Origin of the sequence: Aggregatilinea sp. (assembly GCF_036822615.1) — a bacterium.
GTDB lineage: Bacteria > Chloroflexota > Anaerolineae > Aggregatilineales > Aggregatilineaceae > Aggregatilinea.
Genome location: NZ_DAISHJ010000023.1, coordinates 1 through 57,671 on the forward strand (window position 1 = coordinate 1; position 57,671 = coordinate 57,671).

The following is a 57,671-nucleotide window of genomic DNA, read 5'->3' on the forward strand; positions in this document are numbered from 1 at the left end:
CGCTGCGCGAGGCGCGCCGTCGTGCCCAGATCCACGTTGAAGGTGTGCAGGTCGCGGTTGTTGATTCCGATCACCCGCGCGCCGATGTGCAGCGCGCGATCCAGCTCCGCCTCGTCGTGCACCTCGACCAGCGCGGTCAGGTCCAGCGACCGCACCAGCGCGTACAGATCCGCCAACTGAGCATCATCCAGCGCCGCCACGATCAGCAGCACCGCGTCCGCGCCAGCCGCCCGCGCCTCGTAGACCTGATAAAAGTCCAGCACGAAGTCCTTGCGCAGCACGGGCACATCCACCGCCGCCCGCACCGCGCGCAGGTCGTCCAGGCTGCCCTGAAAAAAGCGCGCGTCCGTCAGCACGGAGATCGCCGCCGCGCCGTTGGCGGCGTAGGTCGTCGCCAGCGCCACGGGATCGAACGGCTCGACCAGAACCCCGCGCGAGGGCGAGGCGTGCTTGACCTCCGCGATCAGCGCGACCGTCTCGCGGCGCAGCGCCCCGGCAAAATCGCGCGGCGGATCAGTGCGCTCTGCCGCGTCGATCATGGCCGCCAGCGGCGTGATCTGCTGCCGCGCGGCGACTTCCTGTGCGGTGTTGTCGAGGATCTTGTCTAGCACGGTTTGCGTGCGGATAAATCTGGCCTGTCCCATGCTCAATTCCGTTCCATTACTGCACGACCGCAAACTTCTGGCTGCACGCGATCAGCGCATCCAGCTTGGCGAGCGCCGCGCCGCTGTCGATGATCTCCGCCGCCTGCGCGATGCCCGCCGCGATGTCCGGCGCGACGCCGCCCGCGACCAGTGCCGCGCCCGCGTTGAGCAGCACCACGTCACGCTTGGCGCTGTCCACCTCGCCGCTGAGGATGCCGCGCAGGATCGCCGCGTTGGTGGCCGGGTCACCGCCAAGCAGATCGGAGATGTGCGCCGGGTCCAGATTGTACGCGGTCGGGTCGAGATCGTACGTCTCGACCGCGCCGTCGTGGAAGTGGCTGACGCGGTTGGGGCCGGTCGTGGTCAGCTCGTCCAGGCCGCCGTAGCCGGACACGACCATCGCGGACACCGAACCCAACTCGCCCAGCACGTGTGCCAGAAAGTCGGTCAGGTCCGGCGTGAAGACGCCCATGAGCTGCCGCTGCGCGCCTGCCGGATTGGTCAGCGGGCCCAGGATGTTGAAGATCGTGCGCACGCCCATCTGCTTGCGCGGCCCGACGGCGTACTTCATCGCGGGGTGCAGCTTGGGCGCAAACAGGAAGCCGATCCCGACCTCGTCCACGCACTGCCCGACCTGCTCCGGCGTCAGATCCAGGTTGACGCCGAGCGCACCGAGCACGTCCGCGCTGCCGCACTTGCTCGTCGCGGCGCGGTTGCCGTGTTTGGCGACCTTCAGCCCTGCGCCCGCCGCCACGAACGCGACGGTCGTGCTGATGTTGAACGTGCCGGACTTGTCGCCGCCGGTGCCGCAGGTGTCGATCAGGTCGCCGCCCGCGCCGATCGGCACGCGGATCGCGTTGGCGCGCATCGCTCGCGCGCTGCCCACGATTTCTTCCTGCGTTTCGCCCTTCATGCGCAGGCCCATCAAATACGCGCCGATCTGCGCCTCGCTCGCTTCCCCGGCCATGATCTGGTTCATCACGTCTTCGGCGTCTTCCGTTTGCAGGTGGCCGAACCGGCTGATGATCTCAATTGCGCGCTGAATGTCCATCGTCTCTTGCCCTGTCATGATGCCCTTCTTTGTGTGCCGTGATTCTAATCGCCGTGGTTTTCCCGTAGGGGCAATTCATGAATTGCCCCTACCCAAATCAGTCCAGGCCCTGTCCTACAGCCGGTTCTCCAGGAAATTTTGCAGCAGGCGCGGGCCGAATTTCGTCAGAATGCTCTCCGGGTGGAACTGCACGCCCACCACCGGATGCTCCTTGTGCCGCAGCGCCATGACCTCGCCCGCCTCGGTGAAGGCCGTGATCACCAGCGAATCCGGCAGTGGCTCCTGCACGATCAGGCTGTGGTAGCGCGTCGCGTCGAAGGGGTTCGGCACGCCCGTAAACAGCGGCGTGCTGCGGTGGTACACCGGGCTGACCTTGCCGTGCATCAGGCGCGGGGCGCGCGTCACGACGCCGCCGTACGCCTGCCCGATGCACTGGTGGCCCAGGCACACGCCCAACACCGGCGTGTGCGACCCCATCTCGCGGATCACGTCGAGCGAGATGCCGCCGTCGTCCGGCGTGCCCGGCCCCGGCGAGATCACGATGTGCGAGGGCCGCATGGCTTTGATGTCCTCGACGGTGGCCTGGTCGTTGCGCACGACGCACAGGTCCGCGCCCAGTTCGCCCATCACCTGCACGAGGTTGTACGTAAAGCTGTCGTAGTTATCGACGACGACGATCATGGCTGTACCTTCTCCTGCTGCTGCATCTGCTGCTTGGTGTACGTATCTGCCTTACGCCGCATCCGGTTCCACACACCTGTGAAGCCCATCGCCTTGCGCATGACGGCAAGAGTCTGCTGTGTTTCGGCACGGACGCGTTCCGTGCCGTCGAGCAGGATCGCTTCGATCCGCCCGGACTGGTCGTACTGGACCCGCCGCTCGCGCATCGGGTCCAGCAGCGCGTTGATCGCTGCCGCGAGCGCTTCTTTCACTTCCACGTCCCCGACCTTGCCCGCACGGTAGCGCGCCTTGAGCGCCTCCACCGCCGCGCGATCCGGGTTGAACGCGTCGTGATAGATGAACACCGGGTTGCCCTCGACCGTGCCGGGGATGTCGGCCCGCACGCGGTTGGGATCGGTGTACATGCGCATCACCTTATGCTCGACCGTGCGCGCGTCGTCACTGAGGAAGATCGCGTTGTCGAGGCTCTTGCTCATCTTGGCCTGCCCATCCGTGCCGACCAGCGTGGCGACTTCGCCCAATTCACCTTCGGGCACGGGGAAGACATCGCCGTACAGGCTGTTGAAGCGCCGCGCGATCTCGCGCGTGACCTCGACGTGCGCGATGTTGTCCTTGCCGACCGGCACGAGATGCGACCGCACGCACAGGATGTCCGCCGCCTGCAAGACCGGGTAGCCGAGCAGCCCGTGCGGCATCTCGATGTTGGCCGCGCGCGCCATGTCCTTCAGGCTGGGGATGCGTTCCAGCCGCGAGACGGTCACCAGATTTTGCAGCAGCGTCTGCATCTCGTGGATCTCGTGCACGCCGGACTGCAGGTAAAACGTGACCTGTTCCGGCTCGATGCCCGCCGCGATCGCGTCCAGCACGAGCTGCCGCGCGTTGGCGTCCACCTGCGCGATGTCTTCCGGCGCATGTTTGGTGGTCAGCATGTGCAGGTCCGCGACGATGAAATAGCTCTCGTAGGCGTGCTGGTACTTCACGCGGTTCTTGAGCGTGCCGATGTAGTGGCCCAGGTGCAGCCGCCCCGTGGGACGGTCGCCGGTGAGAAGGCGTTTGCGTTCTGCCATCGGTCCGATCTCCCGTGCGCGGCGCTAAGCCAGCCCGTCTTCTGCGTTGGTGACGGCCACCGCCACCGCGCGCGCCTTGTTGACCGTCTCGTCGTATTCGCGCGCCGGGTCGCTGTCCGCGACGATGCCCGCGCCCGACTGGAAATACACCGTGTCGCCCTGCATGACCATCGTGCGGATCGTGATGCAGGTGTCCATCGAGCCGTCGAAGCTGAAGTAGCCCACCGCGCCGCCGTACGGTCCGCGCCGCGTACCTTCCAATTCCTCGATGATCTCCATCGCGCGGACCTTCGGCGCGCCGCTGAGCGTCCCGGCGGGGAAGGTCGCGCGCAGCAGGTCGAACGCGCTCATCCCCTGGCGGATCTGCCCCTGCACCTGGCTGACGATGTGCATCACGTGCGAGTAGCGCTCGACGTACATCATCGCCGGGACGCGCACCGTGCCGTAGTCGCAGACGCGGCCCAGGTCGTTGCGGCCCAGATCGACCAGCATGACGTGCTCCGCGCGCTCTTTTTCGTCCGCGAGCAGTTCGGCTTCCAGCGCGTCGTCCTCCGCCTCGGACTTGCCGCGCGGACGCGTGCCCGCGATGGGCCGTGCCGTGGCGATGCCGTCCTCCAGCCGGACCATCATTTCCGGCGACGCGCCGATCACGCTCAGGTCGTCATCGTAGCGCAGGAAGAACATGTAGGGCGAGGGGTTGAGCGCCCGCAGCGCGCGATAAATGGTGAACGGCTCCGCCGTGGTGCGGCGGCTGAAGCGCTGCGACAGCACGATCTGGAAGGCGTCGCCCGCCGCGATGTATTCCTTCGCGGCGCGCACGTTGGCCTCGTACTGTTCGCGCGTCATGTTGGAATGCAGCGTGCTGTCCGCCTCGGTGCTGGATTCCCGATCGGGCAGGAAGGGCAGCGGCTGTGCCAGCGCCTCGATGATGCCATCGATGCGGGCCAGCGCGTCGTCGTAGGCCGCGTCGGGATCGCCCGTGTTGTGCGCGTTCGCCAGCACGATCAACTGGTGGCGCGCGTGGTCGAAGATCACCAGCGTATCGGCCAGCATGAACGCCGCGTCGGGCAGGTGCAGCTCGTCCGTCGCCGTGGCGGGCAGGCGCTCGAAGTAGCGCACCATGTCGTAGCTCGCGTAGCCGACCGCGCCGCCGATGAAACGCGGCAGCCCGTCGATGCGCACCGGCTGGACGCGCTCGAACTCGCGCTCGACCACGTGCAGCGGATCTTCGCCGGGCAGCAGGTCGCGCGTGGACGTGTCGCCGTGGCGCGTCACCGTCACGCGGTTGTCCTGCACGGTGACCATGCCCTTGGGCCGGACGCCCATAAACGAATAGCGCCCGATCTGCTCGCCGCCCTCGACGCTTTCCAGCAGGAACGACGGTCCGCCCCCCTGCGCCAGCTTGAGGTACACGGACACGGGCGTTTCCAGGTCGGCCAGCAGCGTGCGGTAGACGGGCACGAGGTCGCCCTGGTCGAACAAGCGGCGGGCCGTCTCGCGGTCGGGGGTCGCGCGGACGCGGGTGAGTTCGGGGTTGGGTGAAATGGCCATTTTCGGTCGCCTCCGGTCGGTGACAGGATCAAAAATCCCCCTCTGCGTTCAAGGACGAGAGGGGGAATCCCGTGGTGCCACCTTGGTTAAGCGACTGTGCCCTAGAAACAAAAAATCCACGGTGATCGCGGATTGTTTCGTCAGGAAGCCAGCTTCACTTTGCAGAGTACGGACGCTCGCGCATCGATACCCGTCCCCGTGATAACGGTGGGGCCTCCGGTGCCGTCTACTGGGGAACGCCCGTTTGACGGTACGGCTCCCTGGACCATTCCACGCCCGCGCTAGGACCGCCTTCACAGCACCCGGCGGCTCTCTGACCTTCGCTTCGGCGTGTACTTTTCCAGATCAACGCCTGTGGGATGTTCAGTTGATAGCGCAAACAATAGCACGAAACGGCGGGGGCTGTCAAGAAGTAGCCTTAATAGATATATATGCGGTCACCTTGTGCCATATAGCTCCTTGAAAAGAGAGTCTATCACTTGAACTAGTTCAAGTAGTTTGGTAGTGTCAATGTCTTTGACATCCACTAACTTTACGGCTTCATTCATTACCTCGGCCTTTTGGTAGATGATATCTTTATGAGACTCGGCTAGCCATGCCTCTAACTGCTTTGTGAATGCTCTATCTGGAATACTCTTCTTTTGACGATCTTCAGACTTTGCCTGATCCTGTACCCAAACTTCAAAGGCCGTTAAATCAATGCTATTTTCCTTAGTAATCTTCTTTAGCGATTGAAAATAAATTCCTCTGGGAAGGATTTCCTCAAACTCTGTTTGGGTTAAGTAGATAATCGGTATTTGATCATACTTCTTTTTTACCTTCTCTACTTTGTTAGGGTTGTTTTTATCCCCATCAAGGAAAATTACCGGATTACACTGATTTGAAATGGCAATTCCAGCAATATATGCGTAACTATCTCCACCACCATCACAATACGAAATCAGGGGTGCAGTATGGGCCAAGCCTTCAAACCCTTTTACACCTTCCTCATATAAACGCTACAACAAATAAGGAATACATAGTTTTTCCGTTATACCTTCTACGATTACGGTAATCGGAGCATAGAGAAGTGAATCAGATGGCCAGATCCCTAGGCTATTCCGAATATTCAAATAATTATCGTGTATGGGACGATTATTAATTCGTGTAACTGCATACTGTGCGAAACTATCATTGGAACCCGTTCGCTCCAGTAATCGAAGCGTCCTTGGGCGAATCGGATTGATCATGCTCGGAGAATGCGTAGCATAAATAATTTGGATCGATTCGGAAAGGGCTAATCCCTCTAAAAATCTCCTTAACTCATGTTGAGCATCAGCATGAAGTCCGTTCTCCGGTTCATCAAGAAGTAGTACGCACTCCTGGTCTTTTGGTATCTCTAAGAGTTGTGAAACAACACTCAAAACTTTACGGACGCCAGCTCCTCGAAAGCTAAGTGGTGTACTTGTAAAATATATATCTTCCAAATCGACATACAAGAGACTTTCCTTAAGCCGGAAATGAACTGTCATATCCATTTCCAAGGGCAAAATACGGGACAAATGTTGCGATATCGCCCTACCGGCTTGCCGTAATATAATTCCCTGTACAGACTCACTACTAGAATTGAGTTTTAGAATAGCATCAGCCCCAAAGGCTCGACGTATAAATATCTCTTCTACTGGATTAGGATTAAATAAATCGATCGCATTGCCAATTTCATACACTGACGAATATGTGATGGCGCGAGGCATATGAGAAAACTTCTTAGAAGCAGAAGCTATTACACCTCGATCTCTTCTATGGGACGCAATCCTACTAGAGTAAAGCTCAGGGGCCAATGTAAACTCTATGGATATCTCATCGCCTACCTGTGCGCTTTCAACAAATCGACTGGTTTTCTTAGTTAGAACAGCAGTTACAGTACAGTTTAAATTTGGGTTTTCGTTCCAAATCTTAGTTCCCATATGAACATGAAAAAGATTTGCATCTTGCTCACTAATTGGTTTACTCGTACAAAGTAATTGAATAGCATGTAATATAAATGATTTTCCAACATCATTTCGACCAGTTAAAACTGTAACGTCTGGTTCAATATCTAAAATCGTAGCTTCTGGAAAAGGGCCTAAGCCATTGAACTCGATGCTCTTGAAAAACATGTGAGTTACCTCAAGGGTGAAATCTCATATTATCACAGAGAATTGTGATGTGATTATATTACATAGTTGCAGTATACAAAAGATAAAATTTTCTCTGTATAAAAATAATCGAGGTTTGTCACCCACCCGCTAAGCGCACCTTACAGGTTTTCGATCTTCACAGTATCTTCACACCCATAGAGGCCCCAAATATGCTATGCTCAGCGCCCAACGACTAGTTTGGGAGCATAGTAGGTATCATCATGATCATCCTCGCCGGACTTCTCCTCATGACTGTTGGGTTATCCCGTATTTACATGAAAAATCTGTGGTGGTTTGACGCCATGGTCTTGCAGCGCGCGCTGGGCAACACCATCGAGCGCACCGAGGCATGGGATCGCGTACAGGATCGCCTGGGGCTGTTTTTCATCGCCTGCGGCGTGTTCCTGCTGATTTATAACGCGTTCCTGGGCATGCTCTAGCGACGTCTCGCTAGGCAGTGGGTTCGGCGTTTGCGGCGGGCGGCAGCATGCGCGCGCCAAACGCCGGGATGCGCCCCAATCCCAGATAGCCGGCAGCGGCGATCAGGCACACCACCGCGCCGCCGAACCACGTCGCGGCAGGGGCGATCGATTCGCTCAGCCAGCCGCCCGCCAGCGGCCCAATCCCCGATCCGATGCGGAACGATAGGCTGAACGCGCCCATGTAGCGCGCCCGCATATCGACCGGGGCGAGGTTGGCGGTGACGGTCGTCGCGGTGGGCACGATCACCATTTCCCCGAACGTCAGCACGGACATTCCCAACACGAAGCCCGCCACGTCTCGGCTAAGGGCGAAGATCCCCGTTCCGGCGGCGTACAGCAGCGCGCCCAACATCAGCATGAGCAGCGGCGCGTGGCGGTCGGTCTGGCGCGTCACGGCGTACTGGAACACGACGATCAGCACGGCGTTCACGACGATGATCCAGCCGTAGACTTCCTCGTTGATCGCGTAATTTTCCTTGACGTAGACGCCCAGCAGCATGAACACCATCGAGTTGGCGATCTGCACCAGGATGTAGAAGCCCCACATGCTCAGGAAGACGCGGTCGCGCAGCAGCGGCCCGTAGCCGAGCGAGGGCACGCGCACCCCGGACGCAGACGGCGCGCCGTGCTCCGGCAGCGTCTCGCGCAGCATCATCAGCACGAACACCGCCAGCACGACTTGAATCGTCGCCGCGATAATGTACGTCAGCGTATAGCCGACCGAGATCAGCAGGCCGCCCAGCGCAGGACCCAGCGCAATGCCCAGGTTGTCGCCCATGCGCAGCAGCGCGAAAACCTCCGCGCGGTGGGCGGAATCGACCATATCCGCGACCATCGCAAAGCTGCCGATGCGGAAGACACTGTTCACCACGCCGTACAGCGGGACGAGGATCGCCCACTGCCAGAGCGTGCTTGCGCCGCTCATCGCCAGCAGATTCAGGCCGCTCGCCACCAGCCCGATCACCATCGCGTTCCGACGTCCGAAGCGGTCCATCAGCGGGCTGATGATCATCGTGCCTGCCAGCCCCGCGACCGATTGCAGCGTGAACAGCGAGGTGACGGTCGTCAGCGGGACGTCGAGCTGCTCGCGGATGTAGATGGTGAGGAACGGCCAGATCAGGCTCAGGCTCAAGCTGCCCAGGAACGTGCCCCCGGCCAACAGCCACATCTGCGCCGAGAATCGCCCGGCGCGCAAAGTGCGCTTCACACGCGGCCTCTTTCATAGGTGCAAAGTTGCGCAACTGGTGAACCCGGTCCATTGTAGCGCAGCGGACGGATCGCGTATAGGTCCGCGTGGGACCATGTGAGCGGGAAATCGCTATTTTCGCAAGAGCATGGTTTGGTAGGGGCGTATAGCGATACGCCCCTACAGCGACATACGGAGCTGGGCGGTGGCACAAAAAAGGGCGGGTTGCGCCCCGCCCTTACAAACCGTTCAGAAATCGTGTCGCTATACCAATTGCAGCGATTCGGCGCGGGCCTGCTTCATCTGCATCTCGCGCACGTGGCACGCGCACAGGTGATTCACGCCGAGATCCACCAACTGCGGCTCGGCGGTCGAGCACACGTCGATGGCCTCGCGGCAGCGCGTATGGAAACGGCAGCCGGAGGGCGGATTCAGTGGGCTGGGCGGATCGCCTTGCAGGATGATGCGTTCGCGTTTGGCCTTCGGGTCCGCCACGGGGATCGCAGACATCAGCGCCTGGGTGTAGGGGTGCTGCGGACTGCCGAACAACTGCTCGCGGCTGCTGATCTCCACGATCTTGCCGAGGTACATCACCGCGACACGGTTGCACAGGTGCTCCACCACGCTGAGGTCATGTGCGATGAACAGCAGCGTCAGATCGAGTTCTTCCTGAAGGTCTTTGAGCAGATTCAGCACCTGCGACTGGATCGAGACGTCCAGCGCGGAGACCGGCTCGTCGCACACGATGAACTTGGGGTTGAGCACCAGCGCCCGCGCGATGCCGATGCGCTGCCGCTGCCCGCCGGAAAATTCGTGCGGGAAGCGCCGCATGTGCGCTTCCGTCAGGCCGACCATTTCCAGCGCCTTGAGCACGCGCTCGCGGCGTTCGCCAGCGTCGTGCACGCCGTGCACGCGCAGCCCCTCGCCCACGATGTCGCCCACCTTCGAGCGCGGATCGAGCGACGAGTATGGGTCCTGGAACACGAGCTGCATGTCGGCGCGATAGGGCTTCATCTCGGCATGACTCAACTTGAAGATGTCCGTGCCGTCGAACATGACCGATCCCTCGGTCGCTTCGATCAGGCGCAGGATCGCGCGGCCCGCCGTGGTCTTGCCGCAGCCGGATTCGCCCACCAGCCCCAAAATCTCGCCTCGCTTCACGTCGAGGTCGATGCCGTCCACGGCCTTGACCAGACCGACGGTGCGCTTAAGCAGGCTGCTTTTGACGGGGAAATGGACCTTCAATCCCCGGACTTCCAACAGGTTCTGAGGCTCGCTCATGCGTTGTCCTCGCCTCCGTCTTCATACAGCCAGCACCGGACGAAGTGCCCAGGCCGGGCCTCGATCATGTGCGGCTCCTCGACCTCGCAGCGCGTCAGACCGTGCTCCACGCGGGCGCGACAGCGCGGCGCGAAGCGGCAGCCCGGCGGCATATCGATCAGGTTCGGCACGTTGCCGGGGATCACATCCAGCCGCTCCTTGATCTGGCCCATCACCGGGATGGAGGCGATCAGCCCCTGGGTGTAGGGGTGCAGCGGCTCGTCGAACAGCGGCTCGGTCGCCGCCTCTTCGACGGCGGTCCCAGCGTACATCACCGTCACGATGTCGGCCATTTCCGCCACGACGCCCATGTCGTGCGTGATCAGCATCACGGCCATGCCGTGCTCGTCGCGCAGGCGGCGGATCAGGTCCAGCACCTGCGCCTGGATCGTCACGTCGAGCGCGGTCGTCGGCTCGTCCGCGATGAGCAGATCCGGCGCAAGCGCCATGCCCATCGCAATCATGACGCGCTGCGCCATGCCGCCCGACATTTCGTGCGGGTAGTTGCTCACGCGCCGCTCAGGGTCGGGGATGCCGACCTCGCGCAGCAGCTCGACTGCGCGCAGCTCATTGGCTTTGCGCTTGGCGACGTGGTGCACCTTGAGCACCTCCACAAGCTGCGTGCCTACCCGGAACACCGGGTTCAGCGACGATTTCGGCTCCTGGAAGATCATGCTGATCTGCTCGCCGCGCACTTTGGTCATTTCCTGTGCGGACTTCTCGAGCAGGTCTTCGCCCTTGAAGCACACTTCGCCGGAAACGATCCGGCCCGGCTTATCGACCAGCCGCAGGATCGAGAGGGCGGTCATGCTCTTGCCGCAGCCAGATTCGCCTACGATGCCGCGAATCTCGCCGCGCTGCACGGCGAAGCTCACCCCGTCCACGGCCTTGACCGTGCCCTCGCGGGTGAAGAAGTAGGTGCGGAGATCCCGGACCTCCAACAACGGAGGCTCGGAGGAAGTATCCTTATGGGTGTTACCGTTCTGCTTGTCGCTCATGCTGTTCCCATACACTCAAAACGTACTTAGCGGTCCAGGCGCGGGTCGAGCGCGTCCCGCAGGCCATCGCCCAGCAGGTTGAACGCCAGAACCGTGATCATGATGGCGATACCGGGATAAAACACCAGATGCGGCGCGGTGAAAATCTGGTTGCGTTCCGCGCCGAGCATTGCGCCCCACTCCGGTGTGGGCGGCTGCGCGCCCAGGCCCAGGAACGACAGCGCCGCCGCGTCGAGGATGGCCGTGCCGATGCCCAGCGTCGCCTGCACGATCAACGGCGCGAGCGCGTTGGGCAGAATACGCCGGAACAGGATGCGGATCGGCGCGACGCCCAACACACGGTCGGCCATCACGTAGTCCTCTTCCTTGACGGCCAGCACGCCCGACCGTGCCACACGCGCATAGGCGGGGATGGATACGATCGAGATCGCCAGCAGCGCGTTGATCAGACCGGGGCCAAGCACCGTCACCACCGCGATCGCCAGGATCAACGAGGGGAAGGCCAGAACCACGTCCATGATGCGCATGATGATATTATCGGCCCAGCCGCCCAGGTATCCGGCCACGGAGCCCGTGAATACGCCGATGATCACGGCGAAGGTCACGGTCGTGATGCCGACTAGCAGCGACAGACGCGCACCGTAGACCACACGGCTGAACTGATCGCGCACGTTGCCATCGATGCCCATCAGGTACTGCTTATCGCTCGTTTTTACCGCCGAAAGCTGGTTGCCATCGGTGACCAGCACCGCGCCGCCCGTGCTTTCCCATACGGCTTTCTGCACCGGTTCTTCGCGGTCGAAGTCGAGCACCTGCTCGCCGTTGGACGCATCCCAGACGCGGATCTGGTGCTCGCCCTGGGTCATGATGCGGGTAGCGAGGGGGCTGCTGGCAATCGACACAACCGGCTCCCCGTGCGACAGTTCCAACAGCAGATCGCCCGTGCGGGCGTTCCAGACCAGGGCCGTGTCGCTGTTGGCGGCCATCACGCGGCTGATCCCGCGCGAGAGGTCTTCGCCCCACGCCCCGTGAGTCAGGTCGCCGTCATACTCGATCACGCGATCTTCGGTGTACGAGTTGGCGTTCCAGATGTGCAGCGTGTTTCCGCTCGTGGTCAGGATGCTGGTGCTGGCTTTGTTGAACACGGCGCTGGTGACCGGCGCGTCGTGCTCGAATGTCGCCACTTCCGTGCCGGTGAAGGCGTTCCACAGCTTGACGGTGCTGCCGCTGGCGGTCATGACCATCGTGCCGTTGGCGTTCCACGCCGCCGCGATGCGCTCGCCGTCCAGCTCGATGGCCGCGATCTCGTACCACGACAGCGTGTCCCACAGGCGCACAGTATGCGCGTCCGCGCTGAGGAAGCGCGTGCCATCCGCATTCCAGGCCACGTAGTCCGCGCCGCCCTCGTGGGTTAGCGTGCGGCTCAGGGAGCGGCTGGTCAGATCCCACACGGCAATATCGCCGTTATCCATCGCGGCCAGGATCTTCTGGTCGTTGGGACTCCAGCTTACCGCCGTGACGGGATGATCGAGGTCGAACGATGCCACCGACTTGCCGTTATCGGTGCTCCAGATCTCGACATGCGTGCCGCTGGCCGCCAGCATCATGGCGTTGGTCGCGCTGAGCGCGCTCACGTCGATGGGCGCGTCCATGCTCACCCGCACAAGCTCGTCCCCGGCGGTAGGGCAGCCGAAGAGGTGAATGCACGGGGACATGCGCTTGACGACGCCTTCTTCGGGCGTATCGAGCAGCACCGCCAGCGGATCGTGCGTGGCGATCACGGGCGCAAAAATGGCGACGACGATCAAGAAGGTCAGGATCGTCAGGCCCACGATGGCCGACGGTTTGCGCAGCAGCCGTTCGAGCGTTTCGCGCCACAGGCTTTTGGATGGGCGCGACACCACCACGACATCGGCAGGCACAAGTTCTGCATTGGGTGGTACAGGGTCTGTTCGTTGCATGATGGTCTTACTCGAGTCGAATGCGAGGATCGAGATACGCGTAGAGCGTGTCTACGACCAGGTTGATAAACACAAAGATGACCGCGATGATCAGCGTGAACGCCTGCACCACGGTGTAATCGCGGCCCGTGATAGCGTCGTATAACACGCGCCCCACGCCGGACAGCCCGAAGATCGTTTCGGTGAGCACCGCGCCACTCAGCAGCGAGCCAAGTGACAGGCCGATGATGGTCACCACCGGCAGCATCGCGTTGCGCAGCCCGTGACGCAGCACCACGCCGACCTCGTGCACACCCTTCGCACGCGCTGTGCGCACGTAGTTGAGGCCCAGCACTTCGAGCAGGCTGGAGCGCGTCATGCGCGCGATCAGCGACATCGGGATCGTGCCCAGCGCCACGGCAGGCAGGATCATGTGCTGAAGCGCATCCCCAAAGGCATGCCAGTCACCGACCAGCAGCGCGTTGAGCGTGTTGATGTTGGCGATGAAACCCGGCACGGTGAACGCGGACGTATCCGACACGTGGATGCCCCACGCCTGATAAAACGGCTCGATAGCTAACCCCGCGCTTAGACGACCGCTGGGCGGCAGCCACAGCGGACTGTCTTTGAGCACCACGCCAAACAGGTACGACAGCATCAACCCCAACCAGAACACGGGCATCGAGACGCCGACGTTCGCGCCGATCATCGTGCCGACGTCGATGGCGGAGTTATGATAGTAGGCTGAGATAACACCCGACGGAACGCCTACCAGGATCGCGAACATCATCGCGTAAAACGTCAGCTCGACCGTGACCGGCAGCCGCTCGACGAGCAGCTCGTTCACGGGGCGGCCAAACTTGATCGAATCGCCCAGATCACCGTGCAGCACGTCGCGGATATAGATGCGAAACTGCTCGGGAATAGGGTCGTTCAGGCCATAACGCTCGTTGAACGCGTCACAGATTTGTGGTGTTGCGCGCTCGCCTAACGCCGACCGGCACGGATCGCCGGGCAGCAGCCGCGCCAGGCTGAATGTGACGAAAAGAATGCCCAACAAGACCGGGATTGAAAGGGCCAGGCGTCGGGCCAGATAACCTACCATGCGTGCCTCGATCGTCTACAAACGGCGAACTGAAAAAAGGAATAAGATCGGGGATGCTGCGCGTAGAGGACGTGCCTGTCGCCCAACAGCCCGGCAGTGGATGCGCCTGTTACCGTTTTTAGCTGCCAGTGATAGTGGTTCGTTTCCGGTCCCGCAACGGAGGCTGAAGCGATCGCTAAGGGCCAGCAACCTAACACCTAAAAACGTACTAAAGCGTACAAACCTGCCCGTATAAAAATGGTTCTATCAATCCCAATAAGTACTCTTTTAGGCCGCAAAACGTTCAGTGCAGGCTCAAAAATCGTTCCGGATCGCGGCAAACCACCCCGGCATAACATCGGGGGGCACTGTGACAGCGCCCCCCAGTTGGAACGGTCAAGCCAAACCGGTATTACTCGGCAGCCGGAGCGTTCAGGTACGCACCGAACAGCGCGTTGAAGTACGCGAAGTCGCCCACGCGGCCCACGTGCAGCGGGCTGGAAGCGTCCCACTGAACGATGTAGGACTCAACCACGTCGTTCGCATCGAGCGTCGAACCATCGTGGAAGGTCACGCCTTCGCGCAGGTGGAAGGTCCACTCGGTCGCGTCTTCGTTGCCTTCGTAGCTGACGGCCAGCGCCGGTTCAACAGCCGTGCCGCCAACCTGGTAGGACAGCAGCGCTTCGTTGATCTGCTCGCAAGCACGCAGCGATTCGCCGTCGGTCTCATCTGCGCAGTACAGGCCGATAGGCTCTGCGTTCTGCATCCAGACCAGCTGATCGCCATCCGGGTTTTCCATCACGCCGAAGTATTCGTTGCCCAGCGGGCTGGCGTGCGCGCCAGTGATGGCCGCGCGGAAGGCCGTCGCGGACGCACCATGCGCGACCGGGATCATCGGGACGAGGTCCTTGATCGCCTGATTCGCGGTGACGTACAGGGCCAGACGGGCCTGCGGGTCGCTCAGCTGACCGGCTTCGGCAAGCGGTGCGGTGATTTCGGGGAACAGGTCACCGAACTGCGGGGTCGCGCCGGAACCGAAGTGGTAGTCCAGGAAGTTCGTCGCGTCAGGATAGTCGGCGTTCCATCCCAACAGGTAGAAGGGCAGTTCGCCCGCGTTCGCTGCGTCGATGAACGCACCGGATTCCATCACGTTGATGTTCACGGTGATGCCGAGGTTCTCAGCAAGCTGGGCCTGCAGGTCTTCCGCCACGCGGCCCGGCTCGGGCAGGTACGGGCGAACGACGTCACGGTAGGACAGCTCAAGCTCGAACCCATCCGGGTAACCGGCGTCGGCCAACAGCGCGCGCGCCGCTTCAGGATCGAAGTTGTACCAGGAGACTTCGGGCGTGTAACCGAAGATCGCGGGCGGCATGAACTGGGTCGCCACGATCGAGCCTGCCGGGTAGAAGTTGTCCACAATACGCTGGCGGTCGATGCCCATCGCAAGGGCCTGACGCACGCGCACGTCGGTGAACGGTTCCATCGTGTTGTTGAAGCCGATGTAGAAGACGTTCAGCGGAGGACGGTCATAGAGTGCCAGATCGGAATTTTCACGAATGGTGGCGAAGTCATCGGGGCTGGGGTTGTCGATGCCGTCCACCGTGCCCGCCTGAAGTTCGTTCAAGCGCGCCGCGCCTTCGGAGTTCCAACGGAAGACCAGGGTAGCTTCCTTCGCAGGCTCGCCCCAGTAGCCATCGTACGCCTTCAGGGTCAGACTGTCGCCACGGGTCCAGGTGTCGAGCATGTAGGGGCCGGTCCCGATCGGATGATCGATCAGGTCGCCACTGCCGCCGGTCTGCTCCAGGTAATCGGAGCTGTTGATCGGGAACGCGGAGAACGCGACTTTGGTCGGGAACGCCGGATCGGACGTGCACAGGGTAAATTTAACGGTCAGTTCATCAATCGCTTCAATCGACTTGAAGCCCGCGCCACCACCGGTGTAATCGCAGTTTTCGGCGGCCAGCGACATCGGCTCAAAGTCTTGCGCCTTGGTGGTCGCAGGGGCAACCACCGCGGAAACAACCATCACGATAACCAACAGGGCGAGGCTGGTATATCTAAATGTGCGTGACATCATAGGTCCCTTCTATCTCCTAGCTCTACGTGCAAATAAGCGCAGATTGCCAGATGAGAAACATCCTCCGCGATAGGCTCTCCTTTCGCCGCGTCGTACTTAAAGCGTAGCCGAGGTTTGAATAAGACAGAAGGTACAAAAAACCATATGTCTTAAAATACCGAATAGGTGAAGACTTAGCAAGATAAAGCCATGCCAATGGACTGTGTAGGGGAAATAGTAAAAATCTCGTGCACAGCACTCACCCAGCGACTATAGCGTGTGCCAACGTGTTCTATCTTGTTCATTATACACAAATTCACCGCTTAAACGGTGCACTACAGTCAAGTGAGCATTTTTCGGACTCTTTGTAATCCTGCGCGATTCTCCTGTACAATTAAGCTAGTAGAGATGGTAGTTTACGCAGACGTCAACCTCCGGCGTAACACTCAGTACCCCGGCAAGCTTCTCCGGCTAACTTCTATCCCTACATCACTCGTTATGCTTGGCATCAAAAGGAGTCTTCCAATGCCAGACCGTGTTACAGGTGTCGTCAAGTGGTTCAACGCCGATAAGGGGTACGGGTTTATCGCCCAGGACCATGGCCCAGATGTGTTCGTGCATCACAGCGCGATCCGCGCCGAGGGATTCCGCAGTTTGAACGAGGGTGATCGGGTCGAGTTCACAGTGACCCAGGGGCAGAAGGGGCCGCAAGCCAGCGACGTCATCCGCCTGAAGTAAATACGTACGCGCGCTGCCGGTAGAAAACAACGTCCAACAGGAGAAGCAGCGGCCAACGTTATTTCAGCCACGTATATAATTGAGACAAGCGGCGGTGCTCCCCACCCGCCGCTTTTTATTTGCCGTGTTACCCGTTCCGCCCTACTGCGGGTTCTGCGCGAACCACTCCAGCACGACGCCGATCTGGTCGATGTGGCGGTCGAAATCGTGATCCATGCTGTCGCGGCCAATGATCGCGTTGAAGTAGCTCAGCGCCAGCCCGTACCCGCCCGACTGTCCGCTGAGCGAGTGGTCGCCGCCGGGGATGGTGGTCAGCGTTACATCGCCGCCCGCCGCCAGGATCGCCTTATACAGCTTGCGCGACTGGTCCACCGACACCTGATCGTCCGCTTCGCCGTGCAGAATGAGCAGGGGCGTCTTGATCAACGACGGCCAATACATCGCCGAGCGCATCTCGTACCAGTCCCATGCCTCGCCGGGCGTTTTGCCGATCAGGGGCAGGTAGATCGTGTTTACCACGTCAGGGCGCTCTTTGGCCCAGGCGAACAGGTCCGCCACCCCGCCGATGGTCACCGCCGCCTGGATGTCGTCGCGCCAGTTGGTGCCTTCCCACTTGAGGGCCATATACGTCACCATGCCCCCGCGCGATCCGCCCATCATACCGATGCGGCCCGGATCGACGTTGGGCAGCGCCTGCAGCAGCGGGATCAGGGCCAGCACGTCGTTGACCTCGCCCCAGCCGAACTGCTCCGCGCCTTCGCTGCCGCCCACGCCGCGATACTGCGACGCGACCGCGACGTAGCCGCATTCGACCAGCGGCACGATCTCGCGGCCCACCAGCCTGCCGCCGCCCCAGACGCCGCCGTGATTGTAGATAATGGCGGGATAGCGCGTGTTGCCCTTCGGCCAGCCGATGAAGGCTTTGATGCGCAGGCCGTCGCTCCAATAGGTCAGGCGGTAATATTCGGCATTGTCCGACGCGTAAAACATTTCCATGCTCTCGATCGCGCCGTTGGGCGGCGTAGAGGGCGCGTCGTCCTGGGCGTGGGAGCGCGTCGCCGCGCCCAACAGCAGCGGCCCCACCAGCGCCGCGAGAAGTAGTGCACGTAACACCAATCGCATCCGTGTCGTCATAAAAGTCTCCCTACCGGGCCAGATAATCACACGTTCATGATAGTCACGAAGGGGATAATCGGGAAATGGGCCGTTGGTAGGGCGCGGACGGAAATGGGGAGAGGACAAAAAAACGGGCGGGTTGTAAACCCGCCCCTACCATATCATAAAACCGGCGGACGTTACCGCACGTACGCGGCGGGCTGGCCACCGTCCACGGTGATCATGCCGCCCGTGGTTTTGGCGCTGCGCGGCCCGGCGAAGAACAGGATCGCCTCCGCGATGTCGTCCGGCAGCACGGCGACCTTTAGCGTGTTGCGCTTGGCATAGAAGTCCTGAAGCTCATCCACACCGATGCCGTAGTTCTTCGCGCGGGCTTCCTTCCATTCGCTGTCCCAGATGCTGCTGCCCTGGATCACCGCGTCGGGCAGCACGCTGTTGACGCGGATACCGTGCTCGCCGCCCTCTTCCGCGAGGCAGCGCGCCAGATGGATCTCGGCGGCTTTCGCGGCGCTGTAGGCGCTGGCGCCCTTGCCTGCGACGATGCTGTTTTTGCTGGCGACGAAGACCAGCGATCCGCCGCGCCCCTGGGCCTTGAGCACGCGGAACGCTTCGCGCGCGACGAGGAAGTAGCCGGTGGCGAGAATGCTCTGGTTGCGGTTCCAGTCGGCCAGCGACGTCTCGGTGATCGGCGCGCCGCCCGCGATGCCCGCGTTGTTGATCACCACGTCCACGCCGCCGTACGCCAGCACCGCCTGCCGGAATGCTTCCACCACGGCGGCTTCGTCGGTGACGTTCATCGGCAGGAACAGGCCGCGCTTGTGGCCGTGCCTCTTGCTGATCTCGTCCGCGACCTGCCGCCCGGCCTCGGCGTTGATATCGGTAATGATGACGTGCGCGTCTTCCTTCGCCAGCCGCAGGGCCGTTGCGCGCCCGATCCCGCTCGCCGCGCCGGTGATCAGCACGACCTTGCCCGCCAGCTCGCGGGGCGGCGGCTTCAGGCGCAGCTTGTACAGCTCCAGCGGCCAGTACTCGATCGCAAACGCTTCGGAGGGCGTCAGACTGTTGAAGCCACCCACGGCCTCGCTGCCCGCAATCACGTCCACCGCGCGGTGATAGAGCTGGCGGCTGACATCGGCGTTCTGCGCGTCGCTGCCGGTGTTGATCATGCCCACGCCGGGCACGAGGATCACGCGCGGCGACGGGTCGTTGACGACGTCGCCGTCACTTTTGTTCGCCTCGAAGTATTCCGCGTAACCCTGCTTGTACTGCTCGATCTGATCCGGCAGTGAGGCGATCAGCGCGTCTACGCCCTCGGACGGATCCCACTGCACGAACAGCGGGCGCGGCTTGACGTGCACGAGGTGGTCGGGGCACGCCGCGCCGACCTGCGACACTTCGGGCGTGCGCTCGTAGCTGACGTAATCGAGCACTTTCGGATCGTCGTCAAAGGCCAGGATCGCGCTGCGGCGGTCGCTGACCGCGCCGCGAATGACCGGCATGATCTGAATCGCAATCTCGCGGCGCTGTTCGGCGTCCAGCGGGGCGACCTTCACCGCGCCGAAGACGCGCTTGCCGTTGGCCTTGTCCTTGATGTAGTCCTCAGCTTCCTGAATGACCGCGATGGTGTGATCGTAGGTGCTCTTGGACTCTTCGCCCCAGGTGACGAGGCCGTGTTTGCCCATCACCACGCACTCGATGTTCGGATTGTCGCGGACCTTGCCGCCGATCCACTTGCTCAGCGTGAAGCCGGGCCGGATGTACGGCACCCACGCCATGCGGTCGCCCCACAGATCGCGGGCAACGGCTTCGCCGTCCGGCGCGCAGGCGAGGCTGATCACCGCGTCGGGATGGGTGTGATCGACATGCTTGTGCGGCACGAACGCATGCAGCAGCGTCTCGATGCTCTGGCGCGGGCGGCCCGGCTCGAAGGCCGTAAAGCTGAGGTAGTCGATCATTTCCTCGTCGGTCATCGCTTCGCGGTCGAACAGGGGATAGATATCGGCCATGCGCAGCAGCGCGAACTGCCTTGCAACGATGGTCAGCACGTCCGATCCGCTGGCCTTGACGGCGAGCACTTCCGTTTCGCGGCTCATGTGATCGGGCAGCATCAGCTTGGAGGAGGTGTTGCCGCCGTAGATGTTGACCACCGCCCGGTCGCGGCCCAGTAAATTGGAGCGGTACACAAGGCCGTCGAGGTCGGGGAGTGCGGCGGCTTCCTGCGCGTTCCACAAATTTTGAGGCATCACATTCTCCTGTAGCAAAGGTTTAGTTTTAGGGAGTTGTTGGTTCCATGTGTTCACAAGATGAGTGACAGCAGGTGGGCCATCCCCCATTCCCTGGCCGCTTCCCTCACGCGCGCGGAGGGAAGCGCGACAAGCGGGGCGGACGCGGATCAACGAGTTCATCCGGCCACCGCAGAGACCTCACCCCCGGCCCCTCTCCAATCAAGTTGGAGAGGGGAGACAAACAAATATCCGGAGGGTTTGTAGGGGCGGGTTTGCAACCCGCCCTTTACGGTCCCAAACTTAAGCGTGAAAACGCATCGCTGGCGGTGCAGTCCCGCTTTTGCTTTGCTAACGGCTCACCGCGAATCACTAATCGCGCGGTTTAGGCCCAGCCGCTGCCCGACGAGCCGCGCGCGTCCGCGATCTTCTTTTCGTAGCCGCTGGCCTTCAGCGCCGCGAGCGGGTCGGGGTCGATGCCCTTCTCCTCGCGGATCTTCGCCAGCAGCGGGCGCACGTCCGTCTCGTAGGCTTCCATCATCAGGCGGTGCGCGCCGAGCACGTCACCCGCCGCCTGCGCTTCGGCCAGCTTGGCGCGGTTGACCAGCAGCGCCTTGGCATAGGCGGTCTGGCAGTTGATCACGCTAATGATCGCGCCTTCGATCTTGGCCTCGATGTTGTAGTTCTGGTCGAGCATGTAGGCCACGTTGGCGGCCTTGTCTTCGCCGCGCACCAACTCGTAGAAGATCTCGAACAGTTCGAGCGGGTTGACCGTGCCCACGATCAGGTCGTCGTCGGCGTACTTGCGCGAATTGAAGTGGAACCCGCCCAGGCGGCCTTCGTCCAACAGGAACATCACGATCTGCGCGATGTTGGTGCCCTGCGCGTGATGGCCAGTATCGACCAGCACTTCCGCCTTCGGACCCAGCTTGAGGCACATGGCGTACGACGTGCCCCAGTCGGGCAGGTCGGTGCTGTAGAAGGCCGGTTCGAAGAACTTGTACTCGACCAGCATCCGCTTGCCGTCGGGGATCTCCTTGTACAGCTCGGCCAGCCCATGCTCCAGGCGGTGCTTGCGCGAGCGCATGTCGTCCTGCCCGGCGTAGTTCGTGCCGTCGGCCAGCCACACGCTGAGCAGTGAGCCGTCCACGGCCTTCATGACTTCGATGCACTCCACGCCGTGCGCGATGGCTTCTTCCCGCGCGCCCGCGTCGGGGCTGCACAGCGAGCCGAGCTTGTACTGCGGCTCCTGGAACCAGTTGGGGTTCACCGCACCGATGCTGATGCCCTGGGTTTCGGCTTCCTGCTTGAGCGCGCTGTAGTCTTCGGTCTTGTCCCACGGAATGTGGATCGCAATCGACGGCGCGACGCCGGTCAGGTTGTTGACGAACGCGGCGTCCGCCACGCGCTCATGAATGTCGCGCGCCGCCCCCGGCCACGAAAAGACCTGGAAGCGCGTGCCCGCGTTGCCAAAGCTCCAGGACGGCAGTTCGATCTTCTGATCGTGCAGCTTCTGTTTCACCGCGCCCAGATCGATGCCCCGCGCGGCGATCTGATCGGCGAGCGCCTCGTAGTACTTGAGCATGTCAACCATCTTGTTTCCTCAATTTCTGATACGGCCTGTAGAAGCCATAAACGCACGTATAACGCAGCGATCCCGTAAGTTTATTTGAGTGGCGACTTTGAATGACCACGCAGGCAAAAATAAAAACAAACCATCATACGCGCTCAAAGAAGGAATAAGTAACGACCCCCCCACAGGGCGGCGGCCCCTCCCGCCGAACTCGACAGAAGGGGCCGCACCATACCTGGACGACTAGAAATCGAAGTCGTCGATGTTATCGGTCGTGAAGACGGTGGGCGGGCCAAGCAGGATTTCGCTGCCGTTGACTACGGGCAGCGTGCCCAGACGCCCGGCTTCAACTTCGGTCGCGCCCGGCAGCAGCGTGCCATCGACCACGGCGCGCATCACGTAGACCGTCGCGTAGCCGAGGTCAACGGGATTCCACAGTACGACCTTCGGCGCGCAGCCGTTCTTCACGAACGGGCGCATCTGGTTCGGCGTGGAGATGCCGATCACAACGGTGTCTTCGCAGACGCCCATCTGGCTCAGCGCGTCAGCGCCACCAGGAGCGGCCACACTGGACATAGCGAAGATGCCGTCCAGGTCGCTGCCGTACTTGTTGACGAGTTCCTGCGCGCGCTGGAAGGCCAACTGCTGGTCTTCTTCAGACGGCACGGTCTCGAGGTAGTTGAGGTCCGGATAGCACTTCTCGCTGTAGGCGAGCATCTCGGAGATCCAACGGTTCTGGTTGGGGGCCGTCAGCGAGCTGGTGATGATCGCCACGCTGCCATCCGCACCGACTTCTTCCACCATCGAATCGACGAGGGCCTTCGCCATCCCGTTGAAGGTCGCCTGATTCACGAACCACTCACGCGCATCCGGCTCGGAGTTCGCGTCGAAGCCGACCACGTGCACACCGGCTTCCAGCGCACGGCGCAGCGCGGGCGAGATCGCCACGGGGTCGTTCGAGGCAAACATGATGCCGTCGATGCCCTGGGTGACGTAGTTCTCGATGAACGTGATCTGGTCGTCCACGTTCGCTTCGGTCGGGGCGTCGGTGATGACTTCCACGTTGCCCAGCTCATCAGCCGCTTCGTTCATGCCTTTGGTCGTCGCCGCAAAGTAGGCGATACCGATCAGCTTCGGCAGGTCCAGCACGCGGATGGCTTGCCCGGCCTTGTCGGGCGCGTCAACCGGCTGGCCGCCGTCGTAGGTCATCGCTTCTTCTGCTATCGCGGTCGCTTCCGCGTCCATGGTGGCATCGGCAGCCATCTCGTCTTCGCCGGGGCATGCCAACGGATTGGTGGGGAGATCATCTTGAGCTTTAGCGGGAGCCGCGAACGCCAGAGGGCCTGCCACCAGGGTAAGCACAATCAGGGCGATAAGCGTTCTCTTCAACATGCGCATTCTCTCCTTGATGTAATCTCGTTAGTTTCGACTTGCTGATAAGATTCTTAGGTCACGCAAGTGCAGCGATTTTGCGGTTCGACATCACCTCCTTTGATAAATGCTGCACCCTACGCCCGCTGCAAACGCTTCTGAATGAAATTGTTCGCCAAAATAGCGAAGATCAGCACGACGCCGATCACAACGATCGTCGCGTCGCCCTTGACCCCGCTGAGGGAAAGTCCGTTTTTCAAAAGCTGGATCAGCACCAGACCGAGCATCGTGCCCGTGATGGTGCCCGTGCCACCCATGATGCTCGTGCCGCCCAGCACCACCGCCGCGATCACGTCCAGTTCCAGGCCCGTGCCAGAGTCGGCGCGGGTGGTGCTGACGCGCGAGGTGAAGATGAACGCCGCCAGCCCGGACATAAACCCGGCAAAGGTGTAAATGAACAACAGGTAGCGATCGACCGGGATGCCCGCGAAACGCGCGCCGGTGACGTTGTTGCCAATGGCGTACAGGCCGCGCCCGAACGGGGTGCGCGCCAGCAAGATGCCGGAAAAGATCGCGCCGACGATCAAAAACCAGATCTGCGTCGGCAGGCCCAAAAAGTCGCCCGCGCCAAAGCGGAAGAACCAGTCCGGGTAGCCGCGCGCCGACCTCGCTTGGCTGATGCCGTAGGCCAGCCCGCGATAGAGCGCGAGCGTCGCCAGCGTCATGATGATCGGTGGCACTTTGACGTAGACGATGAACAGGCCGTTGAGCAGGCCCGACAGCGTGCCGATGGCGATGCACGCCACGACCGCCACTTCCAGCGGCCAGCCCTGTTCCTGCCACAGCCAGCCAAGCATCACCGCGCTGAAGCCCAAAATGGACCCCACCGACAGGTCGATACCCCCGGTGATGATGATGTACGTCATGGGCAGCGCGATCAGTCCAACTTCGGTCAGCAGGCGGGCCTGATTGAGCAGGTTATCCGTCGTGAGGAAGTTATTGGACGTGATCGAAAGCACGATGACCGACACAATCATAATGGCGACCAGCACGCCTTCCTGCCGGAGGGCGAAATCGCGCAGTTGAAGCGCCAGCGTTGGGCGTTCCTGCTCTGCTTCACGCATACCCATAACTATTGTCTCCCGATGGCGGCCATCTGGCGGCGGCGGCGCACGATATCGACCAGGACGGTCAGCAAAATCATGATGCCCTGCACAGCCTGAAGCCAGTAGGCCGACACATTTACAAAGATCATGCCGGAGTTGATGGTACGGATGAGGATCGCGCCCATCAGCGCGCCGATGACGGTTCCGCTGCCGCCCAGGATGCTGACCCCGCCGACGACTGCCGCCGTGATGACGGTCAGCTCCAGGCCGGACGGCACGCTCGACTGGATGGTCGTGAACTGCGTGGTATACAGCACGGACGCGACACCGACCATCAGGCCATTGATCAGGAAGACCATCATCAGCACGCGCTGTTCGGACAGGCCGGACAGCCGCGCCGCTTCCTTGTTGCCGCCGATGGCGTAAATCGCGCGGCCCGCCGGGCTGTAGCGCATCCACAGCGCGGCCAGGATCACCAGCGCCACCATGAAGTAGATCGGCATGGGGATGCCAAGCGGCTGCTTTTGCGACAGGAAGAAGTCCTGCGGCAGGTCGTAAATCCACGCGCCGCCGGTCGCCAGGATCAGGCCGCCGCGCAGAATGCTCGCCATGCCCAACGTCACGACGATGGCCGGAATACGCAGGAACGCGACGAAGTAGCCGATCACGCCTTCGATCAGGATGCCGACGACGACCGGGGCCAGCCACGCGATCCAGACCGGGTAGCCGTGCACGGCAAGCTGGCCGGAGATGGTGCCCAGCACGCCGATCAGCGCGGCGATGGAGATGTCGATGTTGCCGGTAATGATCACCAGCGTCATGCCGATGGCCGCTACGGCGATATAAGCGCTGTTCGAGAGGATATTGAGCAGATTGCGCTCGGCCCCAAAGCGCGGGTTATAGCTGTAAATAAGCAGGCTGAGCACGACGATCAGCGCCGCCAGAATGAACTCCTGGCTGCCGATCACGCTCAAGGAGCTGCGCACCCGCTCGGTCAGGCCTGCCGCCGGGGATTCGATGCGTTTGGTCGTCGCGGTCATTTCGTTATGCCTTCTTGCTGCTCGATCGCCGGGATCGGAGGTACGATGGTCGCGCCGCCGTTCGTCGCGCTCATCATCGCGGTCGCTACCCTCTCCTGCGTCGCTTCCTCGCGGCTGAACTCCGCGACGACGTGACCTTCGCGCATGACGATAATGCGGTCGCTCATGCCCAAAATCTCCGGCATTTCGCTGGAAATCATCAGCACGGCCATGCCCTGCTGGGCCAGCTCGCTCATCAGGCGGTGGATTTCGGCCTTCGCGCCCACGTCGATGCCGCGCGTCGGCTCGTCCATGATCAGCACGCGCGGCTTGCTCGCCAGCCACTTGCTGACCACGACCTTCTGCTGGTTGCCGCCGGACAGTTTTTCGACCACCTGGGACGGGCTGTACGCGCGGATGTTGAGCTGGTCGATCATGCGCCGCGCCAGGCTGCGCTCCTCGGTGCGGTTGATGAACGGTCCCTGCGTCAGCGAGCGCAGGATCGCCAACGAAATGTTGTCGCGCACGGTCATCTGCTTGATCAGCCCCTGCGTGCCGCGATCTTCGGGCACGTAGGCGATGCCCAGCCGCATTGCGTCGCCGGGGTGGCGGACCGTCACCTTTTTACCGTCCACCAGGATCTCGCCGCCTTTGGCGGGCGTGATGCCGAAGATCACCTGCGCCAGCTCGCTGCGTCCGGAGCCGATCAGCCCGGCCAGCCCGACGATCTCGCCCGCCCGCAGCGTCAGGTCCACGCCCAGCGTGAACGGCTTGCGCCACAGGTCGCGCACTTCGAGCACCGGCTCGCCGATCTCGGTTTCCAGCTTGGGGAACAGGTTATCGACCGTACGCCCGACCATCATGTTGATCAGGTCGGATTCGTTCGTGTCGCTCACCTGCTTCGTGCCGATGTAATGCCCGTCGCGCAGGACCGTCACCCGGTCGGCCAGAGTGAAAATTTCCTGCATGCGGTGGCTGATGTAGATGATCGACACGCCGCGCTCTTGCAGCAACCGCACAATCTTGAACAACTGCTCGACATCCGCCTCGGTCAGCGCGGCGGTCGGCTCGTCCATGATCAGGATGCGCGCGTTCTGCGACAGCGCCTTAGCGATCTCGACGCGCTGGCGGTTGCCCACCGTCAGCGTGCCGACCTTGCGCGACACGTCCAGGTTGAAGATTTCGAGCGAGGCGAGGATCTCGCGGGACTGCTCGCGCATTCTGGGCCAATCAACCATGCCCAGGCTGTTGCGCGGGGTGTGCCCCATAAAGATGTTTTCGGCCACGGAGAGATCGGGATAGAGGCCCAATTCCTGGTAGATGGTGGCGATCCCGGCGTGCTGCGCCTGCCGGGGGTTGTCGAACTCGACCGGCTCGCCGTTGAGCCGCATCTCGCCCGTATCGGGCTTGTGCACCCCGGAGATCACCTTAATCAGCGTGGATTTACCCGCGCCGTTTTCGCCTACCAGCGCGTGCACCTCGCCCTGCAGCACGTCGAACCCGACGTCGCTGAGCGCCTGCACGCCCGGAAAGCGCTTGCTGATGTGTTCAAGCTCAAGAATGGGTGGCATAGAGTACTCTTTATCGACTGAAAACTAGTTGGTTGAGAAACGCATTATTGAAAAACGGTCAATAACCGGCAGGCGACGGTGTCACCCTTCACTGGTTATACAGCAGCGCCTGCCGGTCAGCACATCGGAACAGTCAGCCTAACACGTTTCACAACCCTACCGCAAATCAGCTAATCCGTCGTGACGTAAGCACGGAAGCGTTCGAACGCCTCGTTCCACGCGTCCGTATGTTTGGGCGTGTAGTGCACCGGCTCGACGGACCGGCTCAGAATGGCGCGCGCCTCGGCCACACTGCCGATCTCGCCCAGCGCGATGAGCTGCATGATGCCGTTGCCCAGCGCGGTTGCCTCGTACGGCCCGGCGATCACGTCGCGCCCGATGGAATCGGCGGTCATCTGGCACAGCAGTGCGTTGCGCGCGCCGCCGCCGATGATGTGCAGCCGGTCCACCGTCTTGCCCGACAGCCGCAGCAAGTTATCCAGCGCATACCGGTATTTCAGCGCGAGGCTTTCGTACACGGTGCGCACGATCTGGCCGTGTGTCTCCGGTATGGGCTGGCCCGTCGTGCGGCAGAACTCGCGGATGCGCCCCGGCATGTCGCCGGGCAGGTTGAACAGCATGTCGTCGGGATCGATGAAGCTGCGGAACGGTTCCGCGTCCACGGCGATACGCGTCAGATCGTCGTAACTGTACTCGGTGCCTTCGCTGCGCCACATCGCGCGGGACTGCTGCACCAGCCACAGCCCGACCACGTTCTTCAGGAAGCGGTACGTGCCGTTCACGCCGCCCTCGTTGGTGACGTTGGCGGCATAACTGGCGTCGTCAATCACCGGGTGATCGAGTTCAAGGCCCAGCAGGCTCCACGTCCCGCTGCTGAGGTAGGCGTAATTGGCGGTCGTGGTGGGCACAGCGACCACGGCGCTGGCCGTGTCGTGCGAGGCGGGCGAGATAACCGGGATGCCCTGATACTCGCCGCGCCGCGTGCCGGGCGGCACGATCTCGGGGAACATACCAGTCGGCACGCCGATCTCGCGCAGCGTCTCGAAGTCCCAGTTGCCCGCGCGCGGGTTGTAGATCTGCGACGTGGTGACGTGCGTGAACTCGCAGGCTTTGCTGCCGCTCAGCCAGTAATGCAGCAGGTCGGGGAAGGTGAGATACGTGTCGGCCATCTCCAACAGCGGGCTGTTCGACGCGGCCAGGCTGGCAAGCTGGTAGAGCGTGTTGAGCGCCATGAACTGAATGCCGGTGCGCTCGAACACGGTCCGGCGCGGCACACGCTCGAACACCCAGTCCAGCATGCCGTCGGTGCGGCTGTCGCGGTAGTGCACGGGGTTCGCCAGCAGCTTGCCCTGGCGATCCAGGAAGGCGAAGTCCACCCCCCACGTATCGACGCCGACCGACGCCGCGCCGTCTTTGGCGGCCTCGATGCCCTGCGTGATCTCGTTCCACAGGCGCAGAACGTCCCAGTAGATCGTGCCCTGGATGGTAGCGGAGGTATTGGGGAACCGGTGTATCTCCGTCTGGTCGAGGCATTGGCCGTCGAACCGCACGACCATCACGCGCCCCGACTCCGCGCCGAGATCCACCGCAATAACACGTTTGTCAGCCATAAACAACTCGTTTTCTCGCGGTCAAAATATTAAGTGACCGGCCAAAACCAACCCCCTGGAACTCTTACGAGATCCTGTCGGGTGAACTGTGAAACGTTACATACCCTTGAAAAAAATAAAGACAGTCGGGTTGCCTGTATCGCTACAAAGCGCCTGTCTGTCTTTGGTAATCTAGCGCAAGCTTGCCCTCACTGTGGAATTCACCGGCCAACGCCGCCACACAACCGGAACTCTCGGGCAACTCACTCAGGACTATAAGAGATATGCTTTCGTTTGCTTTCTATAGCTTTCAGGATATACCAGCTCGAAAGCCCTGTCAATATTGCGAACGGATGCACAAGCGCTAGGTTTCGTCGGGCACGACGGTGACCTTCGCGCCCAGCATTTCCAGCGCCGAGACCATATCCCCCGGCGCGCCGCTCGACGTGATCACGGTCGAAATCTCCTGCGGGGGCAGCATGGTATAGGGCGCGACCTGCCCCCACTTGCTGGCATCCACCAGCAGGATCGTTTTCAAGCAGCGGGCCATCGTCGCCTGCTTCAATATCGCCTCGTCGCCGTCCACTTCCGTGGCTCCCACCGCAAGGTCCAGCCCGCGCGCGCCAAAAAACCCGATGTTCAGGTTGATCTTGGGCAGCGTATCCGGCTCCCCGACCAGGGAGATCGAGTCACGCCGCACCCGCCCGCCGGGCAGCAGCACTTGAATGTGCGGGCTGTCCAGAAACGCCTGCGCCACGATCAGACTGTTGGTGACCACGGTGAGTTTTTCGAGCCGCTTCAAGTACGGGACCATCGCGTAGGAGGTCGTGCTGCTGTCGAGCGCGATGCTGTAGCCTTCCTGCACCAGCGCGACCGCCGCCAGCGCGATGGCTTCCTTCTGGTGGCGGCTTTTGATCAGCCGGACGTTGAACGACAGCTCCTGCACGGGCGCGCCAACGGTGCGGATCACCGCGCCGCCGTAGGTGCGCTCCAGACGGCCCGCCTGTTCCAGCGCCCGCAGATCCTGGCGGATGGTCACGGCGCTAACCTGCATCTCGTCGCTGAGTTCTTTGACTGCCACCCGCCCGCGCTGGTTGAGCCGCTCAAGAATGGCGCGGCGTCGTTCTTCCACGAATAGAGGCTCAGACATCGCTTTGTGCCTTCGGCCACAAGTGAAAACAACCGAAATAAAAAGAAATATTTTCTGCTGTCATTGTATAGTCGATCCGGGGGGCGTTGTCAACAGGATCGGTTTTCCCGGCCCGCACGCAGGAGCCGCTTTCATCCGGCGGACGCCGCTTCCGGCACGCGATAGGGCACGGTTTGCGGGCCTTCCGGCATGACGGCGATGCGCGCATCGCGGCCATATTCGGCGCGCAGGGCCTCGACCGTAGCGGCGATGTCGCGGCATGGCTCCAGCAGCGCACCGCGAAGCTGTTCGTCGCTCAGGTAATCGGAATAGACGAACACGCGCGCCTTCTGCTGCACCTTCGCTTGAATCTGCGCCTGCCACTGATCCTGGCGCGGCGTCTCCCACGAGAGGATGTTCGCCAGCAGGTGATCGGGGCTGGTCGCGTCGTGCAAAAGCTGGCCGTACAGCCCGTGATCGGGGATGCCATCCCAACACTCGGAGGCGATGACGATCGCGCCGCCCTGCCGCACGGCCTGCGCCGCCGCGCTCATGCCTTTCACGGCTTGATAGAGGTTCAGGTCCAGCGGGTAGCCGGAATTGGTCGTGATCACCACGTCGAACGGCTCGCGGATGGGGACCATCGCCGTGCGCCGCACGAAGTCGATGCCCGCCTGATGCGCCGTGTCGAGATCCCCGGCGAAGATCCCGGTGATGTGCTTGTCGCGGTTGAGCGTCACGTTGAGCACAAAATCCGGCTCCGTGCGCAGGGCGCATTCGCGCGCTTCTTCCCAGATCGGGTTGCCCCAGGTGACGCCCCACGTCGCGTTGGGGCTGCCGATCATGCCCGCGTCGTGATTGCCGAGCACGGTCGCCTGTCCCGCGATGCCGGGCATCACCGATTTGCCGCCGCCCGAAAAACCCGCGAAGAAATGCGGTTCGATGAACCCGGTCAGGATCTTGACGTCCGCGTCCATATAGGCGCGGTTGACCCATAACTCGTGCCCGAACGACGTGGTGCCCAGGTGCACCTGCGTCGAGGCGTCGAACGCGTCGCTCTGCTCGATCCGGCAGCGATCCACAACCGCGTCGCCCAACATGCGGCGCAGCTCGTCGTCGGTGTTGGGGCGATGCGTGCCCAGCGCATTGACCAGCACTATCTGCTCTGGCGGGACGTGATCCAGCTCGGCCAGAAGCGCGGGAATCAGCAGGTGGTTGGGCGTCGGGCGCGTGATGTCGCTGAACACGATCGCCACCGTGTCCCCGGCCCCGACACGCTCATGGAGCGGCGCGCCATTCAGCGGCGCGCGCAGCGCCTCCCGCAGCGCGGCGGCCTCGTCGGGCAGGCCCGGCACGAATGCCGGTTCGAGCACGGTCACGTTGGCGTCGTCGGGCAGCGACAGCGGCAGGCCCTGTTTGCCATAAGCGAGCTTGATCTGCATTGTATTTCTCCTGGCCCCAGCCAGCGACCTGATGATTCACCGTTCTTAAGGGTGATTGTACTGCACAGAACTTCCCGAAAGCGACTTCGTATTGACTTTCGTTTTGTTTCATTATATTCTGATATAGAACCAAAACAAAAGAAAATGATCGACTTTACCTCGCCTGTGCGCTGCAAGCCCGGCGAGGTCGCTGTGTGAATTCAATGAGTGGTCAGCCCGGCGCGGTATAATGTGCCGGATAGAATATAGGGTAAAGCAGAGGGCAAACGATGAGCAATTTCCCCGTCTTGGACGAGCAGGCTGCACGTGAAGAAATCTGCCAGGTGGGCCGCCGCCTGTACGACCTCTTCCTCGTCGCCGCAAACGACGGCAATATTTCGGTGCGCGTCAACGAAAACGAAATCGTGATGACGCCGACGAACATCAGCAAGGGCTTCATGACGCCTGACGATCTCGTCAAGCTCGATCTGGACGGCAACCTGATCTCGAACAACGGCGTGCACAAGGCATCGTCCGAGCGGCGCATGCATCTGGCCGTTTACCGCGAGCGCGAAGACGTGCGCGCCGTGGTACACGCTCACCCGCCGACCGCGACGGGCTTCGCCGTGGCGAACGTCAGCCTCGACCAGCCGTTCCTGCCGGAAGTCGTGGTGCGCGCGGGCGTGGCCCCGGTCGTGCCCTACGCGATCCCCGGCGGCGAAGAACTGCCCAATTCCATCGTGCCCTACGTCAAGGACCACAACAGCCTGCTGCTGGGCAACCATGGCGCGGTGGCGTATGGCCCCACGCTGCGCGATGCCCTGTTCAACATGGAAACGCTGGAACTCAATGCGCGCATCTTCCTCGTCGCGCACCAGTTGGGCCACATCGAATATCTCAATGAGGCCCAGGTCGAGGCGCTGCGCGAGCGCTACGGCTGCTAACGCCTCCATCTTCCAGGTATAAACCAGGAGCGCCGCACGGTAAGCTGTGCGACGCTCCTGCTGTTTTACGTGCTGCCCCGGCGCTAGGCCGATGCCGCGTTTAGCTCGGCCATCTGCGCGTCGCTCAATGTGATATTGAGCGCGCCCATGTTGTGCTCGTACTGCGCCATGCCGCTCATGCCGAAGATCGGGATCACCTGGGGCTGGTGGTGCAGCAGCCACGCCAGCACAAGCTGGCTGTTGCTCACGCCCAACTCGCCCGCCATCTTGCTCAGGACATCCAGCCGCACGCGCGAATCGTCGGAGTCGTACAGCGACCAGTTGTAGTAGCGCGCGCGTTTCTCCGCGTCGTCGTAGATACCCTTCAGCAGCGGCGAATAGGCTACCAGCGCGATCTCGTCGTTGGCGCGGAAGTAGTCGAGCATTTCGCCATCGACATGCGCGCCGACGCCGAAATCCACGCCCGGCTTGGGCCGCAGGTACGAGTACTCCTGCTGCGCGGCGACGTAGTGCACCCAGCCATGCGCCGCGCTGATCGCCCGCGCCCGCTCCATCCGCCACGTGCGGTAGTTGCTGCACCCGATGTAGCGGACCTTACCCTCCTGCACCAGATCATTCAACGCGTCCAGCGTCTCTTCGAGCGCGGTGTTCCGGTCGTCGATGTGCGCGTAGTAGAGGTCGATGTGATCGGTGCGCAGCCGCCGCAAGCTGTCCTCGACGCTGCGCTTGATCGTATCCTTCGCCAATCCCTGATACTCGCCGGGCACTTTCTCCCAGGGGATATCGCCCTGCGCGTTGCGAATGTGGGCCGGGTCTTTCAGACGCGCGCCCGTTTTCGTCGCAAGGAACAGGCGATCGCGGCTGCCGCGCGCCTGCATCCACTCGCCCAGCAGCGTCTCGCTCTCGTCCCCGATAAATTCGCCGTTCCCGACCCACCACGCGTAACAGTTGGCCGTGTCGAGGAACGTGCCGCCGTCTTCCACGAAGCAGTCCAGCATCGCGTACGAGGTCGCCGCGTCGATCGTGCTGCCCATCAACATGCAGCCGAGGCTGACCTGGCTGACCTGTTCGCCCGTTTTACCCAGTTCGACCATTTTCATCGTGCATACTCCCGCTTGCTTGCGGCGGCTCACCGCGTTGGATGCGCCGCCCGGAACCCTTAACAGACAGCATATCGCTTTGAGCGCGCTCGAAGTCAAGAGGGTCGCGCGATGCCTTGAGCAACTTCACGAGCCAGCCCACGCTCCGGCTGTTACAATGGACTCATTCCGGTTGTTCCGCAGGCAAGGAGGCAGATGTGAAGACAGGTTTTATCGGACTTGGCACGCTGGGCAAGGCGATGGCGCAGCGGTTGATCGAGCAGGATGTCGAGTTGGTGGTGTGGAACCGCACGCTCGAAAAGGCGGACGGCCTGAGCGCGGATGTCGCGTCCAGCCCCGCCGGGGTGCTCGCGCGGGCGGATCTGGTGTTCCTCAACCTGCGCGACAGCGCCGCCGTGGAAGACGTGCTCACCGGCGACAACGGCCTGCTCAGCGCGGACTGCACGGGCAAGATCATCGTGGACACGACAACAAATCACTTCGAGCCGGTGGTGGGCTTCGCAGAGATGGTCGCGGCGCGCGGCGGGCAGTACCTCGAAGCGCCGGTGGCGGGCAGCGTCGTACCCGCGTCGAAGGGCGCACTGACGATCTTCGTCAGCGGCGACGAAAGCGCCTTCGAGCAGGCGCGGCCCACCCTGGAACACCTGGGGCAAAAGCTGTTTTTCCTCGGCGCACCGGGCCTCGCCACGCGTATGAAACTGGTCAACAACATGGTGCTGGGCACGTTCATGGCAACCCTGGCCGAAGCGGTCGTGCTGGGCGAAGCGGCGGGCCTGGGCAAAGCGCAGGTGATCGAGATGCTGGCGGCGGGCGGCGGTAATTCCGGCGTGCTCAACGCCAAGCGCCAGAAGCTGCTCGACGAGGACTTCTCGCCGCACTTTTCCGTCTCGAACATCTACAAGGATCTGCACTACCTGCTCGATCTGGCGCGCACGGTCGGGCATCCGGCCTTCACCGGCAGCGCCTCACGCGATCTGTTCGCGCTGGCTGCGCTGCAAGGCCACGCCGAAGACGATTTTTCCGCGATTTACGCGGCGCTCAAGGGGTCGGAGAAGTAGAGGCTATTGCGAAGATCGACTCGTAGGGGCGTATTGCGATACGCCCCTGTTTTTCGCGGATTAACGGAGGGCGGCGGGCGTTGGTCGGACCTCACCTCCAGCCCCTCTCCAATCCAGGTTGGAGAGGGGAGCAAAACCCAGATCCGTAGGGTCGGGTTTGCCCTACCCGGTCTTTCGCTCAACGGGCGATGCAAGCATCGCCCCTACGCAAGCTGGGGTCCGCCGCAGTCCGTGGGCATCCGTTGATCGGCGCTCGCGTCAAAATACGCTTCTTGTTCTTGACTCACAACTGAAAACGAACGACTAAAAACCGCCTTTACGCCCGCCGCCGCGAATTGACCAGCGACACGCCGGACAGAATCGCCGCGCCGCCGATCAGCATCAGCGGGCGCATCGGCTCGCCCAGGATCACGGCGGCGGTGACGACCGTCACCAGCGGCTCGACGTAGAGGAAAACCCCCACCTTCGACGCATCGAGCTCCGCCAACCCGTCATACCAGAACAGATACGCCAACCCGGAGACGAACACCAGGGTAAAGCCGAGCGCCAGCCAGCCTTCCGCGTCAAGCTGGCTGAGCTCCTGCCACGCCTGCCGCGCGACGAAGATCGGCACGGTCATCAGGCCGCCCAACGCCATGACGTACAGCGTCAGCATGGCGGGCGCGCAGTGGCGCAGGGTGCGCTTGCTGTACACCGAAAAGATCGCCCATGTGACCGTAGTGGACAGCGCCAGTAGATCGCCGTTGGTGCTCGGCAGCCCCAGCATATCCAGCCCGCCCGCCTGGCTGATCACGATCAGCAGCGCGCCGCCCAGCGCGATCACGAAGCCGAGCGCTTGCAGCCGCCCAAACGTCTCGCCCAGCACCCGCCACGCCAGCAGCGAGATCCCCAGCGGCGTGAGCGACACCATCCAGCTGGTGTTGGTGGCGCTGGTCAGGCGCAGGCTGATGGCCTGGAGCGACAAATGCACCGCCACGCCGATAAACGCCAGCACCACCAGTTCGCGCAGCAGCGATCCGTGAACCGGCCCGGTCCACTGCTTGCGCACCAGCATCAGCAGGAACAGCAGCAGCGCGCCGCCCAACGTGCGCAGCGTGATCAGCGTCAGCGGGTGAATCTGCCCCACGATGATCTTGGTGGCGACGAATGACGTGCCCCAGATGACGACCGACGCCAGCACTTTGAGGCGCGCCATCAGCAGGCGGTTCGAAGAGGCCGGAAGCGGCTGCGCGACCGGGGTGGAAACGGAAGTGCTCATGGCAGGGTGCACGCTTTCTTAAACCGGGCGGGGAGCGTAATCGCCCAAGTGTACTGCGCGGCAGGTGAAACGCGAATTTACGCCTGCCGGGGCGGATGTGTGGGAACCAGAGCCGGGGGTATACTTGCGTGCAAGCGAAGTTATTGAAGCCCCCAGGAGACTTTATGCATACCCAAACAGTGTTATCTCATGCGGATGCCATGACCGTCGTGAATGCCATCCGCGCCGAACTGGAGCGGCTGGGCAAGGGCGCGGCGATCGCCGTCGCGGACGAGCACGGCGAGCTGCTAGCCTTTTTGCGCACGGACGGCTGCAAGCTGTCCTCGGTGAGCGTGGCGATCAACAAGGCGTTCACCGCCGCGCGCGACCTGCGCGACTCAAAAGCCGTGGGCGACGCCATGCGCGACGAGCACTTCCCCATGACCAACTTTGGCGATCCGCGTTACACCGCCTGGGGCGGCGGCGTGGTGATCGACTACCAGGGGGAGATCGTCGGCGCGGTCGGCGTCAGCGGGCTGAGTGAGCAGGAAGACATCGACCTGTCGCGCCTGGGCATCGCGGCGTTGAATCTGGGCTAGCACATTCGCACTCGCCCGGCACGATCGCAGTAACACCATCGAAGTAAAACCATCGCGTTACCGCGATCGCGATAAAATGTGATGCGTCTGGTCCGGCCCCTGCCGGGAAGTGAAAGAAGAAGCTCGAATGTCCCAATCTCTGACGCGTTATGCCTGGCTTTCGATCGGCGCGGCAGTGGTGACCATTGGCCTTAAAGGCGGGGCTTACCTGCTGACGGGATCGATGGGTTTGCTGTCCGATGCCCTGGAATCGACCGTGAACTTGCTGGCCGCCATCGTGGCGCTGATCGTGCTCAATGTCGCGGTCAGGCCGCCGGATGAGGAGCACCAGTTTGGGCACAACAAGGCCGAATTCTTCTCCAGCGGGTTCGAGGGCGCGTTGATCCTGGTCGCGGCGGCCAGCATCATCGTCACCAGTGTCAACCGCCTGTTAAACCTGCAAGATATCGAGCAGGCCGGAATCGGCGTGGTGATCTCGCTCGGAGCCTCGCTGATCAACCTGTTCGTGGCGCGCGTTTTGCTGCGCGCGAGCCGCCAGCACAACTCCATCACCCTCGAAGCGGACTCGCATCACCTGATGACGGACGTCTGGACCTCGGTAGGCGTCATCATCGGCGTCGCCGCCGTAGCGATCACGAAACTGGCGTGGCTGGACCCCGTGATCGCGTTCCTCGTCGCATTGAACATCATCTGGACCGGCGTCAATCTGGTGCGGCGCTCGCTGTTGGGGTTAATGGACACGAGCATTTCGGGAGACGAAAACCAGAAAGTGCTGGCCGTGCTGGAACAGTACAAACAGCAGGAAGGCATCGACTGGCACGCGGTGCGGACGCGTTCCGCCGGATCGCGCAGCTTCATTTCGCTTCATCTGCTGGTTCCAGACCAGTGGACGGTCCGCCAGGGGCACGCGCTGGCGGAGCGTATCGAGCAGGATATTCACGCCGCCGTCCCGACCTCGACGGTTTTTACGCACGTCGAACCGGCTGGGGATCCCGTCTCGTGGCAGGACGAACAGCTGGATCGGGCTGCGGCGCAAAACGCGTAAACTCGCCGGGCGCAGGGCGGCCCTCAAACGAAACCGGCACAGCCCGACCCGGCGCGCTCCATAGGGCAGCACAAGGCCAGTCACTGGCTTGACTTTGAGCGCGCTCTAAGGCGTATGCTGAAAACGGATCGTTCACACGTAGAACCATCACTAGACCGGAAGGACGAAACATGGAGTACGTACGATTCGGCAAAACCGGTATGAAAGTCTCGCGCCTATGCCTGGGCATGATGACGTACGGCACGCCCAAGTGGCGCGACTGGGTGCTGGACGAGGAGCAGAGCCGCCCCTTCATCCAGCGCGCGCTGGAACTGGGCATCAACTTCTTCGACACCGCCGACATTTACTCGGTTGGCGTCAGCGAAGAAGTCACCGGGCGTGCCCTGCGCGATTTCGCGCGCCGCGATGAGGTGATCATCGCCACCAAAGTCTTCAACCCCATGAGCGACGACGTGAACGCGCGCGGCCTGTCGCGCAAGCACATCATGGACGCCATTGACGCGTCGCTGCGCCGCCTGGGGACCGACTACGTGGACCTGTACCAGATCCACCGCTGGGACTACAACACGCCGATCGAGGAAACGCTCGACGCCCTGAACGACGTCGTGAAGGCGGGCAAGGCGCGCTATATCGGCGCGTCGAGTATGTACGCGTGGCAGTTCGCGCAGGCGCTGTATACTGCCGACCTGCACGGCTGGACGCGCTTCGCCTCGATGCAGAATCACTACAACCTGATCTACCGCGAAGAAGAAGTCGAGATGATCCCGCTGTGCATCGACCAGGGCATCGCGGTCATCCCGTGGAGTCCGCTGGCGCGCGGCTTCCTGGCGGGCAACCGCACGCCTGACAAGAGCGGCGAGACGGCGCGCAGCAAGAGTGACGACTTCGCGCACAATATGTACTATGCCGACGACGACTTCGCCGTGGCGGATCGCGTGGGGGTGCTGGCGGAACGGCTCGGCTATGCGCGGGCGCAGATCGCGCTGGCGTGGATGCTGCACAAGCCCGGCATCACCAGCCCGATCGTCGGCGCGAGCAAGATGCCGCACCTGGAACAGGCCGTGCAGGCGCTGGACATCACGCTCTCGCCGGAGGACATCGCGTTCCTTGAGGAGCCGTACAAGCCGCACACGGTTTTGGGCCACAAATAAGCGGGCTGGCACACGATCTCGTGTTTTCGTAGGGGCGTATTGCGATACGCCCCTCGTTCGTTTCCCCGTAGGGGCGGGGCTTGCTCGCCCGTGAAGACAAAAACCGGGTAGGGCAAGCCCTACCCCTACGGATGATGGATCTGCTCTCGTCTCCAAATTGATTGAAAAGGGGCCGAAGGTGAGATCGCGCCGATGCCTGTTCCCCGCAACAAAAAACCGGGACGCTCACACGTCCCGGTTCCGGTTTCCCTATCTCCCGCCGCGTCAGTAGCACCACGCTTGCAGCGCCGCGATCATGTTGGCGCGCGGCGGCGTGCCCGTGTAGAGCATCGGCGTCAGATTCGCCCCGCCGATCGTCCAGCCCGTCGTGCCATACGCGCCGTAGTTCAGCACGAGGCAGCCCTGGTAGGCGACCATGCTGCCATCGAGGTGGTAGCCGAACAGCACCACCGGGATGCGCCCCGTATCGACCGCGCGGTAGCCGCCGAACTGGTACAGGCCGTAAAACAGCACCGTCTCTGCCGTGTCCGACCAGCCCTGCACGAACTGGTCATAGGTCTGGGGTGGATTGCTCCACTGCGTATATGCGCCCCAATAATTGCCCATGTTGATCGCGTTGAAGTAGTTCACTGCGAACTCATAGACCGTGTTGGTGTAGCCGACTGTGCCCAGGCTGGTGTAGCAGTCGATGCCTGCTAACTGCGTGGGGATGCTTTCCGGCACAGGAACCGCCGCCATCGGCTGGATGTTCGCGCCGGTCAGCAGCCACTGGCCCATGCCGACCGCCGCCTCGTTATAGGTCACGAAATAACATCCACTGTACGCCGCGACCGAGCCGTTGGTCCGGTAGCCGATCAGGATCGAGGGCACGGCTCCGGCGGTCGTCACCTGCTGGCGCGGGCGGAAACTGCCGAAAAACGCATCGACCCGCGTCGTGTCGGCGTACCCCGCCACAAAGGACGCGTAGGTCTGCGGCGGATTCAGCCATTGGGCATACGCGGCCTGATACTGCCGCGTGTTGATAGTGTTGTAGTAATTGCTCAGCATCCCGCGTGGGGAAACGTACGGGCCAGTTTGCGCCCCGGCGGGCACCACTGCCGCGAACATCGCCGCAACGAGCATCAGCACCACTAAAGATCGGACAGCGCGATTCATGGTATTGACTCCCTTTATCCCTTCATACTTAGAGTATAAGACGGATCGCTTACAGGTGTCTGATGCCAGCCACACCGTAAGCTGACGCTCACTCTACGCTCAAGCGCCGAAGTCTGACGCTTTGCAAGCGTTTGGACCCGCATCGCGCAGATGGATACAATCGGCGTGTTTCTCTTCCAACCGATAGGACACCCGATGACACCCGCCAAAGAGTCCCGCCAGCGCGCCATTCAGCGCCAGATCGACCGCGTGCAGCAGCGCGAAACCGCACTTCAAGAGGTCAGCAGCCGCTTCACCTGGGCGCGCCTGATCGCGTTCATCGGCGGAGGCGGGCTGACGGTGCTCGTGCTCGTGCTGGCCGGGATCTGGGCGTGGCTGGCCGCGACAGTCGTGTGGCTGGTGGGCTTCGCCGCGCTGACCCGCGCGCATGGCCGCGTCAACCGCACCATCGCTCGTTACGCGGCGTGGCGCGCGATCAAAGCGGCGCACATCGCGCGGATGAACCTGGACTGGGAGCATATCCCCTCTGCCCGGGCGATCCTGCCCCGCGACGACCGCCCCGTCGAGCGCGACCTGGACCTCGTAGGCGAGCACTCGCTGTACCGCCTGCTGGACACCGCCGCCTCGCGCGACGGCAGCCAGCGCCTGCGCGACTGGCTCAGCACCGATACGCCCGATCCGGCACGCATCGCGCGGCGGCAAACCATGGTGCGCGAGCTGGCCCCGCTGGCCCTGTTCCGCGACAAGCTGCGGTTGGACGCGGGCTTCGCCTCCGGCGGGATGCCGTGGCGCTGGGAAGGCAAAGCGCTGCTCGGTTGGCTGGGCGCGCTCGAACCGCCGCGCCCGCTGGCCCGGCTGGCAGTCGTGCTGACCGTCCTGGCGCTGATCGACGCGGCGCTGTTCGCGCTTAACATGGTGGGCGTGCTGCCGCCGGTCTGGGGTCTGACATTCGTCGTCTACGCGGCGATTTACTTCTGGAGCGTACGCGGTCTGGGCGATCCGTTCGGCAAGGCGTACGCGCTCAGCGATCCGCTGACGGACTTGCGCGGCGCGTTCGCGGTCGTCGAGGGTTACCACCCGGTCAAAGGCTCGGCGTTGGCAGATCTTTGCGCGCCGTTCCACGAAGCCGAGACGCGCCCGTCGGCGCAGCTTCGCCGCCTGACGCGCGTGCTGTCGGCGGCCAGCGTGCGCCACAATCCGCTGCTGTGGATGATCGTCAGCACGATCATGCCGTGGGATGTGTATGTCGTAGAACTGCTCAACCGGCGGCAGGCGGCGCTGAACGCCCTGCTGCCGCGCTGGCTGGATGTCTGGTTCGAGCTGGAAGCGCTCGGCGGGCTGGCGAATTTCGCCTACCTGAACCCGGACGCGACCTTCCCAGCGCTGAACGACGATCCCGGCGCGATTCCGGCCTTCGAGGCGCGCGCGCTCGGCCACCCGCTGATCCCCGATGCGACGCGCGTCTGCAACGATTTCACGCTGGCCGCACCCGGCGATCTGGCGCTGATCACCGGCTCGAACATGGCGGGCAAGAGTACATTTTTGCGTACGCTCGGCCTCAACCTGTGCCTGACCTACGCGGGCGGGTCGGTCGTCGCGGCATCACTGCATACCGTCCCGTTCCGGCTGTACACCTGCATCCGCATCACGGACTCGGTGACGGACGGCATCTCGTACTTCTACGCGGAGGTGAAATGCCTGCGCGGGCTGCTCGACGCGCTGGACGCCGATCACCCCTATCCGGTCTTTTACCTGATCGATGAGATTTTCCGGGGCACGAACAACCGCGAACGCCTGACCGGCAGCCGCTCGTTGATTGGGGCGCTGGGCGGCAAACGCGGCGTGGGCGTCATCTCCACGCACGACCTGGAACTGGTCACGCTGTCGGAAACGCTGCCCACGCTGAAGAACTATCACTTTACGGAGCACATCGAAGACGGGCGCATGACGTTCGATTACACGCTGCGGCCCGGTCCGTCGCCCAGCACCAACGCGCTGACGATCATGCGCATGGAGGGCCTGCCCGTCCCGGCGGAGTAAATGCCCCTTACGGCGCGCGGGCCAAGCGCTGATCCAGCGCGTCGAGATCGAACCAGCCCTTGTCCCACGGGCGCGTGTACCAGTCCGTGACGTGCAGCCCGTCCACCTGGGCGGCGCTGCAGTCATCGTCGGGCAGCACGATCGCGGTCGGGTGACGGCCCTGAACCACGAGCGAGTACGTCGCCACGGACCAGTGCTCAAGCGGCGTGTGGTCGATCCAGTCGATCGAGGACAGCGGGATGCACGCCTCGCGGCTGGCGGCCAGCGTATTTTCGAGCTTGTGCGTCAGGCGGAACCAGCCCAGGCTGTTGGCGCTGAGCGCGGCGGCGAAGATCACCGCGATCAACAGCACGATCCGGGTGCGCACGGCGTTCTCTAACCGCAGCGATTCGGTCCAGGCACGCGGCGCGGCGGCTTCGAAAACCGCCAATGACAGGAGCGGCAGCGTAATCGGCACGATCCAGAAGCGGTAGTCCAGGGCCGTCCACCACAGGCGCGGAACGAGCACACGCACCAGCAGCACCACGCCCGCCCCGGCTACAGCCAGGAACGCCACGCGGTACAGCGTCCGCGTCCGGTACGCCCACGCGGGAAAAATCCATTTCTGGCGGATGGCAGGCGCAGCGAAGAGGATCGCCACAGCCAGATAGGCGAACAGCAGCGCCAGCAGCATCGGGCCGAACACGGCAGATTTGAACGACGATACCAGCACCTCTACACTCATGTGATCGGACTCGTAAGAGGATTTTCTCGCCTCAAAGATCACCAGAGCGATCACGTCGATCGACGCAAGCAGCCCCGCCTGACGAAGATAGAACGTCCGGCGATCACGAAAGCGGAAAGCCAGCAGAAACGCGACGCCCGCCGCAAACGCGATCAACGGAATCGCGCTGGGATGCGCGACCAGTAACACCAGCGCCAATCCGGGGATCAACACCTGCCAGCGTTTGCCCGGACCCGCCAGCAGCGCCAGCAGCAGCGGCCAAAAGAGCTGCATGGCGATGGTGGCTTCCGAGTAGAGCGTGATCTGGCGGGGCAGCGTGGCGATGCCGATGCCGAGCGTCGGCCACAGGAACAGCCACGGCGCCCGATCTTTGACGATGAGCCAGCACAGCAGCAGCACGCCGAACGTGATCAGCGCGTATGACAGGCCAAAGATGATCCGCAGCAGCGTGATGTCATCGATCCACTGGCTGCTTAAAAGCATTGGACCCTGCCCGACCAGCAAAATGAAGCGCTGCGCGTGGGGAATGAACGGCTCCTGCTTGTCCAGCGTGAGAAAAAACATATAGCTGCCATCCCACGCCAGCGCCCCACTGGTCAACACCGCCATCGAAAGTCCAATGGCAATCAGGCCAAAATAAACAGTCGCTGCGATCCTGCTCATTGGCTATGCTCCCCTCTTAACACGCCACCGGTCGGCGTGTTGGGCTGAGATGACGGATGCGTCGGTGATGCCCCTGGCTCGGCGCTATTCCATTATCAATAAATCAGACAATAGTTTGCAAATCAGCCAAAGATCAAAGATGCACGCGGGCAGCAGGCACAAAAAGAGCCGGACCATGTTGTGATCCGGCTCCGCCCACAGCGTAACGCGGCGAACTCACTCGTAGTGCGGGTGCCACGAGCGCCCCCCGTCCGTCGATATCCAGGTACGCCAGCCGACCTCGATGCGAATCGAGCCGTCGCCCTGCCGCCGGATCTGGCCGCAGGCGTCCAGCGCCGGATCGTGATCGTCGTAATACTCGAACTGGTGCCACGAGTCGCCGCCGTCCGTGGTCGATTCCAGGAACAGGGTCCGATCGCGCCAGTAGGGTGAAGAAGAGGCCGTTTTTTCGAAGACCGTGACTCGCATGCCTGCTGTCTCAGAAACGAAGCGCTCGCACTGCCCGGCGCGCGTCACGCCCCACATATCGGACCAATCGATAGTCTCATCGGAATTGAAGAAGATGACGCAGCAACCGCTCATCATAAAAAATGCCATGACCGCCGCCAGCGGCCTGACGCGGCGAGCAACCATTTCCAGCACCAGCCCGACCAGCAGAAACGCAAGGCCGATAGGGATCCAAAACACCACCGACGACCCATAATCAACAATAAGGATCGTTGCTACGAAAAGCGGGGGAAGAAGCACCACAGTCAACAGCACCTGCAGGCGCAGCGACCAGAGATACCAGTCCACCGTCGTCGGCAGAGCAATCGCAATTTCTAACAGCAGCCAATAGATGGCCATGATGATCAGTGCTGCCGTGTGACGTTTGATCCAGGTTCCTATTACGCGCATTCGCCACCGCCTGCCCTTTGCCCCACGCCGCGTCCATCCGTCGCTGCGCGTCATACACAGCAAACGCCCGATTCAATCATAAGCGAACTTTGGCATAGGTAGAAGAAAAAAAGAGAGCCGGATGGATACCGGCCCTCGCTGACGGATTCTCGATAGGAGCGGATGCCGCTACGTGCGGTAGTGCCCATTGATGGTCACGTACTCGTGGCTGATGTCGCACGTCCATACCCACGTGGACGCATCACCCTGGCCCAGATCCAGCCGCACGCCCCATTCATCGTCCTGCATGTGCTGGATCGCTGCCGGTTCGTCGTAGTTGAGCGGCTGACCGCCTGCAACAAGCTGGATCGCATCGGTCCCGTCGGCGTGCAGCAGCCACAGCGACGCCGTCGCCGGGTTGATCTCCGCGCCGGAATAACCCGCCGCGCACAGGATGCGGCCCCAGTTGGGATCGCCGCCGTAAAACGCGGTCTTGACCAGCGCCGACGTCGCAATCGAGCGCGCCACGGTGCGGGCTTCGTCCTCGCTGGCCGCCCCGGTGATCTGGACCGTCACGAACTTGGTCGCGCCTTCGCCGTCGCGCACGATGGCCTGCGCCAGCGCGATCGCCACGTCGCTCAGCGCGGCGACGAACGCGGCCTCGTCCTGTACGGCCACGCCGGACGCGCCATTCGCCAGCGCCAGCACGGTATCGTTGGTGCTCATGTCGCCATCGACCACGATGCGGTTGAAGCTGGCATCCGCCGCCTGCCGCAGCGCGCGATCGAGCAGGTCTCGCGCGACCTGCGCATCGGTGGCGATCACCGACAGCATGGTCGCCATGTTCGGCGCGATCATGCCCGCACCCTTGGCGATGCCGGTGATGGTGTAGCCTTCCGCCGTCCGCACGCTGGCGACCTTCGGGCGCGTGTCGGTGGTCATGATCGCGCGGGCCGCATCCTGCCAGGAGCCAGCCTTGAGCTTGCCGTTCAGCGACTCGATCCCGCGCGCGATGCAGTCCATCGGCAGCGGCAGACCGATCACGCCCGTCGAGAGCACCAGCACCTCGTCCGCCGCGCAGCCAATCGCGTCCGCCGCCCAGATCGCGCTCTGGCGCGCATTTTCCAGGCCCGCGTCACCGGTGCAGGCGTTGGCGCTGCCCGTGTTGACCAGCACCGCGCGGATCGCCGCGTCCGGCACGGCCAGCACGCCCTGATCGTAGAGCACGGGCGCGGCCTTGACGCGGTTGGTGGTAAAGATACCCGCCGCCGTGCAGGGGCGATCGCTGACGACCAGCGCCATGTCGGGCCGGTCTTCGGGCTTCAAGCCGCTGTGTGTCCCGGCAAGCGTGAACCCTGTTACGGTATGGATTTCGTCAGACACAAAACACCCCCTCACGGTATGGCGTGAGCACCTCCGCATGTTCCGGTATCATCAAATCGTAAATCAGCGCGATCTCATCGCAGGCCATGCGGAACGGGCACGGCGTGCAGTCGCGCCAGACCTTGTCGGGGAAGTTGGCGACGAAGTCGCGGTGGAACCCCACCTTTTCGAACACACGCGGCGCACGCGTCAGAGTCAGCACGCGCTGGCTGCCGCGATCGTAGGCCATCGTGATCGCGGCGCGCACCAGCTCGACTGCGATCCCGTTGCCGCGAAAAGAAGGGTGCACCGCCAGTGAGCGAATCTCGCACAGCGTCGGATTGAAGAACACCAGCGACACACAGCCGACGACCTGCCCGTCAATCTCGGCAACGAGCCAATCGTCCAGGCTGTCACGGATGCTCTCCGGCGTGCGCGGCAGCATACGCCCGGCGCGCACTTCATCCTCGAACAGCGCGAGGATGGGCGCTACTTCGTCGTCAATCGGGCGGCGAACAATCATGCAGCAGTGCCCTCCGGCAGTTCGGCCAGAATCGCGGTCAGTCCGTCGATGAGTGCGTCGATGTGTTCCGGCTCCACGACCAGCGGCGGCAGCAAGCGCAGGACGTTCGGCCCGGCATTGATCAGGATCAGCCCGTGCTGGTAGCCCGCCTGGATCAGCGGCGTGACGTCCATGTCGAACTCCACGCCGACCATCAGCCCGCGCCCGCGCACCTCGACCACGTGCGGCGAGTTCAACTCTTTCAGACGCTCGACCAGCAGCTCGCCCATTTCCTGAACGTGCGCCAGCATCGCCGGATCGCTGATGCGCTTGACGGTCGCTTCCGCTACGCGGCAGATCACCGGACCGCCCGCGAAGGTGCTGCCGTGGTCGCCCACGCCCATCACGCCCGCAACGGCGTCCGTCATCAACACCGCGCCGATGGGCAGCCCGCTGCCGAGCGCTTTGGCCGCAGTGAGCATATCCGGCACGACCCCGATTTGCTCGTAGGCCCACAGCGTCCCGGTGCGGCCCATGCCGCACTGGATCTCGTCGAAGACCAGCAGCGCGCCCACGCGGTCGCAGGTTTCGCGCAGCGTCTGCAAAAATTCGGTCGAGGCGGGGTTGATGCCGCCCTCACCCTGCACCGGCTCCACGAACACGGCGCACGTCGCGTCCGTGACGAACTCTGCGATCGCGTCCACGTCATTGAACGGCGCGATCGCCACGTCCGGCAGCAGCGGGCGGAACGCCTTCTGGTACTTTTCGCGCGGGGTCATCGCCAGCGAGCCCATCGTACGCCCGTGGAACGCGCCCGTAAACGCTACGATCCCGGTTTTTTGACCGGGACCGTAGCGGGTATAAGCGACTTTGCGGGCGAACTTGATCGCGGCCTCGACGGCCTCAGTACCCGAATTCGCCAGGTACACTTTGTCCGCGAAGCTGGTTTGGCACAACACTTCGGCCAGGTCCGCCTGGGGCGCGGAATAATACAGGTTGCTGGTGTGACCGAGCTTGGACATCTGCGCCTGCGCCACGGCGGTGATGTCCGCGTCGCACTGGCCGAGCGCGTTCACGCTGATCCCGGACGCGAAGTCCAGGTAGCGATTGCCCGCCTCGTCATAGATCACCATGCCCTCGCCGTGATCCAGCACGAACGGCGCGCGCGCGTAGGTTCCCAACACGTACTGCTTTGTCTTTTCGGCAACGCTCAACGACATGAGTTCTGGTCTGTCTCCCTATGCCACAAATACCGTGCCGGTCCCAGCCGACAGCCCTGGCAAATTGGTAATCACTGCTTTTTGCACGCCGCTGGCGATGGCCGCCAGCGCCGCATGAACCTTCGGAATCATCCCGCCCGTGATCACGCCGCGATCGATCAGCGCGTGCGTCTCCGCGACGGTCAGCGCGGGCGCGACCGCACCATCCACCTGCACGCCGGGCACATTGGTCACAAACGTCGCGCGGGCGGCGCGCAGCGCGGCGGCAATCGCCCCGGCAGCGTGATCGGCGTTGACGTTATAGTGCCCGTCCGCACCCAGCGAGATTGGAGAGACGACCGGCGTGATACCCTGCTCGCACAGGCTCCCCAACACGTCCGCGCGCACGGCGATAATCCGTCCTACACGCCCCATCTCCGGCGACCACGGCTCGACGTGCAGCAGCCCGCGATCCACGCCGCTGAGGCCGAGCGCATCCACGCCCGCCGCCAGCAGCGCCGATACGATCTGCTTGTTCACGCCGCCCGAAAGCACCATCTCGGCTACTTCGAGCGCGGCCTCGTCGGTAACGCGCTGCCCGTTGGAGTACACGGGCTGCAAACCGAGCCGCTCCTGAAGCTGGTTGATCGCCCGCCCGCCGCCGTGCACGACGATGCAGGGCGTCTGCTGCTGGAGCATGGCGACCGCTTCCGCCAGCCCTTCAATAAACCCCGGCTGGTCGAGATCATTGCCGCCAACCTTAATCACGATAGGGGAAAGGCTCATGAGTACCGGTTCGTCCTTTTGCGCTTACAGGGGCAGTAGCCCGGCGGTTTCGGGAAAATCCCACATCAGGTTGAAGTTCTGCACGGCCTGCGACGCCGCGCCTTTGAGCAGGTTATCCAGCGCGGAGACGACGATCACCATCGAGTCGCTGACGGGCGTGATCGACAGGGCAGCGTAGGGCGTGTTGACTACGTGGCGCAACGTCGCCAGCTCCCCGGCAGGCAGCACGCTCACCAGCGGCTCCCCGGCGAAAATCGACTCGAACGCACTGCGCACCGCACCCGCGTCCGTCACCTGGGCGTAAATCGTGGCAATGATGCCCCGGTCGGTAGGCAGCAGGTGCGGCGAAAAGACCAACTGACCGTAGCCACTCTGCCCCTGCGCGGCCAACACCTGCTCGATTTCGGGGATGTGGCGGTGCGCCCGCCCGATGTTGTAGGGCGAGAAGTTGTTGTGCACTTCCGCGAACAGGTTGCCCAGCTTGGGCGTGCGCCCCGCGCCGGACACGCCCGACTTGGCGTCCACGATGACCGGTGCGCCCGCCGCCAGCAGCCCGCAGCGCGCCAGCGGCGCCGTACCCAGCAGCGTCGCCGTCGCGTAGCAGCCGGGGTTGGCGATCGCCATCGCGCCGTGCAGCGCATCCCGGCCCAGTTCCGGCAGCCCGTAGGGAATCGGCAGCAGCTCCGGCGCGGGATGTGTGACCTTATACCATTTCTCGAACACCGCCGGATCGTCCAGGCGCAGGTCCGCCGAGAGATCGACGACGCGCACGCCCTGGGCGAGTGCTTTTGCAGCGATGGGAGCGGATTTGGTATGGGGAAGGCAGAGGAAGACGGTCTGTACGGCGTCAAGCGGGGCATCGGCGGCGGCGACAAGAGTCAGGTCCGGGGCGAGAGGCCAACTTTGTCGAAGGCTTTGCCCCGCGCTGGATTCGGAGGTCGCAAAGGTGATCTCCACCTCGGGATGCCGCTCCAGCAGCCGGATCAGCTCCAGGCCCGTGTAGCCGGTGGCTCCGTAGATGCCGACGTGAATGGTCATGCGCGCTGTATGCCTTTCCGGGGCGCCTCAAGTGCCCCTGACAACAAAAAACCGCTCCCGGGTCCGGGAGCGGTTGTGCAGGTCGTGATCAATCTCTCGCTGCAAACGCCACTAAGCCGGACCCGTTAGAGTTTCGGGACGGCGAGCACGCGGACGGCGAGGAAGACGCTTTGAAAGTAACATGAGAACAGGTCACCCTACAGGGTTTCGAACACTGATGTTTTACAGTAACACACCTTGCGTGTGATGACAATACTTGATCACAAATTTTGTACAAATGACCGAATGCCCCGCCCGGCGCAGCCTATCCGGGCCTGCCAGCGCCCGTTTGACCACCCCGCGCGCGGCGCTCGCTGATGTGTCTGTTGGGCGGATTGCCTCATGGTAGATCATCTGAAAGCTCACATAGAGGTCGGCATGGAGCGTGTTATGCACTTCCAGCCTCTCATTCCCTGAATCCTTACTCCGGTTCCACAGGGGAAGGGAAAAACGGGCGGAAAGAGCCCCGCCCCTACGGTTCGCGGAATCAGGAACGCGTGAGAAACCAGTTCTCTCGCTCAAAGCGTGCATAACAGCCCCAGGGAGCAAAGAGAGCATGGTCTATGTAAGGCGGTAAAAAGAACTTTTTCCCTCACCTTCGCCGCAGGAGTGCCGCCCGCATAAGAACTGTGTTAATGTTGTACCAGACGCCTTGACAGGGCATTGGCTCACGAGTAAACTATCAGATAGTTCACATCTAAACCTTTTGATGGGACGGGCATGATCGAGAAAGTGCAGCGCCGGGTTGCTCGCCAGTACCGGACCAGTATTCTAGGCTGGCTTCACATGGTCCGTGTACACTCGCGCATCTCACGCGGGGAGCAGGCACTGCTCGCAGCATATGGCCTGACCGGGGCACAGTTCGACGTGCTTTCGCATCTGGCGTCGGAGCCGGGGCTGAACCAGCAAATGCTCGCAGGGCGGCTGCTGGTCACCAAGGGCAACGTCGCCGGGCTGATCGACCGGCTGGAAACCGCCGGATTTGTCGAGCGGCGGGACGACCCGGAAGATCGTCGGACGCACCGCCTCTATCTGACGCCCGCCGGTGAATGTGCATTCGATGCCGCCGCGCCCGCGCTCGAAACGCACATCGACAGCCGTTTTGAAACGCTGAACCCGGACGAGCAGGCAACGCTGCTCTCCCTGCTGGCAAAACTCGACCGGGCGCTGCGCAACGAGAAAGAAGAGTGTTAGGGCTCTTTTTTTGAAGGAACTGTTTATATCTAAACAGTCAATATCGCGACAATCTATATGTATACGGCATAAGGGTATCCGTAGGAGGAACTCATGGCTTGGCAAATCGATAACGCACATTCGGCTGTTCAGTTCACCGTCCGCCACATGATGATCTCGAACGTGCGCGGCATGTTCGACAAGTTCGAAGGCACCGTTGATCTGGATGAGAACAATCCTGAGAACACGACGGTTCACGTCGTGATCGACACGGCCAGCATCAACACCCGCCAGGAACAGCGCGACAATCACCTGCGCTCCGGCGACTTCTTCGATGCGGAAAACTATCCGCAGATGGTCTTCGAGAGCACGCGCGTCGAGCGGACCGGCGAAGATACGGCGAAGCTGCACGGCAACCTGACCATTCGCAACATCACCAAGCCCGTCGTGCTCGACGTGGAATACGTCGGCCAGGCGAAAAGCCCGTGGGGCACCACGAGCGCCGGGTTCAACGCCAGTGCTAAGATCAACCGTAAGGATTGGGATCTGACCTGGAACCAGGGCCTGGAAACCGGCGGCGTGCTGGTCGGTGACGACATCAAGATCAACATCGAGCTGGAACTGGTCAAGCAGGAAAGCGCTCAGGCGGCTTCGGCAGGCGCATAACCCTCGCCGGAACGACGAACATGCCGCTGCGCCAGGGTAACCTGCCAGCGGCTTTTATTTACCCGGAGGAAGTCATGACGGACACGTTGCCACCCCTGTTTGGCATCAACATTCATCCCGGCGCAGACAGCGTACAGGATGCGTTCGAGCGGGCCGCCGTCGCAGATCGCACCGGCCTGGATCTGATCGGCGTGCAGGACCATCCGTACAATCGCAGCATGCTCGACACCTGGACGCTGCTGTCGGCGCTGGCCGCGCGCACGGAGCGCGTCCACGTGCTGACGAACGTCGCCAATCTGCCGCTGCGTCCACCCGCGATGCTCGCCAAGCAGGCCGCCTCGCTGGACGTGATCAGCGGGGGCCGGGTGGAACTGGGCATCGGTGCGGGCGCGTACTGGCAGGGCATCGAGGCCTACGGCGTTCCGACGCGCTCCCCCGGCGAAGCGGCTTCGGCCTTTGAAGAAGCCCTGCACGTCCTGCGCGGGATGTGGGACAACACCACCGGCTCGTTCACCTACCAGGGCAAGTTCTATCAGGTCAACGGCGCGCGGCCCGGCCCCGGCCCGGTGCATCCGATCCGCCTGTGGACGGGCGCACTCGGCCCGCGTATGCTGCGCATCACCGGGCGGCTGGCCGACGGGCTGCTCATCTCCCGCCCCTACGTGCCGCCGGAGCGCCTGCCGGACTTCAACGCACGCATCGACGACAGCGCGATCGAGGCCGGACGCGCACCCACGGATATCCGCCGGGGCTACAACCTGATGGGCATGATCGAACTGCGGCCCGACACCAGACGGCCTGCGGGGCTGTCCGAAGGCAACCTGTACGGGACGGTCAACGATTGGATTGAGGAACTGGTCCACTACTACCGCGACTATCGCCAGGATACGTTCCTGTTCTGGCCCGTGGCGGGCGACGAGCTGCGCCAGATCGAGGTCTTCGCGCAGGAAGTCGCGCCCGCCGTGCGTGAAGCGGTGGCCCTCGCGCCGCGCTGATGGGCGTGGAGTCCGCATAGGGTTGCACTACAATCTGAAGGACCACTCAGGAGAATCGAGGTAACCGCATGGCAGCAATCAACGGTATCCACCACGTGTCGGCCATCACCGGGGACGCGCAGCGCAACGTCGATTTTTACACGACGGTGCTGGGGCTGCGTATGGTGAAAAAGACCGTCAACTTTGACGATCCCGGAACCTACCACTTCTACTATGGCGACGAAACCGGTACGCCGGGCACACTCCTGACGTTCTTCGCATGGACCAACGCACGTCGCGGGCGGCAGGGCGCAGGGCAAACCGGGGCCATCGCGTTCGCCGTGCCGCAGGAATCGCTCGACTACTGGGCGGAACGCCTGCGCACGCACGGCGTCACAGTCGGGGAGCGAACCGCACGCTTTGGCGATGACGTGCTGCCGTTCGTCGATCCCGACGGCCAGCCGCTCGAACTGATCCCGCAGGCGGGGGTCGAAGATCTGCCCGCCTGGGGGAATGGACCCGTCCCCGCGGAATATGCCGTGCGCGGCTTCCACAGCGTTACGTTATGGGAAAGCGATCCCACACAAACCGAACGGCTGCTAACGGAAGTATTCGGGTTCGAGCGCGTTGCACAGGAAAGCAAGCGCACGCGCTACCAGACCGGCGACGGCGGCATTGGCACGCGGGTCGATATCCTCAATGTGCCCGACGCGGAATGGGCCATCAGCGGCGCGGGCACGGTCCATCATGTCGCATGGCGCACGCCGGACGATGACCAGCAGCTTGAATGGATGGCGACGCTGCGCACACTGGGGCTGAACGTCACGCCCGTGCAGCCGCGCTTCTACTTCAACTCGATCTACTTCCGCGAGCCGGGCGGCGTGCTGTTCGAGATTGCCACCGATCCGCCGGGCATGCTGGTCGATGAGCCGCTGGAGACGCTGGGGCAAACGCTCAAGCTGCCGCCGTGGTACGAAAACCAGCGCGCCGTCATCGAGCGGCAGCTTCCGGCGCTGCGCGTCCCGGCGAGCGAAGGCGGTCCCCGTGACTGATCCGGCGGCGGCGCGCGGGCCTCACCAGGGCCAACCTGCGCTGACGGCGGGCGAGCCGCTCGACCGCGCTCGTGCCGTGATGTTCATGCTGCACGGGCGCGGCGCAACGGCGGAGAGCATCCTGGGTCTGACCGGGGTGCTCGACGTGCCGGGTTATGCGTATGTCGCGCCCCAGGCCGCGGGCCACACGTGGTATCCGTACAGCTTTCTGGAGCCGCTGGACCGTAACGAGCCATACCTCTCGTCGGCGCTGGCTGCCGTGGGCGACACGCTGGATACGCTTGAGGCGGAAGGCATCGCGCCGGAGCGCATGATCCTGCTCGGCTTTTCGCAGGGCGCGTGCCTCGCGCTGGAATATGCAGCGCGCCACGCCCGGCGATATGGCGGCGTGATCGCGCTCAGCGGGGGGCTGATCGGCCCCGACGGTACGCCGCGCAACTATCCCGGCACACTGGACGGCACGCCCGTGTTCATCGGCTGCGACGATGCCGATCCGCACATCCCCGCCGCCCGCGTTCTGGAGTCCGAGCGCGTGCTGTCAGATCTCGGCGCGGCGGTGACAGCGCGGCTGTACGCGCGCATGGGACACACGGTCAACCAGGACGAAATCGACACGGCCAGCTCGATGATGCGCGCGCTGCTCGCTTTGCATCAAACCTAGGGGTGGGCGCAGAATGCCCGCCAGCACTTCCAACTAACCGGAAGGATCAGACCATGAACACACCGCTTGTGACGCAGGAAGCCGATCAGTTCGCGCCGCAGGAACTTCACGTGCTGGGGTTCGCGGGCAGCCTGCGCCAAAACTCTTACAATCGGGCGCTGCTGCGGGCCGCGCAGGAACTCATGCCGGACGGCATGAGCCTGTCTATCTTCGACCTGTCGCACATTCCGCTCTACAACGCCGATCTCGATCAGGACGGCATTCGCCCGCCCGCCATCGAGCTGTTCAAGCAGGCCATCGCCAAGGCGGATGCGCTGCTGATCGCCACGCCGGAATACAACCACAGCATGCCCGGCGTGCTGAAAAATGCACTCGACTGGGCGTCGCGCCCGGCAGGCCGGTCGCCGATGTCCGGCAAGCCCGCAGCCATGATGGGCGCGACGGGCGGCCTGTGGGGCACGATCCGCGCTCAGGACGATCTGCGCAACGTGCTGACCTCAACCGGCAGCCACGTGATGCTGCGCCGCCCGGAAATTCTGATCGCGCAGGCGCCGCAGAAGTTCGACGAGCAGGGGCGGCTGACCGACGACACGACGCGCACGCTGGTCACGCAGCTTTTGGTTGGGCTGCGCGATTGGACGCTCCGGCTGCGCGCCGGGGAACCGGTGCCAGCTGCCGCACCAACCCGCTGAACCCCAAAGCCGGGCGGATTCGGAAATCCGCCCGGCTTTACTTTATCCTGCCTTCCGTTGATAATTAGAGTCAAACTTTATGCCAAGAACAGCACTTATCATAATGAGTGTGCTAAACTGCTTGATTCCTCGAAATTTTTGCCCTATACTGTGTGTGAAACGATTTGTGAAACGTTAAAGTAAAACCTTAACCACTTACGAGTTTCATTATATGCTTTCAAAAATTACATTACGCGACGTAGCCGATCGTGCCGGTGTGTCCGTGACCACCGTTTCAAATGTCGTGCGCGGCTGGCCCTATATCTCCGAAGAAACACGCCTCCGGGTCGAACAAGCAATTAACGACCTGGGATACGTCCCCCATCCGATGGCACAGGGCCTCCGCACCGGGCGCACACAGGTGATCGGTTTCGTCGTCCCCAACCTTGGCAATCCGCACTTTGCCGCGATGGTCAGCGCCGTCGAGGATGTCGCCTGGGAACATGGCTACAGCGTTTTAGTGTTCAACACGCACGAAAACGAATCGCGCGAGACAGACTGCGTGCGGCGCATGATCAATGGCTGGGGCGACGGCCTGCTGATCGTGCAGAGCGCCCAGTTCCTCGAAACGTCGCAGCTCCTGCGCGACTTCCCGCTGCCCGTCGTGGCTATCGACCGCGTGCCGCCCACCTATGAAGGCGCGTACTGCAAGGTGGACAACATCGCCATTGCGCGTATGGCGATGACGCACCTGTACGAACTGGGTCATCGCCGCATCGCGCACCTCAGCGGGGCGAAAAACGCGCTCACCGCCATGACGCGCCTGGAAGGGTATCGCCTCTTCCTTAAGGAGATGGGCCTCAGCTACAGCTACGTGTCGAACAGCACGAACCTGTGGACGCCCAACGAAGGCTACCACGCCATGCAGGATCTCCTGGCGACCGCTCCACACCCTACCGCCGTATTTGCCAGCAACGACAGCCTGGCGATTGGCGCCGCACACGCCATCCGCGAGGCAGGGCTGCGCATTCCCGAAGACATCTCACTGATTGGCGTTGATGACCTCGACGTCAGCCGCTACCTCTACCCGCCCCTGACATCTGTCCAGCAGCCCGTAGCGGAAATGGCGCAGGTCGGAATCGATCTGCTGCTCCGGCTGATCATGGGCGAACCGCCCGAAGATATACATGTGTCTCTCTCGCCGACACTGGTCATTCGTCGCTCAACCGGGCCATGTCTGGCAGGATGAGGAGGAAAAATGCAGCAACCTTTATTAAGAATGGAACACATCAGTAAAGCGTTTCTTGGCGTCCAGGCCCTCAATGACGTGTCATTGGAGGTCGGGCGCGGCGAGATTCACGGCCTGCTGGGGGAAAATGGCGCGGGCAAATCGACCCTCATCAAGATTCTCTCCGGCGCGTACAAGCCCGACGGCGGCACGATCGAGTTCGACGGGCAGATGGTGAACGTAGGCAGCCCGCAGCACGCGCAGCATCTGGGCATCGTCACCATCTACCAGGAGTTCACCCTGGTCCCCAGCCTGTCGATCGCTGAAAACGTGCTGATCGGGCGCGAGCCGGGCCCCGCCGGAACCCTCATCGACTGGCGGCGGATGCGCCGGGAAACGCGCGAGATCACCGACCGCCTGGGCATCGACCTCGACCCGATGCGGCTGGTACGCACGCTCAGCGTGGCCGAGCAGCAGATGGTCGAAATCGCGCGGGCGCTGTCGATGAAGTCCAAGCTCATCATCATGGACGAGCCGACCGCCGCCCTCAGCGAGAACGAAGTCGAGCAGCTGCTTCAGATCTCGCGGGACCTCAAGAAGCAGGGCATCAGCATCATCTTTATCACGCATCACCTCGAAGAAGCGCTGCGCGTCTGCGACCGCGTGACGATCTTGCGCGATGGCCGGTTGGTCGGCACGGAAGACATCGGAAACATCACGTTGAACGACATCATCCGCATGATGGTCGGGCGCTCGGTAGACGACCTGTTCCGCCGTCAGGACGGCCACGAAGCGGGTGAAATCGCCCTCAAAGTGACCGGGCTGAGCCGCAAAGGCAACGCGCGCAACCCCACCGCGATCTTCCTCGACAACATCTCGTTCGGGGTGCGGCGCGGAGAAATTCTGGGCCTCGCCGGGTTGGTCGGCGCGGGCCGTACCGAGCTGGCGCGGGCGATCTTCGGCGCGGACCCGATCACCAGCGGCACGGTCGAGGTGGACGGCAAACCGGTCAAGATCCATTCCCCGCGTGACGCGATCCGGCTCGGCATCGGGTTGGTCCCCGAAGACCGCAAACAGCAGGCGCTGTTCCTGGCGCTGGCCGTGCGCGAAAATATGAGCATCGCGTCGCTGCCCAAGCTGCTGCGCTGGGGCGTGTTCGTACGCGAGCGCGCCGAGCAAGAAATGGTCGCGCAGTACCGGGGCAACCTGAACATCAGTATGTCCGGCCCGGATCAGCGCGTGCGCAATTTGAGCGGCGGCAACCAGCAGAAAGTCGTGCTGGCGCGCTGGCTGGCGCTCAGCCCGCGCGTGCTGATCGTGGACGAACCGACGCGCGGCATCGACGTCGCCGCAAAAGCCGAAGTGCACCAGCTCATGGACGAGATGGCCCGCAACGGCATCGCCATCATCATGATTTCATCGGAGCTGCCCGAAATTCTCGGCATGAGTGACCGCATTATCACCCTGCGCAACGGTCGCCTGACCGGCGAGTTTACGCGCGAAGAAGCCACCGAAGAACGCTTGATGCAAGTCATGGCGCTTGAGCAGCAGTCAATAGTTTCTTAAGGACGAGATAATGAGTGAAGCATCCCTTACACGGACGAAAGCCCCCGCCCGGCAGTTCAGCGTCATCGACTTCGTGGGCCGGTTTGCACCGCTAATTTTCCTGATCGCGCTGGTCATCGTGTTTGGCGTTCAGCAGCCGCGCTTCCTGTCGTCGCTGAATCTGTTCAACGTGATGCGCCAGATCTCGATCACCGGTCTGATCTCCATCGGCATGACGTTCGTGATCCTGACCTCCGGCATCGACCTGTCGGTCGGCTCGCTGCTGGCGCTGTCGGGCCTGATCTGCGCGGCGGTCGCCAAGGGCGGCACCGAGAATACGCTCTCGCTGAGCACGGCTGAAGAAGTCGGCTACGGCGTGACGCTGGCGGCGCTGACCGCGATGGCCGTCGGCACGGCGGGCGGAATGGTGCAGGGGCTGGCTATCACCCAGTTGGGCGTACCGCCCTTCGTGGTGACGCTTGGCGGCCTGTCGATCTTCCGCGGCATGGCGCTGCTGTTCTCCAACGGCGGCCCGATCAGCGGCTTCAACGAGCAGTTCCGCTTCTGGGGACAGGAAAAGGTGATGGATCAGGTCCCCGTCCCCGTCATCGTCTTCATCGTCTTCGCGGTGCTGGCCCACATCGTGCTGCGCTATACGCGCTATGGCCGCCACGTCTACGCGGTGGGCGGCAATCCTGAAGCCGCGCGGCTATCGGGCCTGAACGTCAACCTGATCCTGGTCAGTGTGTATACCATCGTCGGCTTTTTCTCCGGTCTGGCGGGCTTTGTACTGGCGGCCCGGTTGAACTCGGCGGAAGCCGTCGCCGGGCAGGGTTACGAGCTGGACGTGATCGCCTCAGTGGTCATCGGCGGCACGAGCCTGTTCGGCGGCGAAGGCGGCATCCCGGGCACGGTGATCGGCGCGATGCTGATCGGCGTGCTGAAAAACGGGTTGGTGCTAATGAACGTCTCGTCCTACACTCAGCAAATTGTGATCGGCGTCATCATCGTGTTGGCCGTTGCTTTCGACCGCTTCATCAAATCCAAGCGGCGCGCCTAACCGGGAAGGAGGAAACGCTTCGAGGGACACGATCGACGAAGACCGTTCA

The 57,671-nt window shown here is 62.6% G+C and carries 50 protein-coding genes and 1 other annotated feature; of the genes, 17 read left to right on the plus strand and 33 right to left on the minus strand.

From position 1 onward, the window contains the following. The 7 genes from trpC to V7116_RS09575 all read right to left on the minus strand — a co-directional run. Nucleotides 1–644: indole-3-glycerol phosphate synthase TrpC (gene trpC, locus V7116_RS09545; protein WP_324391684.1), on the minus strand; the 644-nt coding region annotated here is incomplete at its 3' end. Between the two features lie 16 nt (nucleotides 645–660). Continuing rightward, nucleotides 661–1,713, minus strand: a complete 1,053-nt coding sequence (gene trpD, locus V7116_RS09550; RefSeq protein WP_324391685.1) for an anthranilate phosphoribosyltransferase — start codon at nucleotides 1,711–1,713, stop codon at nucleotides 661–663. Between the two features lie 96 nt (nucleotides 1,714–1,809). After that, on the minus strand, nucleotides 1,810–2,376 hold the full coding sequence (locus V7116_RS09555; RefSeq protein ID WP_324391686.1) for an anthranilate synthase component II: 567 nt from the start codon (nucleotides 2,374–2,376) through the stop codon (nucleotides 1,810–1,812). Beyond that, the gene (gene trpS / locus V7116_RS09560) at nucleotides 2,373–3,443 is read right to left on the minus strand and encodes a tryptophan--tRNA ligase (RefSeq protein ID WP_324391687.1); all 1,071 of its coding nucleotides are present in this window, start codon (nucleotides 3,441–3,443) and stop codon (nucleotides 2,373–2,375) included. The genes V7116_RS09555 and trpS overlap by 4 nt, the downstream gene beginning before the upstream one ends. A 24-nt stretch (nucleotides 3,444–3,467) precedes the next feature. Next, the gene (trpE, locus tag V7116_RS09565) at nucleotides 3,468–4,994 is read right to left on the minus strand and encodes an anthranilate synthase component I (RefSeq protein ID WP_324391688.1); all 1,527 of its coding nucleotides are present in this window, start codon (nucleotides 4,992–4,994) and stop codon (nucleotides 3,468–3,470) included. 47 nt (nucleotides 4,995–5,041) lie between these two features. After that, nucleotides 5,042–5,352 (minus strand) — a binding site (T-box leader). Nucleotides 5,353–5,431: 79 nt separating this feature from the next. After that, nucleotides 5,432–5,956: a hypothetical protein gene (locus tag V7116_RS09570; protein ID WP_324391689.1), complete on the minus strand. Its 525-nt coding sequence runs from the start codon at nucleotides 5,954–5,956 to the stop codon at nucleotides 5,432–5,434. Between the two features lie 36 nt (nucleotides 5,957–5,992). Continuing rightward, nucleotides 5,993–7,132: an ATP-dependent nuclease gene (locus V7116_RS09575; protein ID WP_324391690.1), complete on the minus strand. Its 1,140-nt coding sequence runs from the start codon at nucleotides 7,130–7,132 to the stop codon at nucleotides 5,993–5,995. Nucleotides 7,133–7,401: 269 nt separating this feature from the next. On the opposite strand from V7116_RS09575, the gene V7116_RS09580 reads away from it, so the two are divergent. Beyond that, on the plus strand, nucleotides 7,402–7,593 hold the full coding sequence (locus V7116_RS09580; protein ID WP_324391691.1) for a hypothetical protein: 192 nt from the start codon (nucleotides 7,402–7,404) through the stop codon (nucleotides 7,591–7,593). Between the two features lie 10 nt (nucleotides 7,594–7,603). Here the strand turns inward: V7116_RS09580 and V7116_RS09585 are convergent, their stop codons facing one another. From V7116_RS09585 to V7116_RS09610, 6 genes are all read right to left on the minus strand, one after another. Further along, nucleotides 7,604–8,842, minus strand: a complete 1,239-nt coding sequence (locus tag V7116_RS09585; protein ID WP_324391692.1) for an MDR family MFS transporter — start codon at nucleotides 8,840–8,842, stop codon at nucleotides 7,604–7,606. A 243-nt stretch (nucleotides 8,843–9,085) separates the two neighbouring features. Next, nucleotides 9,086–10,102 (minus strand): ABC transporter ATP-binding protein, encoded by a 1,017-nt coding sequence (locus V7116_RS09590; protein ID WP_324391693.1) that lies wholly within the window; start codon nucleotides 10,100–10,102, stop codon nucleotides 9,086–9,088. Next, nucleotides 10,099–11,139, minus strand: coding sequence for an ABC transporter ATP-binding protein (locus V7116_RS09595; RefSeq protein ID WP_324391694.1), 1,041 nt, complete (start codon nucleotides 11,137–11,139; stop codon nucleotides 10,099–10,101). The genes V7116_RS09590 and V7116_RS09595 overlap by 4 nt, the downstream gene beginning before the upstream one ends. Before the next feature lie 26 nt (nucleotides 11,140–11,165). Beyond that, nucleotides 11,166–13,100, minus strand: coding sequence for an ABC transporter permease subunit (locus V7116_RS09600; RefSeq protein WP_324391695.1), 1,935 nt, complete (start codon nucleotides 13,098–13,100; stop codon nucleotides 11,166–11,168). A 7-nt stretch (nucleotides 13,101–13,107) separates the two neighbouring features. Further along, complete coding sequence (locus V7116_RS09605; RefSeq protein WP_324391696.1) at nucleotides 13,108–14,184, minus strand: ABC transporter permease; 1,077 nt, start codon at nucleotides 14,182–14,184, stop codon at nucleotides 13,108–13,110. 391 nt (nucleotides 14,185–14,575) lie between these two features. Further along, entirely contained in the window at nucleotides 14,576–16,237 is a 1,662-nt protein-coding gene (locus V7116_RS09610; RefSeq protein WP_324391697.1) for an ABC transporter substrate-binding protein, read from the minus strand. Nucleotides 16,238–16,744: 507 nt separating this feature from the next. On the opposite strand from V7116_RS09610, the gene V7116_RS09615 reads away from it, so the two are divergent. Next, complete coding sequence (locus V7116_RS09615) at nucleotides 16,745–16,957, plus strand: cold-shock protein (RefSeq protein ID WP_324391698.1); 213 nt, start codon at nucleotides 16,745–16,747, stop codon at nucleotides 16,955–16,957. 141 nt (nucleotides 16,958–17,098) lie between these two features. Here V7116_RS09615 and V7116_RS09620 read toward each other — a convergent pair whose 3' ends face one another. The 10 genes from V7116_RS09620 to larA form a co-directional block, all read right to left on the minus strand. Further along, nucleotides 17,099–18,091: an alpha/beta hydrolase family protein gene (locus V7116_RS09620; RefSeq protein WP_324391699.1), complete on the minus strand. Its 993-nt coding sequence runs from the start codon at nucleotides 18,089–18,091 to the stop codon at nucleotides 17,099–17,101. Between the two features lie 161 nt (nucleotides 18,092–18,252). Next, a complete protein-coding gene (locus tag V7116_RS09625) occupies nucleotides 18,253–20,316 on the minus strand; it encodes a bifunctional aldolase/short-chain dehydrogenase (RefSeq protein ID WP_324391700.1) in 2,064 nt (687 codons plus the stop codon). A 364-nt stretch (nucleotides 20,317–20,680) separates the two neighbouring features. Then, nucleotides 20,681–21,880 (minus strand): L-rhamnose isomerase, encoded by a 1,200-nt coding sequence (gene rhaI, locus V7116_RS09630; protein WP_349258493.1) that lies wholly within the window; start codon nucleotides 21,878–21,880, stop codon nucleotides 20,681–20,683. A gap of 231 nt (nucleotides 21,881–22,111) precedes the next feature. Further along, on the minus strand, nucleotides 22,112–23,260 hold the full coding sequence (locus V7116_RS09635) for an autoinducer 2 ABC transporter substrate-binding protein (protein ID WP_324391702.1): 1,149 nt from the start codon (nucleotides 23,258–23,260) through the stop codon (nucleotides 22,112–22,114). A gap of 116 nt (nucleotides 23,261–23,376) precedes the next feature. Then, nucleotides 23,377–24,369, minus strand: a complete 993-nt coding sequence (locus tag V7116_RS09640; protein WP_324391703.1) for an ABC transporter permease — start codon at nucleotides 24,367–24,369, stop codon at nucleotides 23,377–23,379. 2 nt (nucleotides 24,370–24,371) lie between these two features. After that, nucleotides 24,372–25,385, minus strand: coding sequence for an ABC transporter permease (locus tag V7116_RS09645; protein WP_324391704.1), 1,014 nt, complete (start codon nucleotides 25,383–25,385; stop codon nucleotides 24,372–24,374). Beyond that, on the minus strand, nucleotides 25,382–26,935 hold the full coding sequence (locus tag V7116_RS09650) for a sugar ABC transporter ATP-binding protein (protein ID WP_324391705.1): 1,554 nt from the start codon (nucleotides 26,933–26,935) through the stop codon (nucleotides 25,382–25,384). Before V7116_RS09650 ends, V7116_RS09645 begins: the two co-directional genes overlap by 4 nt. Nucleotides 26,936–27,105: 170 nt before the next feature. Further along, nucleotides 27,106–28,545, minus strand: coding sequence for a rhamnulokinase (locus tag V7116_RS09655; RefSeq protein WP_324391706.1), 1,440 nt, complete (start codon nucleotides 28,543–28,545; stop codon nucleotides 27,106–27,108). A 343-nt stretch (nucleotides 28,546–28,888) separates the two neighbouring features. Further along, nucleotides 28,889–29,674 (minus strand): DeoR/GlpR family DNA-binding transcription regulator, encoded by a 786-nt coding sequence (locus V7116_RS09660; protein WP_324391707.1) that lies wholly within the window; start codon nucleotides 29,672–29,674, stop codon nucleotides 28,889–28,891. A 131-nt stretch (nucleotides 29,675–29,805) separates the two neighbouring features. After that, entirely contained in the window at nucleotides 29,806–31,095 is a 1,290-nt protein-coding gene (gene larA / locus V7116_RS09665) for a nickel-dependent lactate racemase (RefSeq protein WP_324391708.1), read from the minus strand. A 269-nt stretch (nucleotides 31,096–31,364) separates the two neighbouring features. On the opposite strand from larA, the gene V7116_RS09670 reads away from it, so the two are divergent. Continuing rightward, a complete protein-coding gene (locus V7116_RS09670) occupies nucleotides 31,365–32,018 on the plus strand; it encodes a class II aldolase/adducin family protein (protein WP_324391709.1) in 654 nt (217 codons plus the stop codon). Between the two features lie 83 nt (nucleotides 32,019–32,101). Here the strand turns inward: V7116_RS09670 and V7116_RS09675 are convergent, their stop codons facing one another. Continuing rightward, nucleotides 32,102–33,118, minus strand: a complete 1,017-nt coding sequence (locus tag V7116_RS09675) for an aldo/keto reductase (protein WP_324391710.1) — start codon at nucleotides 33,116–33,118, stop codon at nucleotides 32,102–32,104. A gap of 116 nt (nucleotides 33,119–33,234) precedes the next feature. Here V7116_RS09675 and V7116_RS09680 point away from each other — a divergent pair, with 116 nt between their 5' ends. Further along, on the plus strand, nucleotides 33,235–34,176 hold the full coding sequence (locus tag V7116_RS09680) for an NAD(P)-dependent oxidoreductase (RefSeq protein ID WP_324391711.1): 942 nt from the start codon (nucleotides 33,235–33,237) through the stop codon (nucleotides 34,174–34,176). A 316-nt stretch (nucleotides 34,177–34,492) separates the two neighbouring features. Here V7116_RS09680 and V7116_RS09685 read toward each other — a convergent pair whose 3' ends face one another. Next, a complete protein-coding gene (locus V7116_RS09685; protein WP_324391712.1) occupies nucleotides 34,493–35,434 on the minus strand; it encodes a DMT family transporter in 942 nt (313 codons plus the stop codon). A gap of 164 nt (nucleotides 35,435–35,598) precedes the next feature. On the opposite strand from V7116_RS09685, the gene V7116_RS09690 reads away from it, so the two are divergent. The 3 genes from V7116_RS09690 (at nucleotide 35,599) to V7116_RS09700 (ending at nucleotide 38,208) form a co-directional block, all read left to right on the plus strand. Further along, nucleotides 35,599–36,012 carry a GlcG/HbpS family heme-binding protein gene (locus V7116_RS09690; RefSeq protein WP_324391713.1) on the plus strand — a complete coding sequence of 138 codons (414 nt, stop codon included), beginning with the start codon at nucleotides 35,599–35,601 and terminating at the stop codon, nucleotides 36,010–36,012. A 109-nt stretch (nucleotides 36,013–36,121) separates the two neighbouring features. Further along, the gene (locus V7116_RS09695) at nucleotides 36,122–37,057 is read left to right on the plus strand and encodes a cation diffusion facilitator family transporter (protein WP_442891815.1); all 936 of its coding nucleotides are present in this window, start codon (nucleotides 36,122–36,124) and stop codon (nucleotides 37,055–37,057) included. 170 nt (nucleotides 37,058–37,227) lie between these two features. Then, entirely contained in the window at nucleotides 37,228–38,208 is a 981-nt protein-coding gene (locus tag V7116_RS09700) for an aldo/keto reductase (protein WP_324391715.1), read from the plus strand. 264 nt (nucleotides 38,209–38,472) lie between these two features. On the opposite strand, the gene V7116_RS09705 is transcribed toward V7116_RS09700, so the two are convergent. Beyond that, entirely contained in the window at nucleotides 38,473–39,363 is an 891-nt protein-coding gene (locus V7116_RS09705; protein WP_324391716.1) for a hypothetical protein, read from the minus strand. 195 nt (nucleotides 39,364–39,558) lie between these two features. On the opposite strand from V7116_RS09705, the gene V7116_RS09710 reads away from it, so the two are divergent. Next, nucleotides 39,559–41,403 (plus strand): MutS family DNA mismatch repair protein, encoded by a 1,845-nt coding sequence (locus tag V7116_RS09710; protein WP_324391717.1) that lies wholly within the window; start codon nucleotides 39,559–39,561, stop codon nucleotides 41,401–41,403. A 7-nt stretch (nucleotides 41,404–41,410) separates the two neighbouring features. On the opposite strand, the gene V7116_RS09715 is transcribed toward V7116_RS09710, so the two are convergent. From V7116_RS09715 to argC, 7 genes are all read right to left on the minus strand, one after another. Further along, on the minus strand, nucleotides 41,411–42,790 hold the full coding sequence (locus tag V7116_RS09715) for a hypothetical protein (RefSeq protein WP_324391718.1): 1,380 nt from the start codon (nucleotides 42,788–42,790) through the stop codon (nucleotides 41,411–41,413). Nucleotides 42,791–43,006: 216 nt separating this feature from the next. Then, entirely contained in the window at nucleotides 43,007–43,687 is a 681-nt protein-coding gene (locus V7116_RS09720; protein ID WP_324391719.1) for a hypothetical protein, read from the minus strand. Between the two features lie 168 nt (nucleotides 43,688–43,855). Then, complete coding sequence (gene argJ / locus V7116_RS09725; RefSeq protein WP_324391720.1) at nucleotides 43,856–45,049, minus strand: bifunctional glutamate N-acetyltransferase/amino-acid acetyltransferase ArgJ; 1,194 nt, start codon at nucleotides 45,047–45,049, stop codon at nucleotides 43,856–43,858. Further along, nucleotides 45,042–45,551 (minus strand): GNAT family N-acetyltransferase, encoded by a 510-nt coding sequence (locus V7116_RS09730; RefSeq protein ID WP_324391721.1) that lies wholly within the window; start codon nucleotides 45,549–45,551, stop codon nucleotides 45,042–45,044. The genes argJ and V7116_RS09730 overlap by 8 nt, the downstream gene beginning before the upstream one ends. Beyond that, on the minus strand, nucleotides 45,548–46,750 hold the full coding sequence (locus V7116_RS09735) for an aspartate aminotransferase family protein (RefSeq protein WP_324391722.1): 1,203 nt from the start codon (nucleotides 46,748–46,750) through the stop codon (nucleotides 45,548–45,550). The genes V7116_RS09730 and V7116_RS09735 overlap by 4 nt, the downstream gene beginning before the upstream one ends. An 18-nt stretch (nucleotides 46,751–46,768) precedes the next feature. Then, on the minus strand, nucleotides 46,769–47,515 hold the full coding sequence (gene argB / locus V7116_RS09740; protein ID WP_324391723.1) for an acetylglutamate kinase: 747 nt from the start codon (nucleotides 47,513–47,515) through the stop codon (nucleotides 46,769–46,771). Nucleotides 47,516–47,539: 24 nt separating this feature from the next. Next, a complete protein-coding gene (gene argC, locus V7116_RS09745; protein ID WP_324391724.1) occupies nucleotides 47,540–48,553 on the minus strand; it encodes an N-acetyl-gamma-glutamyl-phosphate reductase in 1,014 nt (337 codons plus the stop codon). Nucleotides 48,554–49,312: 759 nt separating this feature from the next. On the opposite strand from argC, the gene V7116_RS09750 reads away from it, so the two are divergent. The 9 genes from V7116_RS09750 to V7116_RS09790 all read left to right on the plus strand — a co-directional run bounded on the left by V7116_RS09750 (nucleotide 49,313) and on the right by V7116_RS09790 (nucleotide 57,622). Continuing rightward, the gene (locus tag V7116_RS09750; protein ID WP_324391725.1) at nucleotides 49,313–49,786 is read left to right on the plus strand and encodes a MarR family winged helix-turn-helix transcriptional regulator; all 474 of its coding nucleotides are present in this window, start codon (nucleotides 49,313–49,315) and stop codon (nucleotides 49,784–49,786) included. A 93-nt stretch (nucleotides 49,787–49,879) separates the two neighbouring features. Next, nucleotides 49,880–50,431 carry a YceI family protein gene (locus V7116_RS09755; RefSeq protein ID WP_324391726.1) on the plus strand — a complete coding sequence of 184 codons (552 nt, stop codon included), beginning with the start codon at nucleotides 49,880–49,882 and terminating at the stop codon, nucleotides 50,429–50,431. Nucleotides 50,432–50,505: 74 nt separating this feature from the next. Further along, nucleotides 50,506–51,426, plus strand: a complete 921-nt coding sequence (locus V7116_RS09760; RefSeq protein ID WP_324391727.1) for an LLM class flavin-dependent oxidoreductase — start codon at nucleotides 50,506–50,508, stop codon at nucleotides 51,424–51,426. Nucleotides 51,427–51,494: 68 nt separating this feature from the next. Continuing rightward, on the plus strand, nucleotides 51,495–52,457 hold the full coding sequence (locus V7116_RS09765) for a ring-cleaving dioxygenase (protein ID WP_324391728.1): 963 nt from the start codon (nucleotides 51,495–51,497) through the stop codon (nucleotides 52,455–52,457). Next, nucleotides 52,450–53,118 (plus strand): alpha/beta hydrolase, encoded by a 669-nt coding sequence (locus V7116_RS09770; RefSeq protein WP_324391729.1) that lies wholly within the window; start codon nucleotides 52,450–52,452, stop codon nucleotides 53,116–53,118. The genes V7116_RS09765 and V7116_RS09770 overlap by 8 nt, the downstream gene beginning before the upstream one ends. A 53-nt stretch (nucleotides 53,119–53,171) precedes the next feature. Continuing rightward, nucleotides 53,172–53,810, plus strand: coding sequence for an NADPH-dependent FMN reductase (locus V7116_RS09775; RefSeq protein WP_324391730.1), 639 nt, complete (start codon nucleotides 53,172–53,174; stop codon nucleotides 53,808–53,810). A 211-nt stretch (nucleotides 53,811–54,021) separates the two neighbouring features. After that, on the plus strand, nucleotides 54,022–55,038 hold the full coding sequence (locus V7116_RS09780) for a LacI family DNA-binding transcriptional regulator (RefSeq protein WP_324391731.1): 1,017 nt from the start codon (nucleotides 54,022–54,024) through the stop codon (nucleotides 55,036–55,038). Between the two features lie 9 nt (nucleotides 55,039–55,047). After that, complete coding sequence (locus V7116_RS09785; protein WP_324391732.1) at nucleotides 55,048–56,583, plus strand: sugar ABC transporter ATP-binding protein; 1,536 nt, start codon at nucleotides 55,048–55,050, stop codon at nucleotides 56,581–56,583. Between the two features lie 10 nt (nucleotides 56,584–56,593). After that, the gene (locus V7116_RS09790; protein WP_324391733.1) at nucleotides 56,594–57,622 is read left to right on the plus strand and encodes an ABC transporter permease; all 1,029 of its coding nucleotides are present in this window, start codon (nucleotides 56,594–56,596) and stop codon (nucleotides 57,620–57,622) included. The last annotated feature ends 49 nt before the right edge of the window (nucleotides 57,623–57,671 follow it).

Coding starts and splice junctions, on each gene's coding strand:
- V7116_RS09760 (WP_324391727.1), top strand. CDS start 50,506: ATGACGGACACGTTGCCACCCCTGTTTGGCATCAACATTCATCCCGGC.
- V7116_RS09690 (WP_324391713.1), top strand. CDS start 35,599: ATGCATACCCAAACAGTGTTATCTCATGCGGATGCCATGACCGTCGTG.
- rhaI (WP_349258493.1), bottom strand. CDS start 21,880: ATGCTCAAGTACTACGAGGCGCTCGCCGATCAGATCGCCGCGCGGGGC.
- V7116_RS09660 (WP_324391707.1), bottom strand. CDS start 29,674: ATGTCTGAGCCTCTATTCGTGGAAGAACGACGCCGCGCCATTCTTGAG.
- V7116_RS09610 (WP_324391697.1), bottom strand. CDS start 16,237: ATGTCACGCACATTTAGATATACCAGCCTCGCCCTGTTGGTTATCGTG.
- V7116_RS09775 (WP_324391730.1), top strand. CDS start 53,172: ATGAACACACCGCTTGTGACGCAGGAAGCCGATCAGTTCGCGCCGCAG.
- V7116_RS09700 (WP_324391715.1), top strand. CDS start 37,228: ATGGAGTACGTACGATTCGGCAAAACCGGTATGAAAGTCTCGCGCCTA.
- V7116_RS09790 (WP_324391733.1), top strand. CDS start 56,594: ATGAGTGAAGCATCCCTTACACGGACGAAAGCCCCCGCCCGGCAGTTC.
- V7116_RS09705 (WP_324391716.1), bottom strand. CDS start 39,363: ATGAATCGCGCTGTCCGATCTTTAGTGGTGCTGATGCTCGTTGCGGCG.
- V7116_RS09785 (WP_324391732.1), top strand. CDS start 55,048: ATGCAGCAACCTTTATTAAGAATGGAACACATCAGTAAAGCGTTTCTT.
- V7116_RS09620 (WP_324391699.1), bottom strand. CDS start 18,091: ATGACGACACGGATGCGATTGGTGTTACGTGCACTACTTCTCGCGGCG.
- V7116_RS09590 (WP_324391693.1), bottom strand. CDS start 10,102: ATGAGCGAGCCTCAGAACCTGTTGGAAGTCCGGGGATTGAAGGTCCAT.
- V7116_RS09640 (WP_324391703.1), bottom strand. CDS start 24,369: ATGGGTATGCGTGAAGCAGAGCAGGAACGCCCAACGCTGGCGCTTCAA.
- argC (WP_324391724.1), bottom strand. CDS start 48,553: ATGACCATTCACGTCGGCATCTACGGAGCCACCGGCTACACGGGCCTG.
- V7116_RS09555 (WP_324391686.1), bottom strand. CDS start 2,376: ATGATCGTCGTCGTCGATAACTACGACAGCTTTACGTACAACCTCGTG.
- V7116_RS09715 (WP_324391718.1), bottom strand. CDS start 42,790: ATGAGCAGGATCGCAGCGACTGTTTATTTTGGCCTGATTGCCATTGGA.
- trpS (WP_324391687.1), bottom strand. CDS start 3,443: ATGGCAGAACGCAAACGCCTTCTCACCGGCGACCGTCCCACGGGGCGG.
- V7116_RS09605 (WP_324391696.1), bottom strand. CDS start 14,184: ATGGTAGGTTATCTGGCCCGACGCCTGGCCCTTTCAATCCCGGTCTTG.
- V7116_RS09730 (WP_324391721.1), bottom strand. CDS start 45,551: ATGATTGTTCGCCGCCCGATTGACGACGAAGTAGCGCCCATCCTCGCG.
- trpE (WP_324391688.1), bottom strand. CDS start 4,994: ATGGCCATTTCACCCAACCCCGAACTCACCCGCGTCCGCGCGACCCCC.
- V7116_RS09600 (WP_324391695.1), bottom strand. CDS start 13,100: ATGCAACGAACAGACCCTGTACCACCCAATGCAGAACTTGTGCCTGCC.
- V7116_RS09635 (WP_324391702.1), bottom strand. CDS start 23,260: ATGTTGAAGAGAACGCTTATCGCCCTGATTGTGCTTACCCTGGTGGCA.
- V7116_RS09615 (WP_324391698.1), top strand. CDS start 16,745: ATGCCAGACCGTGTTACAGGTGTCGTCAAGTGGTTCAACGCCGATAAG.
- V7116_RS09625 (WP_324391700.1), bottom strand. CDS start 20,316: ATGCCTCAAAATTTGTGGAACGCGCAGGAAGCCGCCGCACTCCCCGAC.
- V7116_RS09780 (WP_324391731.1), top strand. CDS start 54,022: ATGCTTTCAAAAATTACATTACGCGACGTAGCCGATCGTGCCGGTGTG.
- V7116_RS09645 (WP_324391704.1), bottom strand. CDS start 25,385: ATGACCGCGACGACCAAACGCATCGAATCCCCGGCGGCAGGCCTGACC.
- larA (WP_324391708.1), bottom strand. CDS start 31,095: ATGCAGATCAAGCTCGCTTATGGCAAACAGGGCCTGCCGCTGTCGCTG.
- V7116_RS09655 (WP_324391706.1), bottom strand. CDS start 28,545: ATGGCTGACAAACGTGTTATTGCGGTGGATCTCGGCGCGGAGTCGGGG.
- trpD (WP_324391685.1), bottom strand. CDS start 1,713: ATGACAGGGCAAGAGACGATGGACATTCAGCGCGCAATTGAGATCATC.
- V7116_RS09580 (WP_324391691.1), top strand. CDS start 7,402: ATGACTGTTGGGTTATCCCGTATTTACATGAAAAATCTGTGGTGGTTT.
- V7116_RS09670 (WP_324391709.1), top strand. CDS start 31,365: ATGAGCAATTTCCCCGTCTTGGACGAGCAGGCTGCACGTGAAGAAATC.
- V7116_RS09575 (WP_324391690.1), bottom strand. CDS start 7,132: ATGTTTTTCAAGAGCATCGAGTTCAATGGCTTAGGCCCTTTTCCAGAA.
- V7116_RS09755 (WP_324391726.1), top strand. CDS start 49,880: ATGGCTTGGCAAATCGATAACGCACATTCGGCTGTTCAGTTCACCGTC.
- V7116_RS09720 (WP_324391719.1), bottom strand. CDS start 43,687: ATGCGCGTAATAGGAACCTGGATCAAACGTCACACGGCAGCACTGATC.
- V7116_RS09595 (WP_324391694.1), bottom strand. CDS start 11,139: ATGAGCGACAAGCAGAACGGTAACACCCATAAGGATACTTCCTCCGAG.
- V7116_RS09750 (WP_324391725.1), top strand. CDS start 49,313: ATGATCGAGAAAGTGCAGCGCCGGGTTGCTCGCCAGTACCGGACCAGT.
- V7116_RS09710 (WP_324391717.1), top strand. CDS start 39,559: ATGACACCCGCCAAAGAGTCCCGCCAGCGCGCCATTCAGCGCCAGATC.
- V7116_RS09685 (WP_324391712.1), bottom strand. CDS start 35,434: ATGAGCACTTCCGTTTCCACCCCGGTCGCGCAGCCGCTTCCGGCCTCT.
- V7116_RS09735 (WP_324391722.1), bottom strand. CDS start 46,750: ATGTCGTTGAGCGTTGCCGAAAAGACAAAGCAGTACGTGTTGGGAACC.
- V7116_RS09650 (WP_324391705.1), bottom strand. CDS start 26,935: ATGCCACCCATTCTTGAGCTTGAACACATCAGCAAGCGCTTTCCGGGC.
- V7116_RS09675 (WP_324391710.1), bottom strand. CDS start 33,118: ATGAAAATGGTCGAACTGGGTAAAACGGGCGAACAGGTCAGCCAGGTC.
- argB (WP_324391723.1), bottom strand. CDS start 47,515: ATGAGCCTTTCCCCTATCGTGATTAAGGTTGGCGGCAATGATCTCGAC.
- V7116_RS09765 (WP_324391728.1), top strand. CDS start 51,495: ATGGCAGCAATCAACGGTATCCACCACGTGTCGGCCATCACCGGGGAC.